This is a genomic window from Bradyrhizobium sp. 33ap4, assembly GCF_032654765.1.
GTDB lineage: Bacteria > Pseudomonadota > Alphaproteobacteria > Rhizobiales > Xanthobacteraceae > Bradyrhizobium > Bradyrhizobium australafricanum.
Window position 1 is genome coordinate 1 of the sequence record NZ_JAUMTJ010000020.1, and the last position, 54,454, is coordinate 54,454.

At 65.2% G+C, this 54,454-nt stretch carries 59 protein-coding genes and 3 pseudogenes (1 of these 62 cut by a window edge); 19 read left to right on the forward strand and 43 right to left on the reverse strand.

Annotated elements, in window-relative coordinates; translation table 11 throughout:
- Positions 1-243: 243 nt before the first annotated feature.
- Together Q2M23_RS16920 and Q2M23_RS16925 are read left to right on the forward strand one after the other, a co-directional pair.
- Positions 244-1,383: a hypothetical protein gene (locus Q2M23_RS16920; RefSeq protein WP_316396177.1), complete on the forward strand. Its 1,140-nt coding sequence runs from the start codon at positions 244-246 to the stop codon at positions 1,381-1,383.
- 149 nt (positions 1,384-1,532) lie between these two features.
- On the forward strand, positions 1,533-2,759 hold the full coding sequence (locus tag Q2M23_RS16925) for an ABC transporter substrate-binding protein (RefSeq protein WP_028335143.1): 1,227 nt from the start codon (positions 1,533-1,535) through the stop codon (positions 2,757-2,759).
- Between the two features lie 124 nt (positions 2,760-2,883).
- Here Q2M23_RS16925 and Q2M23_RS16930 read toward each other — a convergent pair whose 3' ends face one another.
- From Q2M23_RS16930 to Q2M23_RS16945, 4 genes and pseudogenes are all read right to left on the reverse strand, one after another.
- Positions 2,884-3,453, reverse strand: coding sequence for a DUF2147 domain-containing protein (locus tag Q2M23_RS16930; protein WP_316396178.1), 570 nt, complete (start codon positions 3,451-3,453; stop codon positions 2,884-2,886).
- Positions 3,454-3,504: 51 nt separating this feature from the next.
- Positions 3,505-4,154 (reverse strand): annotated as a pseudogene (locus tag Q2M23_RS16935) (DUF3313 domain-containing protein).
- A gap of 391 nt (positions 4,155-4,545) precedes the next feature.
- A complete protein-coding gene (locus tag Q2M23_RS16940) occupies positions 4,546-5,220 on the reverse strand; it encodes a TetR/AcrR family transcriptional regulator (protein ID WP_229192205.1) in 675 nt (224 codons plus the stop codon).
- A gap of 158 nt (positions 5,221-5,378) precedes the next feature.
- Positions 5,379-5,636 carry a hypothetical protein gene (locus Q2M23_RS16945; RefSeq protein WP_316396181.1) on the reverse strand — a complete coding sequence of 86 codons (258 nt, stop codon included), beginning with the start codon at positions 5,634-5,636 and terminating at the stop codon, positions 5,379-5,381.
- Positions 5,637-5,832: 196 nt separating this feature from the next.
- Between Q2M23_RS16945 and Q2M23_RS16950 the strand changes: the two genes are divergently transcribed.
- Positions 5,833-6,225 carry a nuclear transport factor 2 family protein gene (locus tag Q2M23_RS16950; RefSeq protein ID WP_316396182.1) on the forward strand — a complete coding sequence of 131 codons (393 nt, stop codon included), beginning with the start codon at positions 5,833-5,835 and terminating at the stop codon, positions 6,223-6,225.
- 33 nt (positions 6,226-6,258) lie between these two features.
- Here the strand turns inward: Q2M23_RS16950 and Q2M23_RS16955 are convergent, their stop codons facing one another.
- The 9 genes from Q2M23_RS16955 to Q2M23_RS16995 form a co-directional block, all read right to left on the reverse strand.
- Positions 6,259-7,506: an MFS transporter gene (locus Q2M23_RS16955; protein WP_316396183.1), complete on the reverse strand. Its 1,248-nt coding sequence runs from the start codon at positions 7,504-7,506 to the stop codon at positions 6,259-6,261.
- Positions 7,503-8,885 carry a ribosome biogenesis GTPase Der gene (gene der / locus Q2M23_RS16960; protein WP_316396184.1) on the reverse strand — a complete coding sequence of 461 codons (1,383 nt, stop codon included), beginning with the start codon at positions 8,883-8,885 and terminating at the stop codon, positions 7,503-7,505. Before der ends, Q2M23_RS16955 begins: the two co-directional genes overlap by 4 nt.
- Before the next feature lie 153 nt (positions 8,886-9,038).
- Positions 9,039-9,596, reverse strand: coding sequence for a hypothetical protein (locus Q2M23_RS16965; protein ID WP_076831906.1), 558 nt, complete (start codon positions 9,594-9,596; stop codon positions 9,039-9,041).
- Between the two features lie 37 nt (positions 9,597-9,633).
- On the reverse strand, positions 9,634-10,290 hold the full coding sequence (locus Q2M23_RS16970; protein WP_028335134.1) for a tetratricopeptide repeat protein: 657 nt from the start codon (positions 10,288-10,290) through the stop codon (positions 9,634-9,636).
- Between the two features lie 268 nt (positions 10,291-10,558).
- Entirely contained in the window at positions 10,559-12,157 is a 1,599-nt protein-coding gene (locus tag Q2M23_RS16975; RefSeq protein WP_316396185.1) for a class I adenylate-forming enzyme family protein, read from the reverse strand.
- Positions 12,158-12,167: 10 nt separating this feature from the next.
- Positions 12,168-12,989 carry a 3-methyl-2-oxobutanoate hydroxymethyltransferase gene (gene panB, locus Q2M23_RS16980; RefSeq protein ID WP_018271260.1) on the reverse strand — a complete coding sequence of 274 codons (822 nt, stop codon included), beginning with the start codon at positions 12,987-12,989 and terminating at the stop codon, positions 12,168-12,170.
- 2 nt (positions 12,990-12,991) lie between these two features.
- The gene (locus tag Q2M23_RS16985; protein WP_057019851.1) at positions 12,992-13,576 is read right to left on the reverse strand and encodes an NnrU family protein; all 585 of its coding nucleotides are present in this window, start codon (positions 13,574-13,576) and stop codon (positions 12,992-12,994) included.
- Between the two features lie 193 nt (positions 13,577-13,769).
- Positions 13,770-14,381: a hypothetical protein gene (locus tag Q2M23_RS16990; protein ID WP_253587045.1), complete on the reverse strand. Its 612-nt coding sequence runs from the start codon at positions 14,379-14,381 to the stop codon at positions 13,770-13,772.
- A gap of 99 nt (positions 14,382-14,480) precedes the next feature.
- Positions 14,481-15,167 carry a TetR/AcrR family transcriptional regulator gene (locus tag Q2M23_RS16995; RefSeq protein WP_316396186.1) on the reverse strand — a complete coding sequence of 229 codons (687 nt, stop codon included), beginning with the start codon at positions 15,165-15,167 and terminating at the stop codon, positions 14,481-14,483.
- Positions 15,168-15,249: 82 nt separating this feature from the next.
- On the opposite strand from Q2M23_RS16995, the gene Q2M23_RS17000 reads away from it, so the two are divergent.
- A complete protein-coding gene (locus Q2M23_RS17000; RefSeq protein ID WP_316396187.1) occupies positions 15,250-16,395 on the forward strand; it encodes an NAD(P)/FAD-dependent oxidoreductase in 1,146 nt (381 codons plus the stop codon).
- 63 nt (positions 16,396-16,458) lie between these two features.
- Here Q2M23_RS17000 and Q2M23_RS17005 read toward each other — a convergent pair whose 3' ends face one another.
- The gene (locus Q2M23_RS17005) at positions 16,459-18,078 is read right to left on the reverse strand and encodes a peptide chain release factor 3 (RefSeq protein WP_028335130.1); all 1,620 of its coding nucleotides are present in this window, start codon (positions 18,076-18,078) and stop codon (positions 16,459-16,461) included.
- Between the two features lie 153 nt (positions 18,079-18,231).
- On the opposite strand from Q2M23_RS17005, the gene sugE reads away from it, so the two are divergent.
- On the forward strand, positions 18,232-18,546 hold the full coding sequence (sugE, locus tag Q2M23_RS17010; RefSeq protein ID WP_016839884.1) for a quaternary ammonium compound efflux SMR transporter SugE: 315 nt from the start codon (positions 18,232-18,234) through the stop codon (positions 18,544-18,546).
- A gap of 61 nt (positions 18,547-18,607) precedes the next feature.
- Here sugE and Q2M23_RS17015 read toward each other — a convergent pair whose 3' ends face one another.
- The 7 genes from Q2M23_RS17015 to Q2M23_RS17045 all read right to left on the reverse strand — a co-directional run bounded on the left by Q2M23_RS17015 (position 18,608) and on the right by Q2M23_RS17045 (position 25,162).
- A complete protein-coding gene (locus Q2M23_RS17015) occupies positions 18,608-19,612 on the reverse strand; it encodes an inorganic phosphate transporter (RefSeq protein ID WP_141342303.1) in 1,005 nt (334 codons plus the stop codon).
- A 100-nt stretch (positions 19,613-19,712) separates the two neighbouring features.
- Positions 19,713-20,357, reverse strand: a complete 645-nt coding sequence (locus Q2M23_RS17020) for a DUF47 domain-containing protein (protein ID WP_057019846.1) — start codon at positions 20,355-20,357, stop codon at positions 19,713-19,715.
- A 145-nt stretch (positions 20,358-20,502) separates the two neighbouring features.
- Positions 20,503-21,471, reverse strand: coding sequence for a branched-chain amino acid ABC transporter permease (locus Q2M23_RS17025; RefSeq protein ID WP_057019845.1), 969 nt, complete (start codon positions 21,469-21,471; stop codon positions 20,503-20,505).
- Position 21,472: 1 nt separating this feature from the next.
- Positions 21,473-22,336 carry a branched-chain amino acid ABC transporter permease gene (locus tag Q2M23_RS17030; RefSeq protein WP_016839880.1) on the reverse strand — a complete coding sequence of 288 codons (864 nt, stop codon included), beginning with the start codon at positions 22,334-22,336 and terminating at the stop codon, positions 21,473-21,475.
- Positions 22,337-22,400: 64 nt separating this feature from the next.
- Positions 22,401-23,630, reverse strand: coding sequence for an ABC transporter substrate-binding protein (locus tag Q2M23_RS17035; protein ID WP_141342302.1), 1,230 nt, complete (start codon positions 23,628-23,630; stop codon positions 22,401-22,403).
- A gap of 40 nt (positions 23,631-23,670) precedes the next feature.
- Positions 23,671-24,414 (reverse strand): ABC transporter ATP-binding protein, encoded by a 744-nt coding sequence (locus tag Q2M23_RS17040; protein ID WP_057019843.1) that lies wholly within the window; start codon positions 24,412-24,414, stop codon positions 23,671-23,673.
- The gene (locus Q2M23_RS17045) at positions 24,407-25,162 is read right to left on the reverse strand and encodes an ABC transporter ATP-binding protein (RefSeq protein ID WP_016839877.1); all 756 of its coding nucleotides are present in this window, start codon (positions 25,160-25,162) and stop codon (positions 24,407-24,409) included. The genes Q2M23_RS17040 and Q2M23_RS17045 overlap by 8 nt, the downstream gene beginning before the upstream one ends.
- Before the next feature lie 339 nt (positions 25,163-25,501).
- On the opposite strand from Q2M23_RS17045, the gene Q2M23_RS17050 reads away from it, so the two are divergent.
- On the forward strand, positions 25,502-25,663 hold the full coding sequence (locus Q2M23_RS17050; protein WP_156436491.1) for a hypothetical protein: 162 nt from the start codon (positions 25,502-25,504) through the stop codon (positions 25,661-25,663).
- A gap of 3 nt (positions 25,664-25,666) precedes the next feature.
- Entirely contained in the window at positions 25,667-26,284 is a 618-nt protein-coding gene (locus Q2M23_RS17055) for a hypothetical protein (RefSeq protein WP_168855624.1), read from the forward strand.
- Positions 26,285-26,329: 45 nt separating this feature from the next.
- Here the strand turns inward: Q2M23_RS17055 and Q2M23_RS17060 are convergent, their stop codons facing one another.
- From Q2M23_RS17060 to Q2M23_RS17070, 3 genes are all read right to left on the reverse strand, one after another.
- The gene (locus tag Q2M23_RS17060; RefSeq protein WP_085967190.1) at positions 26,330-26,698 is read right to left on the reverse strand and encodes an ArsC family reductase; all 369 of its coding nucleotides are present in this window, start codon (positions 26,696-26,698) and stop codon (positions 26,330-26,332) included.
- 98 nt (positions 26,699-26,796) lie between these two features.
- The gene (locus Q2M23_RS17065) at positions 26,797-27,306 is read right to left on the reverse strand and encodes a cytochrome P460 family protein (protein WP_316396188.1); all 510 of its coding nucleotides are present in this window, start codon (positions 27,304-27,306) and stop codon (positions 26,797-26,799) included.
- 20 nt (positions 27,307-27,326) lie between these two features.
- Positions 27,327-28,367 carry an alpha/beta hydrolase gene (locus Q2M23_RS17070; RefSeq protein WP_316396189.1) on the reverse strand — a complete coding sequence of 347 codons (1,041 nt, stop codon included), beginning with the start codon at positions 28,365-28,367 and terminating at the stop codon, positions 27,327-27,329.
- A gap of 165 nt (positions 28,368-28,532) precedes the next feature.
- Between Q2M23_RS17070 and Q2M23_RS17075 the strand changes: the two genes are divergently transcribed.
- A complete protein-coding gene (locus Q2M23_RS17075; protein WP_141342296.1) occupies positions 28,533-30,086 on the forward strand; it encodes a winged helix-turn-helix domain-containing protein in 1,554 nt (517 codons plus the stop codon).
- 36 nt (positions 30,087-30,122) lie between these two features.
- Here Q2M23_RS17075 and Q2M23_RS17080 read toward each other — a convergent pair whose 3' ends face one another.
- Positions 30,123-30,887: a glucose 1-dehydrogenase gene (locus Q2M23_RS17080; RefSeq protein ID WP_316396190.1), complete on the reverse strand. Its 765-nt coding sequence runs from the start codon at positions 30,885-30,887 to the stop codon at positions 30,123-30,125.
- Positions 30,888-31,043: 156 nt separating this feature from the next.
- On the opposite strand from Q2M23_RS17080, the pseudogene Q2M23_RS17085 reads away from it, so the two are divergent.
- Positions 31,044-31,787: pseudogene (locus tag Q2M23_RS17085) on the forward strand (LysR substrate-binding domain-containing protein); the annotation flags it as partial.
- Positions 31,788-31,943: 156 nt separating this feature from the next.
- Here the strand turns inward: Q2M23_RS17085 and Q2M23_RS17090 are convergent.
- On the reverse strand, positions 31,944-32,585 hold the full coding sequence (locus tag Q2M23_RS17090) for a glutathione S-transferase family protein (protein WP_168855626.1): 642 nt from the start codon (positions 32,583-32,585) through the stop codon (positions 31,944-31,946).
- Between the two features lie 426 nt (positions 32,586-33,011).
- Positions 33,012-34,340: a dicarboxylate/amino acid:cation symporter gene (locus tag Q2M23_RS17095; RefSeq protein WP_076831866.1), complete on the reverse strand. Its 1,329-nt coding sequence runs from the start codon at positions 34,338-34,340 to the stop codon at positions 33,012-33,014.
- A 140-nt stretch (positions 34,341-34,480) separates the two neighbouring features.
- Here Q2M23_RS17095 and Q2M23_RS17100 point away from each other — a divergent pair, with 140 nt between their 5' ends.
- Entirely contained in the window at positions 34,481-34,639 is a 159-nt protein-coding gene (locus Q2M23_RS17100) for a DUF5993 family protein (protein ID WP_168855627.1), read from the forward strand.
- 8 nt (positions 34,640-34,647) lie between these two features.
- Positions 34,648-35,193: a disulfide bond formation protein B gene (locus tag Q2M23_RS17105; RefSeq protein WP_141342293.1), complete on the forward strand. Its 546-nt coding sequence runs from the start codon at positions 34,648-34,650 to the stop codon at positions 35,191-35,193.
- Between the two features lie 5 nt (positions 35,194-35,198).
- Here Q2M23_RS17105 and Q2M23_RS17110 read toward each other — a convergent pair whose 3' ends face one another.
- A complete protein-coding gene (locus tag Q2M23_RS17110; RefSeq protein ID WP_141342292.1) occupies positions 35,199-35,903 on the reverse strand; it encodes a glutathione S-transferase family protein in 705 nt (234 codons plus the stop codon).
- A 79-nt stretch (positions 35,904-35,982) separates the two neighbouring features.
- Between Q2M23_RS17110 and Q2M23_RS17115 the strand changes: the two genes are divergently transcribed.
- Positions 35,983-36,864 (forward strand): SDR family oxidoreductase, encoded by an 882-nt coding sequence (locus Q2M23_RS17115; RefSeq protein WP_141342291.1) that lies wholly within the window; start codon positions 35,983-35,985, stop codon positions 36,862-36,864.
- Between the two features lie 32 nt (positions 36,865-36,896).
- On the opposite strand, the gene Q2M23_RS17120 is transcribed toward Q2M23_RS17115, so the two are convergent.
- Both Q2M23_RS17120 and Q2M23_RS17125 read right to left on the reverse strand, forming a co-directional pair.
- The gene (locus Q2M23_RS17120) at positions 36,897-37,241 is read right to left on the reverse strand and encodes a Lin0512 family protein (RefSeq protein ID WP_076831854.1); all 345 of its coding nucleotides are present in this window, start codon (positions 37,239-37,241) and stop codon (positions 36,897-36,899) included.
- A 62-nt stretch (positions 37,242-37,303) separates the two neighbouring features.
- Positions 37,304-38,527: a CynX/NimT family MFS transporter gene (locus Q2M23_RS17125; protein ID WP_141342290.1), complete on the reverse strand. Its 1,224-nt coding sequence runs from the start codon at positions 38,525-38,527 to the stop codon at positions 37,304-37,306.
- A 97-nt stretch (positions 38,528-38,624) separates the two neighbouring features.
- Here Q2M23_RS17125 and Q2M23_RS17130 point away from each other — a divergent pair, with 97 nt between their 5' ends.
- Positions 38,625-39,566: a LysR family transcriptional regulator gene (locus tag Q2M23_RS17130; RefSeq protein ID WP_316396192.1), complete on the forward strand. Its 942-nt coding sequence runs from the start codon at positions 38,625-38,627 to the stop codon at positions 39,564-39,566.
- 47 nt (positions 39,567-39,613) lie between these two features.
- Here Q2M23_RS17130 and Q2M23_RS17135 read toward each other — a convergent pair whose 3' ends face one another.
- The 5 genes from Q2M23_RS17135 to Q2M23_RS17155 all read right to left on the reverse strand — a co-directional run bounded on the left by Q2M23_RS17135 (position 39,614) and on the right by Q2M23_RS17155 (position 43,543).
- Positions 39,614-40,318: a PA1136 family autoinducer-binding transcriptional regulator gene (locus Q2M23_RS17135; protein ID WP_092089840.1), complete on the reverse strand. Its 705-nt coding sequence runs from the start codon at positions 40,316-40,318 to the stop codon at positions 39,614-39,616.
- A gap of 156 nt (positions 40,319-40,474) precedes the next feature.
- A complete protein-coding gene (gene hchA, locus Q2M23_RS17140; protein ID WP_253639924.1) occupies positions 40,475-41,350 on the reverse strand; it encodes a glyoxalase III HchA in 876 nt (291 codons plus the stop codon).
- 100 nt (positions 41,351-41,450) lie between these two features.
- On the reverse strand, positions 41,451-42,146 hold the full coding sequence (locus tag Q2M23_RS17145; RefSeq protein WP_316396193.1) for a GNAT family N-acetyltransferase: 696 nt from the start codon (positions 42,144-42,146) through the stop codon (positions 41,451-41,453).
- A 108-nt stretch (positions 42,147-42,254) separates the two neighbouring features.
- Positions 42,255-42,899, reverse strand: coding sequence for an O-methyltransferase (locus Q2M23_RS17150; protein ID WP_141342285.1), 645 nt, complete (start codon positions 42,897-42,899; stop codon positions 42,255-42,257).
- A 23-nt stretch (positions 42,900-42,922) separates the two neighbouring features.
- Positions 42,923-43,543, reverse strand: coding sequence for a PadR family transcriptional regulator (locus tag Q2M23_RS17155; protein WP_316396194.1), 621 nt, complete (start codon positions 43,541-43,543; stop codon positions 42,923-42,925).
- A gap of 205 nt (positions 43,544-43,748) precedes the next feature.
- Here Q2M23_RS17155 and Q2M23_RS17160 point away from each other — a divergent pair, with 205 nt between their 5' ends.
- Positions 43,749-44,102, forward strand: coding sequence for an MmcQ/YjbR family DNA-binding protein (locus tag Q2M23_RS17160; RefSeq protein ID WP_057019824.1), 354 nt, complete (start codon positions 43,749-43,751; stop codon positions 44,100-44,102).
- Between the two features lie 21 nt (positions 44,103-44,123).
- Here Q2M23_RS17160 and Q2M23_RS17165 read toward each other — a convergent pair whose 3' ends face one another.
- Together Q2M23_RS17165 and Q2M23_RS17170 are read right to left on the reverse strand one after the other, a co-directional pair.
- Positions 44,124-44,690, reverse strand: coding sequence for a hypothetical protein (locus Q2M23_RS17165; RefSeq protein WP_018271230.1), 567 nt, complete (start codon positions 44,688-44,690; stop codon positions 44,124-44,126).
- Between the two features lie 90 nt (positions 44,691-44,780).
- The gene (locus Q2M23_RS17170) at positions 44,781-45,746 is read right to left on the reverse strand and encodes a GlxA family transcriptional regulator (RefSeq protein ID WP_141342284.1); all 966 of its coding nucleotides are present in this window, start codon (positions 45,744-45,746) and stop codon (positions 44,781-44,783) included.
- 205 nt (positions 45,747-45,951) lie between these two features.
- Here Q2M23_RS17170 and Q2M23_RS17175 point away from each other — a divergent pair, with 205 nt between their 5' ends.
- Positions 45,952-46,593: an HD domain-containing protein gene (locus Q2M23_RS17175; protein ID WP_316396195.1), complete on the forward strand. Its 642-nt coding sequence runs from the start codon at positions 45,952-45,954 to the stop codon at positions 46,591-46,593.
- 7 nt (positions 46,594-46,600) lie between these two features.
- Here Q2M23_RS17175 and Q2M23_RS17180 read toward each other — a convergent pair whose 3' ends face one another.
- Positions 46,601-47,059, reverse strand: a complete 459-nt coding sequence (locus Q2M23_RS17180) for an SRPBCC domain-containing protein (RefSeq protein ID WP_057019819.1) — start codon at positions 47,057-47,059, stop codon at positions 46,601-46,603.
- Positions 47,060-47,163: 104 nt separating this feature from the next.
- Here Q2M23_RS17180 and Q2M23_RS17185 point away from each other — a divergent pair, with 104 nt between their 5' ends.
- Positions 47,164-48,255 carry an adenylate/guanylate cyclase domain-containing protein gene (locus tag Q2M23_RS17185; RefSeq protein ID WP_229193509.1) on the forward strand — a complete coding sequence of 364 codons (1,092 nt, stop codon included), beginning with the start codon at positions 47,164-47,166 and terminating at the stop codon, positions 48,253-48,255.
- 5 nt (positions 48,256-48,260) lie between these two features.
- Here Q2M23_RS17185 and Q2M23_RS17190 read toward each other — a convergent pair whose 3' ends face one another.
- Positions 48,261-48,509, reverse strand: coding sequence for a hypothetical protein (locus Q2M23_RS17190; protein WP_229193510.1), 249 nt, complete (start codon positions 48,507-48,509; stop codon positions 48,261-48,263).
- A gap of 92 nt (positions 48,510-48,601) precedes the next feature.
- On the opposite strand from Q2M23_RS17190, the gene Q2M23_RS17195 reads away from it, so the two are divergent.
- Together Q2M23_RS17195 and Q2M23_RS17200 are read left to right on the forward strand one after the other, a co-directional pair.
- Entirely contained in the window at positions 48,602-49,822 is a 1,221-nt protein-coding gene (locus Q2M23_RS17195; protein ID WP_316396196.1) for a helix-turn-helix domain-containing protein, read from the forward strand.
- A gap of 133 nt (positions 49,823-49,955) precedes the next feature.
- On the forward strand, positions 49,956-50,603 hold the full coding sequence (locus Q2M23_RS17200; RefSeq protein WP_168855640.1) for a glutaminyl-peptide cyclotransferase: 648 nt from the start codon (positions 49,956-49,958) through the stop codon (positions 50,601-50,603).
- Positions 50,604-50,615: 12 nt separating this feature from the next.
- On the opposite strand, the gene Q2M23_RS17205 is transcribed toward Q2M23_RS17200, so the two are convergent.
- The 3 genes from Q2M23_RS17205 to Q2M23_RS17215 form a co-directional block, all read right to left on the reverse strand.
- Complete coding sequence (locus Q2M23_RS17205; RefSeq protein WP_245311731.1) at positions 50,616-50,987, reverse strand: hypothetical protein; 372 nt, start codon at positions 50,985-50,987, stop codon at positions 50,616-50,618.
- A gap of 119 nt (positions 50,988-51,106) precedes the next feature.
- Positions 51,107-52,324 carry an MFS transporter gene (locus Q2M23_RS17210; RefSeq protein WP_316396197.1) on the reverse strand — a complete coding sequence of 406 codons (1,218 nt, stop codon included), beginning with the start codon at positions 52,322-52,324 and terminating at the stop codon, positions 51,107-51,109.
- A 132-nt stretch (positions 52,325-52,456) separates the two neighbouring features.
- Entirely contained in the window at positions 52,457-53,623 is a 1,167-nt protein-coding gene (locus Q2M23_RS17215) for an ABC transporter substrate-binding protein (protein ID WP_316396198.1), read from the reverse strand.
- Positions 53,624-53,836: 213 nt separating this feature from the next.
- Here Q2M23_RS17215 and Q2M23_RS17220 point away from each other — a divergent pair.
- A pseudogene (locus Q2M23_RS17220) lies at positions 53,837-54,402 on the forward strand (AAA family ATPase).
- Between the two features lie 8 nt (positions 54,403-54,410).
- On the opposite strand, the gene Q2M23_RS17225 reads toward Q2M23_RS17220, so the two are convergent.
- Positions 54,411-54,454, reverse strand: the 3' portion of a protein-coding gene (locus Q2M23_RS17225) for a carboxymuconolactone decarboxylase family protein (protein WP_076831821.1). 508 nt of this gene lie beyond the right edge of the window; 44 of the gene's 552 nt are visible here — the last part of the coding sequence; the start codon falls outside the window, past its right edge; the stop codon is at positions 54,411-54,413.

The following is a 54,454-nucleotide window of genomic DNA, read 5'->3' on the forward strand; positions in this document are numbered from 1 at the left end:
TACAGAAGCAAGTGCCCGGCGAGTGGATGACGCGAAAAGGGATTGACTAACCAAGGCCCGTTACAGAAGCCCGGATGGAGCGAAGCGCAATCCGGGATAATCTCTACGCGGAGAAACCGGCCCCGGATTTCGCTTCGCTCCATCCGGGCTACGCACCTCCTTGCGATTGACTCGCTCGCATCCCCACGATTGACTACGCTCCCCAGCGGGACGACCGCCAAGAAAAATCTCGGGAGGCAACCAATGACGCCGACGTTCAATCGCGCGCGCTCCATTCTGTCCGGATTGTTTCTCTCCGCCTGCATCGCATCATTAGCCCTTTTTGCTCAGCCAGCGCCCGCCAGGGCCAGTGACGTCCCGACGTTTGCGGTCGATGCGTTCTGGCCGAAGCAACTTCCCAACAACTGGATCCTCGGCCAGGTCGGCGGCATCACGGTGGATTGGCAGGGCCACATCTGGATGATCCACCGGCCGCGCTCGCTGACCGACGACGAGAAGGGCGCGAGCCTCAATCCGCCGCGCTCGAAATGCTGCGTCTCGGCGCCGCCGGTGCTCGAATTCGACGCTGACGGCAATCTACTGCGGTCCTGGGGCGGTCCGGGTGACGGCTATGAGTGGGTTGGCCGCGAGCACGGCATCGAGGTCGACGAGCGCGGCTTCGTCTGGATCGGCGGCAACGCCGACAATGACAATGCGATCCTCAAGTTCACCCTCGACGGCAAGTTCGTCTCGCAGATCGGCTCGATCGCACCGAGCAAGGGGTCGAACGACACCACCCAGCTCGGCAAGCCCGCCGAGACCGCGATCGACAAGGAGGCCAACGAGATCTACGTCGCCGACGGTTACGGCAACCGGCGCGTCATCGTGTTCGATGCCACCACCGGCGCCTACAAGCGGCACTGGGGCGCCTATGGCAACAAGCCCGATGATGCCAAGCAGCCGCCCTACGATCCGAAGGCGCAGGTCGCGCAGCAGTTCGGCAATCCCGTGCACTGCGTGAAGGTCGCCAATGACGGACTGGTCTATGTCTGCGACCGCATCAACAACCGCATCCAGGTGTTCAGGAAGGACGGCAGCTTCGTGAAGGAGTTCTTCTTCGAGAAGAGCACGCTCGGCAACGGCGCGGTGTGGGACATCGCGCTGTGGCCCGATCCCAAGCAGACCTACCTGCTCTCCGCCGACGGCGAGAACAACGAGATCCGCATCATCAGGCGTGACGACGGCGCGGTGGTCGGCAGCTTCGGCCGCAACGGCCGCAACGCCGGGCAATTCCACTGGGTGCACGCGCTCGCGGTCGACGCCAAGGGCAACGTCTATACCGCCGAGGTCGACACCGGAAAGCGAATCCAGAAATTCAAGCTGACCTCCGACGCGCTCAAGTAAGGGTTTCACCGGATGACGCTTCGACGCAGGCCCACCCCGCTTTAGGCGGATTGCCGCGCCCCCCGGGAAAGGGTAAGCGGGAACTTGAGCGACCGGCAAAAAGGCTCCGCAAGAGGGCTGTCCGGGCTTTAGACAGTGGAGGGAATTTCATGACAACGACGTTTGCGCGGCGCTGCGCCGCGCTTCTTGCTTGCGCCGCACTCGGCCTTTCAACTTCTGCGTTCGCGCAGGACAAGACCGTCAAGATCGGCGTGCTGAACGATATGTCGAGCCTCTATGCCGACATCGGCGGCCCGAACTCGGTGGTCGCGATCAAGATGGCTGTGGAGGATTCCGGCCTGCTCAAGAAGGGCTGGAAGATCGACGTCCTCAGTGGCGACCACCAGAACAAGCCCGACGTCGGCGTCAACATCGCTCGGCAATGGGTCGACAACGAGAAGGTCGATGCGATCGCCGACACGCCGAACTCCGGCGTGGCGCTTGCGGTCAACAATCTCGTCAAGGAAAAGAACATCGTCCTGCTGAATTCGGGCGCGGCGACCGCCGACCTCACCGGCAAGGCCTGCACGCCGAACACGATTTCATATACCTACGACACCTACATGCTGGCCAACGGCACCGGCAAGGCCCTGACGAAGGCCGGCGGCGACACCTGGTTCTTCCTGACGGCCGATTATGCATTCGGCCACGCGCTCGAGCGCGACACAACCGCGGTCGTCAACGCCAATGGCGGCAAGGTGCTCGGAAGCGTCAAGCATCCGATCAACACCGCCGATTTCTCCTCGTTCCTGCTGCAGGCACAATCGTCCAAGGCCAAGGTGGTCGGCCTCGCCAATGCCGGCGGCGACACCACCAACGCGATCAAGCAGGCGGCCGAATTCGGCATCGTTTCCGGCGGCCAAAAGCTCGCGGCGCTGCTGCTGTTCATCAACGACGTGCATTCGCTCGGGTTGAAGACCGCGCAAGGCCTGACGTTCACGGAATCCTTCTACTGGGACATGAACGACCAGACCCGCGCCTGGTCGAAGCGGTTCTCTGCTTTGGCCAGCAAGAACGCGATGCCGTCGATGACCCAGGCCGGCAACTACGCGATGGTGCTGCACTATCTCAAGGCGATGGAAGCGCTTGGCGGCAATCCGCATGACGGCGCCAAGGTCGTCGCCAAGATGAAGGAATTGCCGACCGACGATCCGCTGTTCGGCAAAGGCCCGCTGCGCGCCGACGGCCGGCGCCTGATTCCGGCCTATCTGTTCGAGGTGAAGAAGCCCGAAGAGTCCAAATACCCATGGGACTATTACAAGCTGATCGCCACGATCGCGCCGGAAGACGCCGCAAAGCCGCTTGAGGCCAGCGACTGTCCGCTGCTGAAGAAGTGACCGCGTAGCGGTCATTCCGGGGCGCGCAACGCGCGAACCTCAGATGCGCAATTGCGCATCGGGGAATCTCGAGATTCCGGGGTTCGATGCTGCGCATCGCCCCGGAATGACTTTTTGCACCTTCTTACTTCGCCGCCGACTTCGCCTTGACGGGCGGCGGCAGCGATGCCCATTCCCTGTCGGCGCGCGGGCCGCCGACGTCGCCGGTCAGGCCGACGAGCTGGCCCGGCTGCACGTCCAGCGTCTGCGTCCAGGTCTGGGTCTGGCACAGCAGCTTGAGCAGGCATCCCTTGAGCTTCAGCCGGTCGGACTTGTCGCGCCACAGCGAGACCGCATAGGACTTGCCGTCCTCGGCGTTGTAGATGTCGCCGTCGAACCTGCCCTCCGGCGTCAGCTTCAATCCGAGGATCAGCTGATGGCCGAGCAGCGCACGCGTCCGCTGGTCGGGGTCGGGATTGAAGCTGTCGCGGAGCGGCTGGCCGTGTGAATCGAGCGGATCCTTCATCCACACGATGAAGCCGCAGATGCGGTCACGCGCGGGGCCGCAGCGCTCGAGGCGAATGCGTGCGCGGCCGTCTTCGGTCAGCCAGGTGCCGCTGGGATCGACTGGGGCAATCGTCTCGGCGCGGCCGGTCGAGCTCATCAGCAAGGCAGCGACGAGGCTGCGCAGAAACATGCGAACCAGAAAGTTCATGGTAAAGGACCTTTCAGTGTCGGGATGGTTTGCGGACGCGCGCGGCGCGCGTCACATCAATTGCGCCACGAAGGCATCGGCACCCTTGTCGATGCCGGCGGTGGCCGCGGCGAGATCGCCGACGCTGGCCTTGATGTCGTAGGCATTGGGATATTGCTTGCTGACATAGGCGCCGAGCAGGCGCGAGGTCGAGCTGTCGAACATCTCGACGGCATAGATGACGGAGCCCGTCATCGTTCCCTCGCCGTCGCGCGCGGCCTGCACGCCGTTGTAGACCGCGCCCGCCAGATCGAAACGCGACAGCGTGCCGAGCACCGGCGTGTTGGCGACCGCGCCGGTCAGCGTCAGCCGCAGGCGGAACGTGTTCGGCCCGCGCGTGTTCACCAGCGTGAAGCGGCCGCGCAGCTTGTCGGCGAAGCGGGTCTGCATGTAGGCGGCGAGCGTCTGCTTGCCCTTCTCGGACATGTCGCCGAACTGATGATCCGCGCCGCGATAGATCACGACCGGATCGATCATCACCTTGTTGTAGCTGCGCCAGTCGACCGGCGGCGCACACGCCCCGAAGAATCGGACGTGTCCGGCGTCATGTAGGCCGACGATGCCACATCCGAATAGGCCACCGGCGTGACGGCGGCACATCCTCCGGCGAGGACGCAAAGCGCCATCGCTCCCAAACCGCGCACGGCGATCGAGCTCTCCATTCCAATCTCCTCATCCGACCCTAAAGCGGAAGAGCAGCTCGGCCGCAGCCGCGTCCGGGGCTAAAAAGTACGGCTGCGGCCGTCACTGCCGACCTGGCTCGCTGTCGCGGGGCGCCGCCAGACCTTGCCTCAGTGCGACTATAAAACCGACCAGTTGGTTTGTAAAGTTGCAATCGCGGGAGACGCGTCAGATAAATGCGGCGGTCGAAATGTCGTGTTGGCTGGCGAGGCGGCTTCGCGAATGGCGGCCGCGCGTTGTCACAAACCCGCGACATCTCGTGTGGTACGGCAGAAATCGCCGGGGGATTTCAGGGGCCCGGTGCCGATCCAACGCCGCCAAGCGATCCATATTCCGCTTGGGCGGCGTTGTGCTTTCGGCGGCGCCGGGAATTCAGCGGCGCTTGCGCGCCGATGCGGGCTTTGCCGCGCGCGCGCCGGCCGGAGGCGAAGATGCCGTGCGCGCCGCCGTCGTCTTGGCTGGCTTTACTGCTTCCGACGCGCCCTGCTCCATCGCGGTCCACTTGCTGTCGTCGAGCAAGCGCTCGAACAGGCGATCGCGCTCCGCCTCGGTCAGCGACAACATGCCGAACAACGAACTCAGCAGCAGCCCCCGCGCCGCCGCCCAGCGCAGCAGCGCGAGATCGGGATCGCTGGCCTCGGCCTTCATCAGCGCGACCTTCTTGATGTCGACATCGCGCGGCATCGCCATCAATTCGGGGTTCTCGTTCATCGCCGCCAGCAGTGCGAACGCCCCTGCCCTCGGCGTTGAGATCGCCTCCCGCAGCGTCGCGATCTGCGCCGACAGTTCGGGCTGGTCCGTGGTCCCGCGCACCTTTTCGATGTAGCGGTTCGAGAACTCCTCGAAATGCGCCATCTGCTGCTCGAGCAAGGCGCGCAGCACCGCTTCCTTGGTGCGGAACTGATGCATCACGCCGCCCTTGCTGAGACCGCTCTCGCGCGCAATCGCGTCCAGCGTCAGGCGCCCCGGACCATCGCGCGTCACGATGGTGATCGCGGCGTCGAGTGCGGCGTTGCGGGAGCGTTCCGAACGGGAAGGATTATCCATGGTGTACTCAGGAAGGAGTCGCTTGAGATCACAGTATCTCAGCGGCTTCGGTCAATCTCAAGCGCTGCGAGGCAGCGCGAACGGCGTCCCCGGAATGGCGGTGTCGCCCTCGGAAGACGCGTCAATCTCGGGAATCGGTCTTCGACCTATCCGATCGCTCACGCGCACAAGCGAACCTTTTGCAGCAGGCCATGAAGGAAGCCGTAGGCCATTCGGCCGACGACCCGTTCCCCTCGACCGCGTGCGCGTGCGACGGCCTGCGCGTCGGCATAACTCGCCGCGACGATCGTCCCGTGCCTGCCGCCATCGAGTTTCAGGTCGGTCAGGTAGACAAGGCCGCGCGACGTCAGCAGCGCCGCCTGCGCGGCGCTGAAGCGGGTCAATTCATCGCAGATAACAACGGCCTCGTCGGTCACCATGCTGCTCCTGGCAGCGCGCCCCGGAGCGAGGCGCGTCTTCATCCGGTATCAGCTCTTATACAAACCAACCGGATGGTTTGTAAATGGACAATATGACGCAATCCGCCCGGTGCGGCCGGACACATCATCGTGTCGGATCGGCGCGCTCGCATTCGTCCTCGAAGCATCAGCCAGCATTCGGAGCACGCGAGCGATGACACAGCAGAAACAGAAAGCGGAAACCGAAATCAGGGCGCTCATCGACGCCTGGACGGACGCCGTCCGCCGACGCGACTATCCCGGCATCTTCGCCCATCACGATCAGGACATCGTGATGTTCGACGTTCCGCCGCCATTGCAGTCACGCGGATTGGATGAATACCGGAAGACGTGGGACTTGTTCTTCAGGTATCACCGCCCATCCTACGCCTTCGATGTCGAGGAGATCGCGATCACGGCCGGCGATGATGTGGCCTTCGCGGTAGCGGTGATGCGGTGCGGCCCGCCTGATGCCGCGTTCCAGTTCAGGCTGACGATCGGCTTGCGCAAGGTCGACGGCGAGTGGCGCGTCACGCACGAGCACCATTCGGTGCCGGCGACGGAATAGAGCGTCTCGTGGTGGATCCGTCGGCGGCCCGCCCTACGCTCTCTTTGCCGCCATCGTGCGCCAGGCGATGGCGAGCGCGAGCAGCAGCAGCGCGCCGGCCAGATAGAACGGCGCGCCGGGCATCTTCACCGGCACGGTATCGCCGATGAAATACGCAAACGTCAGCGTGAACAGGAACGGGCCGATCAATTCCGACATGCTCTGCACGCTTGAAGTCGCGCCCTGCAACTGGCCCTGTTGATCGGCGGCGACGAGCTGCGTCGTCAGCGCCTGCGTCGCAGCGCCCGAGAGGCCCCACAGCGCCATCACGGGAATGCCGATCCAGAACAGCTGGCCGGTCGGCGCGGCGCCGAAGATCACGAAGCCCAAGGCGCCGCAGACGAGGCCGAGGAACAGCGCGTTGCGCTCGCCGAGGCGCTGCACGATCGGGCCGATCGCCGCGCCCTGCACGATCATGCCGCAGAGCCCGACCAGCGCCAGCGTCGCGCCGACGGTGCCGGTGTCCCAGCCATAGCGATAGGTGGCGTAGAGCACGAACACCGAGGGCAGCACGACATGCGCGAGCTGGCCGAAGAACGTCGCCAGCGACAGGCCGGCGAGCGTCCGGTTCGAGCGCAGGAAATGCAGCGCGCCGATCGGATTGGCGCTCTTCCATTTGAACGGCGCGCGCCGCTCCACGGGCAGCGATTCCGGCAGGATGAACAGGCCATACAGCCCGTTGACGAAGCTCAAACCCGCCGCCGCCCAGAACGGCAGCCGCGGATCGATCTCGCCAAGCAGGCCGCCCAGCGCCGGTCCGAGGATGAAGCCGGCGCCGAAGGCGACGCCAATCTTGCCGAACATCGCGGCGCGCTGCTCCGGCGCGGTGACGTCGGCGATATAGGCGAACACGGTCGAGATGCTCGACGAGGTGATGCCCGAGATCGCCCGCCCGATGAACAGCCAGATCAGGTTCGGCGCCAGCGCCATCAGCACATAGTCGGCGGCAAGGCCGAAATTCGACAGCAGCACCACCGGCCGGCGGCCGAAGCGATCGGACAGCGCGCCGAGGATCGGCGAGCAGACGAACTGCATCAAGGCCCAGATCGAGCCGAACACGCCGAAGATGCGCGCCGCATTTGCAGTGTCGTTGTTGACGAAGCCCTCGATCAGCTTGGGCAAGATCGGGATGATGATTCCGAGCGCGAGCATGTCGAGCAGCAACGTGATGAAGATGAAGATCACCGCGCCGCTGCGCGGTTGCGCTACAGCAACCGTGTCGCCCTCCGACCTTTCGCTCACGACGGGCGTTTGCGCTTGTGGGCGAACGGATTGGCCTTCTCGCGCAGCGTGATCCGGATCGGCGTGCCCGGCAGATCGAACGTCTCGCGCAGCGAGTTGATGAGGTAGCGCAGATAGGATCGCGGGATCGCGTCGGCGCGCGAGCAGAACAGCACGAAGCTCGGCGGGCGCGCCTTCACTTGCGTGATGTAGTTCAGCTTCAGCCTGCGGCCCGAGACCGCCGGCGGCGGGTTGGTCTGGATCGCCTGCTCGAACCAGCGATTGAGCGCCGAGGTCGGCAAGCGCCGGTTCCAGACCGCATAAGCCTCCTGGATCGCCGTCATCAGGCGGTCGATGCCTTCGCCCATCAGGCCGGAGACGGCGACGATCGGCGCGCCCTTGACCTGCGGCAGCCAGTGGTCGGCATCGGTGCGCAGTTGCGAGATCTGGTTGGGCTTGCGCTCGACCAGGTCCCATTTGTTGACCGCGAGCACGATGGCGCGGCCTTCGCGCTCGACCAGGTCGGCGATGCGCAGGTCCTGCTCCTCGAACTTGTTCTGCGCGTCCATCATCATCACGACGACTTCGGCAAAACGCACCGCGCGCAACGCGTCGGCGACCGAGAGCTTTTCCAGCTTCTCCTCGATCCGCGAGCGGCGGCGCAGGCCGGCGGTGTCGAACACCCGGAACTGGCGGCCCTGCCAGGTGATCTCGACCGCAATGGAATCGCGCGTGGTGCCGGCCTCGGGGCTGGTCAGCAGCCGCTCCTCGCCCAGCAGATGGTTGATCAGCGTCGACTTGCCGGCATTCGGCCGGCCGACGATGGCGACACGGATCGGGCGCTGCGCGGCCTCCTCCTCCGAGATGTCCTCATCGTCCTCAAGCTCGTCGTCTTCCTCCGGTGTCTCCGGCACCAGCGCGCTCAGCGCCTCGTGGAGGTCGCCCATGCCCTCGCCATGCTCGGCCGAGATCTGGACGGGATCGCCGAGCCCGAGCGCGTAGGATTCCATCGCGCCGATCTCGCCATGCTTGCCCTCGGCCTTGTTGGCGACCAGCACCACCGGCTTGTTGGCCTTTCGCGCGAAGTCGGCGAAGGCACGGTCGGTCGGCGTCAGGCCGACGCGGGCGTCGATCACGAACATCAGGGCGTCGGCGAGTTCGATCGCGGTTTCGGTCTGCTCCTGCATCCGCGCCGTCAGCGAACCCTTGGCGCCTTCGTCCAGACCTGCGGTGTCGATGATGGTGAAGTCGAGGTCGTAGAGCCTGGCCTGGCCCTCGCGACGGTCACGCGTCACGCCGGGCTCGTCGTCGACCAGCGCGAGCTTCTGGCCGACCAGCCGGTTGAACAGCGTCGACTTTCCGACATTGGGCCGGCCGATAATGGCGATGGTGAAAGACATGGATCATCCAGGCGCCGCGTTGCGGCGCGCGTCAATGAATTGAACTAGGAGCCTAAAGCGCGATGAGATCGGATTGAATCGTCATCGCGCCTTAGATTCTTGTTTTAGCATGATCTTTTCGGAAAACCGCTTCGCACTTTTCCGGATCATGCTCTACCGGCTAAATCCGCCGCTCGGTAGCGGTGCGGGGAAGGCGCCGCCGGATTGTTGCGTGGTCTGGGTCTGCTGGGCCGGCGCCGCGGGCTGTGCCTGCTGGTCGTCGGCGGGCGGCGCGGTGGTGCGGCGGCGGACGATCTTCTTCGGCTTCGGCTCCGGCGGCAGCGCGGCGGGCGCGCCCTCCTCGGCTGCGGCATCGGGAGCAGCCGCCTGATCCGCGGCCGGCGCCGCCCTGCCCTTGGCGTGCTTCTTCGCGCCCTTCGGCGGCTCGGGCGGCGGGGCCGGCTGGGCGGCAGCGGCTGCCGCGGCGTTCTGCTGATCGAGCTGTTCCTGCTGCGAGCCCTTGTACAATTCCTTCGGCACACCCTGCTCGAGGCCGGGCACGCCTTCGGGGAAGACCGGCTTGCGGTCGCCGGCCAGCTTCTTCTTGGTGTCAAGGAAGTCGAGCAGGTCGCTCGGATCGAAATTGGACATGCCGCCACCGCCGCACCCTGCCAGCACGCTGCAAAGCGCTGTCAGAACTGCGGCTGCGATCAGGCGTTGCGAGCGGCGCATGGTCGATCTCTCACTCAAACTCGGGTTTCGCGCCAAGTCAGCTCTTCGCGACCGGCGGCAACAAGGCCTGCAGCGCTTCGGCACGCGAGCGCAGGCTCGGCGGCGTCTCACCGTCATTGGCAATCTGGTCGAGCCACTGCCGCGCGGCGGTGGCATCGTTGGCGCGCCAGGCCGACAGCGCCAGCAGCTCGCGGGCGGAGTGACGGAACGTCGAGTCCTTCGCCGTTGCCGTGGCCTCGAGCCGTTGCAGCATGTTCGGATAGGTGGTGGTTTCCATCGCGAGCTGCGCGGCGCGGATCCGCGCCAGGTCCTGCTCGGGACCGCCGACGCTGCGGTCGGCTGCGATCTCGTCATAGAGCTTCGCGGCAGCCGGCTGATCGCGGGTCGCGACCTCGGCGGCCATGCGCAGCCGCGCCAGATTGCGGTAGCCGGACGGTGCCTTGGTGATGAGAGCGGCGAACGCAGCCTCGGCCTCGGCGTGCTTGTTCTGATCGGACAATTCGACGGCACGGTCGAACGCCGCACCGGCCTCGGCGGCCTTCTTGGCCTCAAGATACTGGTAGCCGCGCCAGCCACCGACGCCCGCAACGATCAGGATCGCCAGGGCGATGATAAAGAGCGAGTACTTGTCCCACAGCTTCTTGAGCTGATCGCGACGGACTTCCTCGTCGACTTCGTCAAATAATTCAGACACTTAAGGCTATCCCATCCCCTCGGGACCGCTGCTATCGGTGGGGCCCAGCCCTACCCGATCCCCACATCGCGGCGGCGTTACCCTAATGGTGTGGCGGAGGCAAGGCAAAGCGAGGCGGATCAAAGCGTTAACGGGGGACGTTTGCGACTTGCCGCAACAGGCCCCCAGCCCGCGCTGCACGTGCCGACCTAAGAGCGAGCTTCGCTCGTCTCGACCCCCGCAAGCGGGAGAGGTCGACCGAATTCGCGGATGGTACGTCCACGCCTCGCTAGGTGCCTATCGCGGACAGGCTCTCCCTGATCTGGCGCTTGATCACCTTGCCGTTGGCGTTGCGCGGCAGCGGCTCTGATGTCAGCGCCATGGTCTCCGGCACCTTGTAGTCGGAGAGCCGCTCGGCGCACCAGGCGCGCAGGCTCTCTGCATTCACGTCCGTGCGGGTCACGATCACGGCGTGCACGCGCTCGCCGAGCACCGGGCACGGCTTGGCGATGATCGCGCTCTCGACCACGGCGGGATGGCCGGCCAGGACAGACTCGACCTCGGCGGAATAGATCTTCAGGCCGCCGCGGTTGATCATGTCCTTCTGGCGATCGAACACACGGACGAAGTTTGCCGCGTCGATCGAGCCGAGATCGCCGGAATGCCAGAAGCCGGCCGTAAAACTCTCCGCTGTCGCCTTCGGATTGTTCCAGTAACCCTTGATGACCGAGGCGCTGCGGATCCAGAGCTCGCCGATCTCGCCGCGCGGCAGTTCGCGGCCGTCAGCGCCCATCACGATGATCTCGGCACCGGGGCACGGCAAACCGACGCTGTCGATATGGGCGGCGGTCAGTTCGCCCGGCATCAGCGTCGAGGGCGACGTGGTCTCGGTCGCGCCGTAGCAATTCGCAAGCTTCAGCCCGGGAATCTTGGCGTCGAGTTTTTCGATGGTTGCGACCGGCATCGGCGCGCCGCCGAAGCCGCCGATCCGCCAGCTCGACAGATCGTAGCTGTCGAAATCCGGCTGCATCAGGCAGAGATTGTACATCGCCGGCACCATCACCGTGTAGCTGACGCGCTCGCGCGCCGCGACCTTCAGATATTCCGAGGCCTTGAACTCCGGCATAATGATCAGCGCGCCGGCGCAGCGTGCCATGGTGGTGATGTTGGCGACCGCGCCGGTAACATGCGCGAGCGGCACCGCGGCGATCGAGCGATCCGACTTGGTCAGCTTCAGGCACGACACGAACACCATCGAGGAGTGGATGATGTTGCAATGGGCGAGCATGGCGCCCTTGGGCCGGCCCGTGGTGCCCGATGTGTAGAGGATCATCGCGGTGTCCTCTTCCCTCACCTGTGCCGGCGCCCGGGCCGCAACGTTGTCGACGAGACCGGCGAATTGCGACGCGCCGTCGTCGCTGACCGAGATGCGATGCTTGAGGCCGGGAACATCGGCCGCATCAGGGATGCGGTCGGCGAGCGTGGCCTCATGGACCAGAAGCGTCGCGCCGCAATCGTTCAGCACATAGGCGATCTCGGGCTTCTGCTGGCGCGTCGAGAGCAGCACCGTGACCAACCCGGCATGCGCGGCGGCGAACATCGTCAGCACGAATTCGATGCGGTTGCCGAGCAGGATCGCGACGCGGTCGCCGGGCGCAAGGCCGAGTCTTGCAAAGCCCGCCGCGACCTTGGCCGATTTCTCCGCGACCTCGCGCCAGCTCAGGCGCGTCGCGCCGCAGACCAGCGCCTCGCCGTCGCCGTTCTGCGCAACGGCGTCCGCGATCATCGCCCAAAGGCTGCCGGGCCGCTCCGGGAAAGCCGGCACGACGCGGTCGCCGAACCGCGGCTCGAGCCGCATCGGCGGAATTGCGTGCTGCGACCAGTCCATGCGCGCCCGGTCAGCTCTTCTTCATGCCGTAGACGTGCTCCGGCCCCGGGAAGGCGCGGCTCTTCACGTCGCGCGCATAGCCGGCGATCGCCTCCTCGATCATCGGCCCGAGATTGCCGTAGCGGCGCACGAATTTCGGCGCCCGCGGCGACAGGCCGAGCATGTCCTCCAGCACCAGCACCTGGCCGTCGCAGGCAGCGCTGGCGCCGATGCCGATGGTCGGCACCGCGATCGACTGCGTGATCTTGCGCGCCAGCGGCTCGGCGACCGCCTCGACCACGATCGAGAACGCGCCCGCCTCCGCGATCGCCCTGGCGTCGTTCTCGATCGGCGCCCAGTTCTCTTCCTCGCGGCCCTGCGCGCGGAACGAGCCAAGCGTGTTGATCGACTGCGGCGTCAGACCGATATGGCCCATCACCGGAATGCCGCGCTCGGACAGGAACGCCACCGTCTCCGCCATCCGCGCGCCGCCCTCGAGCTTGACCGCGCCGCACAGCGTCTCCTTCATGATCCGCACCGCGGATTGAAACGCCTGCTCCTTCGAACCCTCATAGGAGCCGAACGGCATGTCCACCACGACGAGCGCAGCTTGCGAGCCGCGCATCACCGCGCGGCCTTGCAGGATCATCATGTCGAGCGTGACCGGCACGGTGGTCTCGAAGCCATGCATGACGTTGCCGAGGGAATCGCCGACCAGGATGGCGTCGCAATGACGGTCGACCAGCGCCGCGGTGTGCGCATGATAGGACGTCAGCATCACGATCGGCTCGCCGTTCTTGCGGGCGCGGAGATCGGGCGCGGTCTTGCGCTTGATGGCGGATTGAACAGACATAGTCAGGCTCCCATGACAGGCACGCCGATCACGACCGGGTGGAACGCAAACGCCAGCGCCAGATAGACGATGACACCGACCGCGATCGCGATCAGGTCGTTGGTTGGGCCGCCCACCGGAATCGGCGGCGCGCCAGCATCCGTGCGGCGCTTCAGCGAGATGCGGTCATAGACCGCCCAGCCGAGAAACGAGCCGAACAGGATGATCGAGCCGAGGTCGCCGTTGGCGAGCAGATGCGCGAACGCCCACAGCTTCACGCCGGCGAGCATCGGATGCTTCAGCGTGGTGTAGATGCGGCCGCGGATATAGGAGGCGACGACGAGGATGACGGCGGGCAGCATCAGCGCGACCGTGATGTGCTTGAGCGCCGTCGGCGGGGTCCAGACGTCGATCCATCCGCTCGCGCGATAATGCGCAAAGCCCCAGATGATCAGCACGAGCCCGGCCGCGGAGGCGAGCGAATAGGCGATCTTGTAGCCGCCCTCGCCCATCGCCTTGATCAGGCCGGCGCGCATCTCGCGCAGGCTTGACAGCACATGGACGCCGAGGAACAGCACGAGACCCAGGATCATGACGAGCAGTCCCACGATGTTCCTCCCCTGATCGAACTAATGCCTTCGCGTATCACCTTCGCCGGGCGGGTGGCAATGCGTCACGCCACGACTCCGTCATTCCGGGATGGCCCGCAGGGCCGGACCCGGAATCTCGAGGTTGCCGGGCGCGCAAGCCAATCCCGGGATTCCGGGTTCGCGCTTCCAGCGCGCCCCGGAATGACGTGTCTCACGGCTTGCCGGCCGATTTGGCCAGCTCCCGGTTGTCGACATAGCGGATCATGATCGGCCGGCCGGCCAGCGCGCCGCCCAATCCGCCGGTGAATTTCAGCGGCAGGCAGGCATCCAGCGAGGCGTTGATCGCATTGAGGTAGGTGGTGCGGGTGTCGGCCGGGATGCCCCGCGTCGAAAACGTCAGGCGCGGCGCGCCGATCATCTCGCCCGATCGTTTGAAGCTGAATCGCACCGACATCTGCATGCCCGCGCGCGCGTCGTCCGGCGGTGGCGGCGCCCAGCAGGCGCGCAGCGCGGCGAACAGATCGCCGATGGTATTGAGATCATGATCCGGCTTGCGGTACTTCTCGGCCTGATCCTGCGGTGGCACGGTCAGGATCGTGAGCTGGAGATTTTCGCCGTACGGATAATCCATCTCGGGCAGGCATGGCCCGTGGTTGAACACGCTGCAATAGGACGGGATGCAAGGCCCTTCGTCGAGCACGCTGCAAGGCGTGTGTGCGAAGGGCGCCGGGTTGGTTTGTTGCCGCTGCTGCGCAGAGGCCGCGCTCGCGAGCGCAAAGGCCGGCACGGCAAAAGCGAGGCAGATGGCGACGCGTCGGAGCATGCAGATGGACCCGGATTGCGCTTTCGGGGAAAATGGTGCCGCGGCCGAAGCGCATCAAGCGGGGCCGTGTTCAATTCCTTGCGCTTGGCATACTGAAACCTAGGTTCGGCCGGTGCGTGCCCCCTTGATGCCGGCGAGGATGAGATCGATGCCGGCGAGATAGTCGACACGGTCGTCGCGGTCCCGCATCGCGCCGGCCACGCTACGTGCAAACGGGTAGTCGCTTGCGTCGAGCGCGGACCAGTCGGTCGCCACCGCATCCAGGAAGCTCGATCGGTCCAGGCCATGCGTCCGCGCGAACTGCGCGTTGGCTGCGTTCTGGCCGCCGACGCCAAGGATGTAGTTCAGCAGGACCGAGACGATCGTCCACTGCGTGTCGGCAGCCACGCCAAGCGCGCGAACCTGCTGGCCGATGCATTCCAGAACGCGCACGGTCGGCAACTGCCCGGCAGCACGGATCAGCGCTGTCCCGACCCACGCATGCGCCTCCATCGCATCGAACATGCCGAGCGCAAGGGCGCGAATGGTGGCCTTCGGCGATCCGCCGACCGCGTGCGCATCCACCACGCGCGAGACAATGGCGTCGCAGGCGGCGACCAGCAGATCACTCTTGTTGGCGATATGCCAGTAGATCGCGCCGGGACCGGTCGCGAGCCGTTCGGACAGGGCGCGGAACGTCAGCCCCTCCTCGCCGCTCTCGTCCAGGAGTTCGATCGAAGCCTCGATGATGCGATCCCGCGAGAGCGAGTCCTCGCGTCGCTGGCCGCTGCGCGCCTTCTTGACCATGCCGCACCTTGACATATCTGGAACGGCATTCCAAGTTTATGGAACGGCGTTCCATAACTCCGCCGTGCCGGAAGGACTCCGCATGAAATCTCCCGTCACGATCGTCGGTGCCGGCCTCGGCGGCCTGACGCTTGCCCGCGTCCTCCACGTCCACGGGATCGCAGCAATCGTCTACGAAGCGGAAGCCTCCGCAGAGGCACGAACGCAGGGCGGCATGCTCGATATCCATGAGCACAACGGCCAACGCGCGCTGAAGGCCGCGGGCCTCTTTGAGGAGTTCCGCGAGTTGATCCACCCCGGCGGCCAGGAAACCCGCGCGCTCGATACCCAAGGCAATGTCCTGCTGCATCATCCGGACGACGGCACGGGCGGGCGCCCCGAGGTACCCCGAGGCGAGCTACGTCCGATCCTGCTCAACTCGCTGCCCGAGGGCACGGTGCATTGGGGATCTAAGGTCACCGCGGCCACTGCGCTCGGCGGTGGAAGGCACCTATTGAGCTTTGCCGACGGCATGACGGTGACGACTGAGCTTCTGGTCGGCGCCGACGGTGCCTGGTCGCGCGTGCGATCGCTTCTCTCCGCACACAAGCCGACCTATGTCGGCACTTCGTTCATCGAGACATATCTGTTCGACGCCGATGTCCGTCACCGAGCGAGCGCGGAAGCGGTTGGCGGCGGCGCGATGTTCGCGCTGGCGCCGGGAAAGGGCATCGCCGCGCATCGTGAGCCGAACGGCGTGCTGCACACCTATGTGGCGCTGACCAAGCCTGAGGAATGGTTTGCCAACCTCGACTTCTCCAACCCTGCGAGCGCCCTCGCCCGCGTCGCCGAGGAATTCGATGGCTGGGCCCGGGCGCTGACCGCGCTGATCACCGATGGCGAGACGGCGCCGGTGCTGCGCCTCATCCATGCGCTTCCGGTCGCACATCAATGGGACCACGTGCCCGGCGTCACGCTGCTCGGCGATGCAGCGCATCTGATGGTTCCATCGGGTGAAGGCGCCAATCTCGCAATGTACGACGGTGCCGAACTCGGCGCGGCGATCGCTGCCAACCCAGGTGACGTCGAGGCCGCGCTCGCCGCCTATGAAGAGGACCTGTTTCCCCGCAGCGCGTCCGAAGCGGCTGATGCGGAGGAGCTCCTCGAGTTGTGCTACGGCGCCAACGCACCGCAGAGCCTGATCGACTTTTTCGGCAGTCACCTCCCCGCCGAAAACCGTAGCGAGTAACGGAGAAGCCGCGGCGTACCGGGTCCCCCGCCTTCCCGGGGGACGACACCGGAGCGAGCGCCACTACGCCTTCTTCTTCACGTCCTTGACGTTGGAGAAGGTGATGCCCTCGGCGCGCTCGCGGGTGTAGCCAAGATAGAACTCGTTCTTGGCCATGAACACGGGATCGCCGTCGACGTCGTCGGCGATGCCGGAATTGTTGGCGGAGATGAAGGCGTCAAGCTGCTTGCGGTCGTCGGACGAGATCCAGCGCGCCAGCGAAAATTCGCTGATCTCGAACTCGACCGGCAGCGAATATTCCGCATCGAGCCGCGCCTTCAACACATCGAGCTGCAGCGGGCCGACCACGCCGACCAGCGCGGGCGCGCCGTCGCGCGGGCGGAACACCTGCACGACGCCCTCCTCCGACATCTGCTGCAAGGCTTCCTTCAGCTTCTTCGCCTTCATCGCGTCGGTCAGCCGAACGCGGCGGACGATTTCCGGCGCGAAGCTCGGCACGCCGACGAAGGTTAGATCCTCGCCCTCGGTCAGGGTGTCGCCGATCCTGAGCGTGCCGTGGTTCGGAATGCCGACGACGTCGCCGGCAAAGGCCTCGTCGGCGACCGAGCGGTCCTGCGCGAAGAAGAACTGCGGGCTCGACAGGCTCATGTTCTTGCCGGTGCGTACCAGCTTGGCCTTCATGCCGCGGCTGAGCTTGCCCGAGCACAGCCGGGCGAAGGCGATGCGGTCGCGGTGGTTCGGATCCATGTTGGCCTGGATCTTGAACACGAACGCGCTCATGCGCGGCTCCGATGCCTCGACCTTGCGCAAATCCGAGTCCTGCGCGCGCGGCGCCGGCGCGAACTTGCCGAGGCCTTCGAGCAAATCGCCGACGCCGAAATTGCGCAGCGCGCTGCCGAAATAGACCGGCGTCAGGTGGCCCTCGCGGAACGCCGCGAGCTCGAACGGCTTGCAGGCTTCCGACGCCAGCGCGAGCTCGTCCTTGACCTCGGCGACGTCGAGATTGGGATTGCGCTTGCCGAGATCGGCGATGTCGATCTGCTCGGTGGCGCCGGTCTTGGCGCCGCCGCCCTCGAGTAGCCGCACGCCGCCATTGACGACGTCATAGGTGCCGAGGAAGTCGCGGCCGCGGCCGACCGGCCAGGTCATCGGCGTGGTGTCGAGCGCCAGCGTCTTCTCGATCTCGTCCAGAAGCTCGAACGTGTCGCGGCTCTCGCGGTCCATCTTGTTGATGAAGGTGATGATCGGGATGTCGCGCAGCCGGCACACCTCGAACAGCTTTCGGGTGCGCGCCTCGATGCCTTTCGCCGCGTCGATCACCATCACCGCGGAATCGACCGCGGTCAGCGTGCGATAGGTATCTTCCGAAAAGTCCTCGTGGCCCGGCGTGTCCAAGAGGTTGAACACGAGGTCGTTGAACTCGAAGGTCATCACCGAGGTGACGACCGAGATGCCACGCTCGCGCTCGATCTTCATCCAGTCCGAGCGCGTGTTGCGCCGCTCGCCCTTGGCCTTGACCTGGCCCGCGAGATTGATGGCGCCGCCGAACAGCAGCAGCTTTTCCGTCAGCGTGGTCTTGCCGGCGTCCGGGTGCGAGATGATCGCAAAGGTGCGCCGTCGCGCCACTTCCTCTGAAAGCGGCGAGCGGGACGGCGATTCGGCTGAAACTGAAATGTCGGACATGGCGGGGCATTTGGCAGGGAAAACGGGCGCAATCAAGGGCGTTTTGTCGCAATGCGGAACGCCCGCACCATCCCCATATGGGCACCGGAAGGACGACCTTCTCCTCACCATACCATTCGCGGGGACGACCCTGCCTTATCTGGAGGGTTCGTGATGGCTTGGACCATTCTGTTCACCGCTGGCCTGCTCGAGATCGGCTGGGCGATCGGGCTGAAATATACCGAAGGTTTCTCGCGGCTGGTGCCGTCGGTGCTGACGCTGGCGGCGATGGCCGGCAGCGTGATCCTGCTCGGCCTCGCGCTGAAGACGCTGCCGATTGGAACCGCCTATGCGGTCTGGACCGGGATCGGCGCGGTCGGCACCGCGGCGCTCGGCATCATCCTGCTAGGCGAACCCGCGACCGCGATGCGGCTTGCCAGCATCGGACTGATCGTTGCCGGCATCGTCGGGCTGAAGCTGGTCGGCTGATTACTCCTTTTTGGGACGCGTTTTTCTTAACGCGAACCGGCTTCCACTTCGCTCGAAAACGCTACTTCAGAATCTGCACCGCCCAATAGCTCGCGGCTGCGACCGCGGCCGACGCCGGGATCGTGATCACCCAGGCGTAGACGATCGAGCTCGCAACATTCCAGCGCACGGCGGAAAGCCGCCGTGCGGCGCCGACGCCGACGATGGCGCCCGTGATGGTGTGCGTGGTCGATACGGGAACCCCGAGATAGGTCGCCATGAACAGCGTCACGGCGCCGCCGGTTTCGGCGCAGAAACCCTGCATCGGCGTCAGCTTGGTGATCCGCAGCCCCATGGTGCGGACGATCCGCCAGCCGCCCATCAGGGTACCCAGCGCCATCGCGCCCTGGCAGGCCAGCACCACCCAGAACGGAATTTCGAAGGTGTCGCCGAGATGGCCCTGCGAATAGAGCAGCACGGCGATGATGCCCATGGTCTTTTGCGCGTCGTTGCCGCCATGGCCGAGCGAATAGAGCGACGCCGAGGCGAATTGCAGGATGCGGAATGCGCGATCGACCGCGAACGGCGTCGAGCGCACCGAGAGCCAGGACACGATCGCGACCAGCACCAGCGCCAGCAGGAAGCCGACCAGCGGCGACAGCACGATCGCGAGCAAGGTCTTGGAGAGCCCGCTCCACACCGCCGCCGAAATCCCCGCCTTCGCCATGCCGGCGCCGACCAGGCCGCCGATCAGCGCGTGCGAGCTCGACGACGGAATGCCCAGCGCCCAGGTGATCACGTTCCAGACGATCGCGCCGACCAATGCTGCGAAGATCACGGTCGCATCCACCACCGACGGCTCGATGATCCCGGTGCCGATCGTGTTGGCAACGTGCAGGCCGAACACCAGGAACGCGACGAAGTTGAAGAACGCCGCCCAGACCACCGCATATTGCGGCCGCAGCACGCGGGTCGAGACGATGGTCGCGATCGAGTTCGCGGCATCGTGCAGGCCGTTCAGGAAGTCGAACAGCAGCGCGACCGCGATCAGGATGGTCAGAATCGGAAGACCCAGCGTGGCGTCCACGTGATGGCCCTGCCCTATTGTGCTTTGTTGAGCATGATCGCCGCGCAAACGCTTCGCGTTTGTCGCAGGGAAAACCGCATCACACTTTTCCGGATCATGCTCAGACTTGCTCGATCACGATCGAGTTGATCTCGTTCGCCACGTCGTCGAAACGGTCGGCCACTTTCTCGAGATGGTCGTAGATCTCCGCGCCGACGATGTAGTCCATCGTGTTGGCGTCGCGGTGCTTCAGGAACAGCTCCTTGAGCCCGATATCCTGGAGATCGTCGACCCGGCCCTCGAGCTTGGTCAGTTCCTCGGTGATCTGGGTCAGCATCGAGACGTTGTGGCCGATCGACTGCAACAGGGGCAGCGCGCGGCCGACCAGATTGGCGCATTCGACGATCAGGCCGCCCATCTCGCGCATCGGCGGCTCGAACTCGCGCACCTCGAACAGCATGACCGCCTTTGCGGTCGCCTGCATCTGGTCGACCGCGTCGTCCATCGAGGTGATCAGGTTCTTGATATCGCCACGATCGAACGGGGTGATGAAGGTGCGGCGAACCGCGGTCAGGACCTCGCGGGTGACGCTATCGGCGTCGTTCTCGAACTGATTGACGCGCTGGCAAAAGACCGGAGTCTCCTCCCCGCCCTTCAGCATGTCCTGCAACGCCAATGCGCATTGCACGGAGGTCCGGGCGTGTCGGGCGAACAGGTCGAAAAACCGCTCTTCCTTGGGCAGGAAGGCGCGAAACCAGCGCAGCATGTCTCAGTTCCATCATTCCGGGACAGCCCTTTTAGCGACTGTCACAGAACTGTCATAGAGCATCTGGCGGGGAAAGCATCGGGGTCGACCGCCCGAGCGGGCGGTCGTCCACCGCTATGTCGGCCGAAAGTCGCCGGGACCTGCCCTACAGCGACCGCCGCAACAAATGGGCCAGCTCACCGACCAGGCCACGCCGGAACAGCAGCACGCAGGCCACGAAGATCACGCCCTGGATCACCGTCACCCACTGGCCGAAACCGGCGAGATATTGCTGCATGGCGATGATCACGAAGGCGCCGACCACCGGGCCGAAGATGGTGCCGAGACCGCCGACCAGCGTCATGAGCACGATTTCACCGGACATCGACCAGTGCACGTCGGTGAGCGAGGCATTCTGCGCCACGAACACCTTCAGCGAGCCGGCAAAGCCCGCCAGCGTGCCCGACAGGATGAAGGCGAGCAGCTTGTACTGGTCGGTCTTGTAGCCAAGCGAAATCGCCCGCGGCTCGTTTTCGCGGATCGACTTCAGCACCTCGCCGAACGGCGAGTTGATGGTGCGGTAGATCAGCAGGAACCCGGCGAGGAAGCCGACCAGCACGACATAGTAAAGCACCAGCGGCTTCGAGAGATCGAAGATGCCGAGCAGGTGGCCTTGCGGAATGCCCTGGATGCCGTCTTCACCATGGGTGAACGGCGCCTGCAAATAGAGGAAGTAAAGCAGCTGCGACAGCGCCAGCGTGATCATCGAGAAATAGATGCCCTGCCGCTTGATCGAGATGTAGCCGGTGACCAGGCCGAGCAAGGCCGCGGCCGCGGTGCCGACCAGGATGCCGAGCTCCGGCGTCAGCCCCCACACCTTCAGCGCGTGGGCCGAGACGTAGCCGGCGGTGCCGAGGAACATCGCGTGGCCGAACGACAGCAGGCCGCCATAGCCGATCAGGAGGTTGAAGGCGCAGGCGAGCAGCGCGAAGCACAGCGCCTGCATGACGAAGAACGGATAGATCCCCGTCCACGGCACGATCGCCAGCAGCAGCGCCATCGCGGCGAATACGATCATCTCGTCGCGCATCGCGCGCGGCGTGATCGGAAGTGTATCGTCGGTCAATGCTGACATATCAAGCCGCCCGTCCCGTCAGTCCCGTTGGCTTCACCAGCAACACCACCACCATCAGGACAAACACCACGGTGTTGGAGGCCTCGGGATAAAAATACTTGGTCAGTCCCTCGATCACGCCTAGCGCGAAGCCGGTGATGATCGAGCCCATGATCGAGCCCATGCCGCCGATCACGACCACCGCGAACACCACAATGATGAGATCGGCGCCCATCAGCGGACGGACCTGGTTGATCGGCGCCGACAGCACGCCGGCAAGCGCGGCAAGACCGACGCCGAGCCCGTAGGTCAGCGTGATCATGCGCGGCACGTTGATGCCGAACGCGCGCACCAGCGTCGGGTTCTCGGTCGCGGCGCGCAGGTAGGCGCCGAGCTGCGTCTTCTCGATCAGGAACCAGGTCGCAAGGCACACCACGAGCGAGAAGATGACGACCCAGCCACGATAGATCGGCAGGAACATGAAGCCGAGATTGACGCCGCCCTTGAGCTGATCGGGGATCGAGTAAGGCAGGCCCGAGGAGCCGAAATAGTTCTGGAACACGCCCTGCACGATCAGCGCGATGCCGAAGGTCAGCAGCAATCCGTAGAGATGATCGAGGCCGGTCAGCCATTGCAGCATGGTCCGCTCGAGGATCATGCCGAAGATGCCGACCACGACGGGTGCGATGATCAGCGCCCACCAGTAATTGATGCCGCCCAGGTTGAGCAGGAAATACGCCACGAAGGCGCCCATCATGTAGAGCGCGCCATGCGCGAAATTGATGATGTTGAGCATGCCGAAGATGACGGCGAGCCCCAGACTGAGCAGCGCGTAGAACGAGCCGTTGATCAGTCCCACCAGAAGCTGTGCGTAGAGAGCCTGCATCGAATGAGCTTTCGCTAGATAGATGAAGCCCGCCGGCCACGCGCATGGCCGGCGGGCATGATCGTCACTTCTTCAGAAGCGCGCAGGCGCTCTTGTCGAGCGGCGTGAAGGCCTGGTTGCCCGGCACGGTGCCGACCAGCTTGTAGAAGTCCCACGGTCCCTTGGACTCCGAAGGCTTCTTCACTTCGAACAGGTAGGCGTCGTGGGTGACGCGGCCGTTGGGCTCGACCTCGCCCTTGCCGAACAGCGGATCGTCGGTCGGGATCGTCTTCATCTTCGCGACCACCTTGGCGCCGTCATGCGGATTGCCGCCGAGCGCTTCCAGCGCCTTGAAGTAATGCATGAGGCCCGCATAGACGCCGGCCTGCACCATGGTCGGCGGCGCGCTGTTCTTCATCCGCTCCGAGAAGCGCTTGGAGAAGGCGCGGGTCTTGTCGTTGAGGTCCCAGTAGAACGTCTCGGTGAAGTTGAGGCCCTGCGCAGTCTCGAGCCCGATCGCCTTGACGTCGGTGAGGAACAGCAGCAGCGCCGCGAGCTTCTGGCCGCCCTTGACGATGCCGAACTCGGCCGCCTGCTTGATCGAGTTGGTGGTGTCGCCGCCGGCATTGGCGAGGCCGATGATCTTGGCCTTGGAAGCCTGCGCCTGCAGCAGGAAGGAGGAGAAGTCGGCGGTGTTGAGCGGATGCTTGACGCCGCCGACCACCTTGCCGCCATTGGCGGTGACGACGGACGTGGTGTCGCGCTCGAGCGCGGCGCCGAACGCGTAATCCGCGGTGAGGAAGAACCAGGTGTCCCCGCCCGCCTTCACCAGCGCCTGGCCGGTGGCGTGGGCGAGCATGTAGGTGTCGTAGGTCCAGTGCACGGTATTCGGCGAGCACTGCGCGTTGGTGAGATCCGAAGTGGCGGCGCCCGAATTGATGTAGACGCCGTTCTTTTCCTTCACGACGTTGTTGACCGCGAGCGCGACGCCGGAATTCGGCACGTCGACGATGGTGTCGACCTTGTCGACGTCGAACCACTGGCGGGCGATGGTGGTGCCGATATCGGGCTTGTTCTGGTGATCGCCGGAGATCAGGTCGATGGTCCAGCCCTTGGCCTTGAGGCCGGAGTCCTCGATCGCCATCTGCGCCGCCAGCGTCGAGCCGGGGCCGGCGAGATCCGCGTAGAGGCCGGACTGGTCCGACAGCGCGCCGATCTTGACCGTCTTGTCGAGCTTTTCCTGGGCGGAGGCGACGCTTGCGGCGGACAGCACCATCGCGGTGCCGAGCAAGAGCGCCGAAATCTTGTTCTTCATGTCGTATTCCCTCGTCCTAAATTTTCTGGTTCTGGCGATATCAGACGCCGAGATAGGTATGGAGCTTGTCCATGTTGGCCGACAGCTCGGAATTCGCGAAGCCGTCGATCACCTTGCCGTGCTCGACAATGTAATAGCGGTCCGCAACGGTCGAGGCGAAACGGAAATTCTGTTCGACCAACAGGATCGTGAATCCCTGCGACTTCAGGCGCGCAATGGTGTGCCCGATCTGCTGGATGATGACCGGCGCCAACCCTTCGGTCGGCTCGTCCAGCATCAGGAAGCGCGCGCCGGTGCGCAGGATGCGCGCGATCGCCAGCATCTGCTGCTCGCCACCCGAGAGCTTGGTGCCTTGGCTGGTGAGGCGCTCCTTCAGGTTGGGAAACAGCGTGAAGATCTGGTCGAGCGGCAGGCCGCCCGGGCGCACCACCGGCGGCAGCAGCAGGTTCTCGCGCACGTCGAGGCTGGCGAAAATGCCGCGCTCCTCGGGACAGAATGCGATGCCGAGCCGCGCGATTTTGTCCGAGGTGGCGCGGATGATTTCCTGATGGTCGAAGCGGATCGAGCCGGAGCGCTTGTTGATGACGCCCATCACCGACTTCAACGTGGTGGTCTTGCCGGCGCCGTTGCGGCCGAGCAGCGTCACCACCTCGCCGGCCTTCACGTTGAAATTGATGCCGTGAAGGATGTGGGATTCGCCGTACCAGGCCTGCAGATCCTTGACCGTCAGCACGTCGGCGCCGGCCGCAGCGACGGGCTTCTCCGCCAGTTTTGCCTCAGCCATGACCCGCTCCCAGATAGGCTTCCTTCACGCGCTCGTCCTTGGAGAGGTCGGCGTAGTTGCCCTCCGCCAGCACCTGCCCGCGCGTCAGCACGGTGATGATGTCGGAGAGGTTGGCCACCACCGAGAGGTTATGTTCGACCATCAGGATGGTGTATTTCGCGGAGATCCGCTTGATCAGCGCCGCGATCTTGTCGATGTCCTCGTGGCCCATGCCGGCCATCGGCTCGTCAAGCAGCATCATCTCGGGGTCGAGCGCGAGCGTCGTTGCAATTTCAAGTGCGCGCTTGCGGCCGTACGGCATCTCGACCGCCGGCGTATTGGCGAATTCGCTCAAGCCGACGTCGTTCAGGAGCTCGTGGGCGCGCGGATTGAAGCGGTCGAGCACGCTTTTCGAACGCCAGAAATCGAACGACGAACCGTGCTGCCGCTGCAGCGCCACGCGAACGTTCTCGAGCGCGGTCAGATGCGGAAATACCGCCGAAATCTGAAACGAACGGACCAGCCCGAGGCGCGCAACGTCGGCCGGCGGCATCGCGGTGATGTCGTGGCCCTTGTAGCGAATCTGGCCTGCCGACGGCTTCAGGAATTTGGTCAGCAGATTGAAACAGGTCGTCTTGCCGGCGCCGTTCGGCCCGATCAACGCATGGATACTGCCCCGACGCACTTTCAACGCGACGTCGCGAACGGCGAAGAAACCCGCGAATTCCTTGGTCAATCCGCTGGTTTCGAGGATGAACTCATCGGCCAAATAGATTCCCCCATACGCCATCGCTGCGAAGCCCCTCGCCCGCGTGGCCAGCTTTTTTCGTGTCCGACAGGCGTCCGATCCGTCTTGGAAACCGTCCGGGGCCCGTCGCCTCCGGGCCGGAATATGCCGTCATCTGCGGCAGTTACGCAAGGTGGAAAGCTGTGCAGTGCGGCATCAGCGTGACCGGTTCCGGTTGATCCTTAGTCGAATGGCATTTCGGTGCGCTTTGCGCCTCGGGAAAGCGGTCGTTAACGGTGTTTTGCTCCGGACTCCCACTTTCATAGAATATTTGCGCCTCTCGCCGAAGCTCCGGCCATTGCATGATGAACGGCTAGAGCCTTGCATTTCAAGCGCGCCAATTCTTCGGTCGTCAAATCGATCCCGCAACGTGATTTCCCCGGCACGTGGCTGCGACTTTATGCCCGCAGCCAAACCATCCCGCAGATCGATGAACTTGTCTTTGGCCGCATCCCGTCCGGGGATGTGCCTGAATTCGGCTAGCCGATGCAATTCAGAAGTGCCGATCCATCGGTGGTCAAATCGATCACGCAGCGTGTGCTGCTGAACGCCTGGCTGCGCGCGCTGCGCATGCCGGACGCGCTTCCCCTGCTGTGCGACTTCCACACCGAGGGCACCGCCGACGAGCGCGCCGACATGATGGGCTTTGACGTGGTCGGCAGTGGCGAGGCCGCCCGTTTCCTGATCACGCAGGAAGGCGCGAGGCTGACGACGGCCTATGGCAACGAGCACGTCGAGCCGCGGCTGCGCACCAACCGCTATCTCGATGACGCGATCGGCCCCGAGCGCTATGCCGGCGTGATCCTGTCCTATCGTGCTTGCCTCGCGCGCAAGCGTCCGACCTATACGGTTGCGGAGGTCACGGACGCCGACGGCAAGGACGTGTCCTATGAGCGGCTGCTGCTGCCGTTCGGACGCGGCGACAGCGTCGAGCACATCATCGGCTCCTACAAGGCGATCAGCATCGACGGCGGCTTCCGGCTGCACAATCTGATGGGCGTGGCTGCGAAGTCGGCCCCGGTGGTCACGGAGCGGGCCGTGATCGACCGCAGGTTCCTGCCCACAGATGGTCCGGCGAGCCATGAATCAGTCGAGCTGATCTAGACTCGTCACTTCTCGCGAAGCGGTCGCGGCATCGCTGGAAGCGCCTTAGCCCTTCTTGCGCGCCTTCGCCGGCACTTCCTTGGCGTAGATGTCCGGCTTGAAGCCGACCACGCGCTTGCCCCCGAGATCGAGCACCGGGCGCTTGATCATCGAGGGCTGCTCGGCCATCAGCGCCAGCGCCTTGCGCTCGTTCAGGCCTTCCTTGTCGGCATCGGGCAGCTTCTTGAAGGTGGTGCCGGCACGATTGAGCAGTGTCTCCCAGCCGACCTCGTCGCTCCACTGCTTGAGCTTATCCTTGGCGATCCCGGCGGTCTTGTAGTCGTGGAAGTCGTAGGCGACGCCGTGATCGTCGAGCCAGGCCCGCGCCTTCTTCATGGTGTCGCAGTTCTTGATGCCGTAGATGGTGATGGTCAATGCCGTTCCCCGCACGCGATTGCGGCGGGAAATTAGCCTCGCGGCAATCCCGGCGCCAGATCGGAGCCATCAGGTCTCCACACCGATATTGCCGGCATTCAATGCGCATAGTGCGTGAAGACGAAATCGTGATCGCTGGCATGGGCCTCGTGGCAGGCGAAACAGGTCTCGTGCTGAGCGGCATCGACCGGCTTGCCGTCGACGAAGCGGCCGAACCCCCAGCCTCCGGTCGATGCATATTTGGCCGCGTCCTTGACCATGACCTGGACCGTGGTCGCCGGCCCCGCGATGAAGGCGCCGTTGAGGCCATCAACGGGCTTGCGCTTCCAGGCCAGCTTGACCAGCACGGTGCCGTCGGGGAAACGCGCGGCGCCGTCCTGATAGGCCTTCACGGCGGTCGCGTTGCCGAGCACGCTGCGCAGTTCGTCGAGCCCGGTCTCCTCGCCGACCGCGATCAGCTTCCAGTCGCGATAGCCGTCGGGGATTTTCACGCCGAAGATCGGCGATGCCAGTGCGGCGTCATCGGCATGTCCGACGGCAAACGGCAATGACGCGCTGATGCAGGCTGCCGCGATCGCGGCAGCTGCCCATTTCACAATTTGTCTCATGATCCCCGATCCGCTCCGTCTCAGACCTTGCTGACGTCGATGATGGCCTGGACGAAGGCCTGCGGCGCCTCCTGCGGCAGATTGTGGCCGATGCCGCCGGTCAGAAGCCGATGCTCATAGTGGCCGGAGAATTTCTTGGCATAGGCCGCGGGCTCCGGATGCGGCGCGCCGTTGGCATCGCCTTCCATCGTAATGGTCGGGATCGCGATGACGGGCGCCTGGGCGAGCGTCTTCTCGAACGCGTCGTACTTCGCCTCGCCCTCGGCGAGACCAAGCCGCCAGCGGTAATTGTGGATCACGATATCGACGTGATCAGGATTCTCGAAGGCCGCCGCGCTGCGGTCGTAGGTGGCGTCGTCGAACTTCCACTGCGGCGACGCCAGCTGCCAGATCAGCTTGTTGAAATCGTGCCGGTTCTTAGCATAGCCCTCGCGGCCGCGCTCGGTCGCGAAATAGAACTGGTACCACCATTGCAGCTCGGCCTTCGGCGGCAGCGGCATCTTGCCGGCCGCCTGGCTGCCGATCAGATAGCCGCTCACCGAGACCATGGCTTTACAGCGCTCGGGCCAGAGCACCGCCACGATGTTGGCGGTGCGCGCGCCCCAATCATAGCCGCCGAGCACGGCCTTCTCGATCTTCAACGCGTCCATCAGCGCGATGATGTCGGCTGAGACCGCGACCGGCTGGCCGCTGCGCATGGTGTCGCTGGAGAGGAAGCGCGTGGTGCCATAGCCGCGCAGATGCGGCACGATCACGCGGTAGCCGGCCTCGGCCAGCGCCGGCGCGACGTCGGCATAGCTGTGGATGTCGTAGGGCCAGCCGTGCAGCAGGATCACTGCGGGACCGGACGCAGGACCCATCTCGACATAGCCGGTATTAAGCACGCCGGCATTGATCTGTTTGACCGGACCGATCGTGGTGTGGGCGCCGGCCTTGATCGCAGGCAGCGCCGGCTTGGACTGAGCCTGAGCGGAACCGACAAACCCGAACCGGGAAGCGGCAAGGATCCCGCCGGCGATGCCAAGGAAGCGGCGGCGCTGCTGATTGATGGACTGCGACATGGCGATCTCCTTAAGTCTGGTGTCGGGATTGAATATTGCAGAGACCGCCCCCCGTCCGCTTTCAGAGGACGTGGATTTGTCCTTCAGAGCGTCGTGATTTTGGCTCCACCCAGCCTGTGCTAGGTTCCGCCACGAACTCAGCCGCCGGCCGCCGGACTCTTCGATTTGACTTACCATTTCAACGACTTGACCCTCGATTCCGAGCGCCGTGAGCTGCGCCGCGGCGATGCTCTGGTGGCCGTCGAGCCGCAGGTCTTCGACCTCATCGAGTTCCTGATCCGCGCCCGCGATCGGGTGGTCAGCCGCGACGAGGTGCTGGCCGCCGTCTGGCACGGCCGGATCGTCTCGGAAGCGACGCTGAGCAGCCGGATCAACGCCGCGCGGACGGCGATCGGCGACAATGGCGAGGAGCAGCGGCTGATCCGCACCCTGCCCCGCAAGGGTCTCCGCTTTGTCGGCGATGTCCGCGAGGTCACCGCGCACGATCGCCCTGTTGCAGACAATGCCAGCCCGCCGCGGCCGAGCGAGGGTCCGTCGATCGCGGTGCTGCCCTTCACCAATATGAGCGGCGATCCCGAGCAGGATTATTTCGCCGACGGCATCGCCGAGGACATCACCACCGCGCTGGCGCGTTGCAGCCGCCTCACGGTGATCGCGCGCAACTCCGCCTTCACCTACAAAGGCAAGGCGGTCGACATCCGCCAGGTCGGCCGCGATCTCGGCGTCGGCTATGTGCTCGAAGGCAGCGTCCGCCGCGGCGGCGATCGGTTGCGGATCACCGGGCAGTTGATCGACGCCAGCTCTGGCGCGCATCTGTGGGCCGACCGCTTCGACGGCGCGGCCGCCGACGTGTTCGACCTGCAGGACCGCATCACCGAGAACGTGGTCGGCGCGATCGAGCCGACCCTGCTCGTCGCGGAAGCCGAACGGCTGCGGGCAGCGCCGCCCGACAGGCTCGACGCCTACGACCTGCTGCTGCGCGCCTACAGCCTGCGTTACGAGTTCACGCCCGAGAGCATGGAAGCGGCGCTCGATTGCCTCGACCAGGCGCTGGCGCTCGACCCCGCCTACGCGCCCGCACTGGCGGCCTCGGCCTATTGTCATGCGATGCGCCATGTCCAGGGCTGGCTGAAGCTGAACGATGCCTACCGCGAACGCGCGGTCGCGCAGGCCTGGCGCGCGGTCGAGCTGGCGCCCGGTGACCCGCAGGTGTTGTGGATGGCGGCGTTCGCGATCTGGAACATGGCCGACGAGATTGAGCCTGCGCGCGACCTGTTCGAGCGGTCGCTTGCGATCAATCCGAACTCGGCGATGGCGCTCGTGCTCGGCGGCTGGATCGAGGCGATGCGCGGTAATCAGAAAGCCGGCCGCGCCATGATCGAGCGCGCGCAACGGCTGAACCCGCGCGACCCGCGCGGCTGGTTCGCCGCCGCGGCGCTGGCGATCTGCGCAGTGCTCGACCGGAATTTTGCCGAAGCAGTGATGTGGGCCGACAAGGCGCTGGCGCAGAACCGCCGCTTCGCGGTGGCGCTGCGCGTCCTGATCGTGGCGCTGGTCAGGACCGGCGACACCGCACGCGCGGCCCAGATCGCGCGCGAGCTGCTCAAGGTCGACCCGGAGTTCACGATCTCCGGCTTCCTGTCGCGGATTCCCTTTCCGGTGGAAGCGATGTCCGCGACCTATCGCGAGACGCTGAAGGCGGCCGGCGTCCCGGACTGATGCTGCTCTGGCGGCGCGACGTCATTCACCCGCTGGTCAGGCCAAAATACCTCCATCGACCACCAAGGCATGGCCGACCACAAAGCTTGCCGCCGAACCGCATAACCATAGAACAGCGGCAGCGATTTCTTCAGGTTCACCAAGGCGTCCGATCGGTTCGGCTGCTACGAACGCCTTGACGATCTCTGGATCGTTGTTCCTTGTTACCCGCTTCGCCATCGGAGTATTGCCGATAATGCCCGGGCATACTGCGTTGATACCGATGCCCTTCCCGGCATAATCGAGTGCGGAGGCGCGGGTGAGACCTATCACCCCGAATTTGCTGGCGGAATAGGCGGCGCGCCCTTTGGAGCCCCTCATCCCGCCGATCGACGAGCAGTTGACGATTGCGCCGCTTCCTTGTGCGGTCATGTGGCGAAGCTCCGCCTTCATACAGTTCCACACACCGCGCAGATTGACATCGATGATGTTGTCAAACTCGGCATCTTCCGTTTCAACCAATGGCGCAGCATCGCAGTTGATGCCCGCATTGTTGAAAGCTGCATCGAGCTTCCCGTAAGTCTCGATCGCCTGCTCGATCATTGCGTTCACCTGGCCCCGATCCGTTACATCGCAGCCGACGGCAAGGACGTCATGACCCGCGGATCGCAGTTCAGCAGCGGCAGTTTCGAGCAACGCTGTGTTGCTGTCTGCAATGACCACGGACGCGCCTGCAACACCAAATGCCCTGGCTGTCGCCAGACCAATGCCACCAGCGGCGCCGGTAACAAGCGCAACCTTTCCTTCGAAGCTCTCTACCATTGCTGACCTTTCAAAATGCTGGATCTCGTCGAATAGGCGGCGCTGCTCAGAGTGACGGAATTGGCTTACTCAGCTTGCTCAGTGTCATCACACGCGCATGCGGGTGATCCAGTATTCCAGAGACGCCGATTGTTGAGCCGAGAGGCCGCGGCGTACAACCGCACCACGCGAAGCGTTGCGCCGACTCCGGCGGGAGAGCGCCTGCTCCGAAGCGTCGGGCCGAAATTTGAGGAAATGGACGCCGAGCTGTCGGCCCTTGGCGAGTTGCGGGAGAAACCGGCCGGCAACATCCGGATCACGGCGACCGAACACGCCGCCGAAGCGATCCTGCTGCCCGCCCTGGCGAAGATCCTGCCGAATTACCCGGACATCAGTGTCGAAGTCATTGTCGACTACGGCCTGGCGAACATCGTTGCGCAGCGATACGACGCCGGTATCCGACCTGGCGAGCTGGTCGCCAAAGACATGATTACCGTTCGCGTCGGACCGGATTTGCGGTCCGCGGTCGTGGGCGCTCCGTCATATTTTGCCAACCGAAAGAGGCCGCGCACCCCCCAGGATCTGAACAGCCACAACTGCCTGAACCTGCGCCTGCCGACCCATGGCGGGCTCTACGCTTGGGAATTCGAGAAGGACGGGCGCGCGCTCAACGAGCGGGTCGACGGGCAGCTCGTCTTCAACGGCGCAGGCCCGCTCCTGCAAGCGGCGTTGAACGGCTTTGGCCTCGCATACCTGATGGAGCGTAACGTGCAGCCCTACGTCTCCGACGGACGGCTCGTTCGGGTACTGTCGGATTGGTGTCCTCCATTTTCCGGATACCACCTGTACTACCCTAGCCGTCGTCAACCTTCACCGGCATTCTCGCTGCTGGTTGAAGCTCTTCGGTATCGAGGGAAGTAGGCGGCACTCCCGCTTGCGGCCGTTCGGCGATCTCGGGAGATGACCGCTTTTTCGCCGCTGTGGGGGTTGAGCGCACATCAGCGCCAGCCGCTAATGAGTACACAGCCCGGGCAGTGGACTTGTAAGCGTGGAGCCACAGGCGGCTTGAAGCGAGCACTACAATCCCGGTGATCTCGCCGCCCAAGCCTTGGTGGCCTGGCAGCTTTCCATCGCTCGCGTGTAGGCAGGGCGTGCCGTCGTGCGGGCGAGATAGTCCCGCTCGGTAGGACCGGGGACGTAGTTGCCGGTTCGCATGCCGAGCAGAAGGGCGTAGCTCACCGAGATATCGGCAGCGGTGAATCGGTCGCCGGCGAGATAGGGGCAATCCGCGAGGCGGCGGATAACCAACCCCAGCCGGCTCTCGAAGGTCTCGAATGCCCAGCAGGTAACCCGGGCATCTCGCTCGGCTTCGGGCGCCAGTTGGCGACCGACAATGACGGCGTTCATCGGCCCGGCGAGCCCGGCCTCGCCCAGATGGAGAAATTGCAGATAGGACGCGAAGGCGGGATCGTCCGGAGCGACGGCAAGCGAACCTGAGCCGTGCCGGGCGAGCAGGTACTCGAGAATCGCGATCGATTCGACCATGATCGTCTCGCCGTCCTGCAGTACCGGAATGAAGCCGGCAGGGTTGATGGCGAGGAAATCGCGATCATTCTCGACTGCGAACAGATCGACCGGGCGCAGCCGATAAGCCAACCCTAGTTCCTCGAGCAGCCAGACAACACGGAAGCCACGACCTTCGCCATAGACGGTGAGCATAGTTAAGCGTTCCTGGATTGGGCTGGATGGACGAACTCGCTGAGGTGAGCCAGTCCCGCCACGGACTATCGATGGAGCATCATGCACGCAAGGCTTGGCGCATAGTCGTCATCCTACAGTGCGGGCCCTTCCCACTTCATGGGTTCACGACCTGGGCTGCGGCCGCGAACGAGACGCGTTCCCCTCTCCCGCCTGCGACGCAGTCAGTTGCAGAGGCCCGCAGATGCCATATGCGACAGCCTTGGGACGAGCGGACACCTGCGCAATTTCGGAATATTAGAAGAGTATCCCTGAGTTGCCCGACATGTCAAGTTGCCTGCTCGAACATGCCTGCTCGAACACCGGCCGCCGCCGGCTGCTTTGCATGGGGTTGTTTTCGATATTTTGGCAGCGCCCTATCCGACGGCCCCTTAACTTCATATTGCTCTAGCCTGAGCCGCCCGGCTCCAGCGCCTCGCCGAGCTCGAGCGGATGCGCCATCGTCTCGTGCAGCGCCTGCTTGTCGAGCTCGCCTTCCGACAGGCTGATCACGACGCAGGCGACGCCGTTGCCGATCAGGTTGGTGAGCGCGCGGCACTCGCTCATGAACTTGTCGATGCCGACCAGGATCGCGATCGACTGGATCGGAATATCGGGCACGATCGACAGCGTTGCGGCGAGCGTGATGAAGCCGGCGCCGGTGACGCCGGACGCGCCCTTCGAGGTGATCATGGCGATGCCCAAAATGCCGAGCTCCTGCCAGATCGTCAGATGCGTGTTGGTGGCCTGCGCCAGGAACAGCGTCGCCAGCGTCATGTAGATGTTGGTGCCGTCGAGATTGAAGCTGTAGCCGGTCGGCACCACGAGGCCGACCACCGAGCGCGAGGCGCCGAGATGCTCCATCTTCTGGATCATCTGCGGCAGCACCGTCTCCGACGACGACGTGCCGAGCACGATCAGGAGCTCGTCCTTGATATAGGCGATGAAGCGGATGATCGAGAAGCCGGCGAGCCGCGCGATGGCGCCCAGCACGATCAGCACGAACAGGATGCTGGTGAGGTAGAAGGTCGCGATCAGCGCTGCCAGATTCAGCAGCGAGCCGAGGCCGTAGGCGCCGACCGTGAAGGCCATCGCGCCGAATGCGCCGAGCGGCGCGACGCGGACGATGATCCGGATGATGCCGAAGAACATCTTGGCGGCCGTGTCGATCGCTGACGCAATCGGCTCGCCGACCTTGCCCATGAGAGCGATGGCGAAGCCCGAGAGGATCGAGATCAGCAGCACCTGCAACAGGTCGCCGCGCGCGACCGCGCCGAGATAGCTGTCCGGAATGATCGCCATCAGATGGGCAACGATGCCCTGCTCTTTGGCCTGCGTGACGTAATTGGAGACCGATTTCGGATCGATCGTGGAAGGATCGATGTTGAAGCCGTGGCCGGGCTGTAGCAGCTCGCCGACCAGAAGACCGACCGCAAGCGCCACCGTCGACACCGCCTCGAAATAGATCAAGGTCTTCAACCCGACCCGGCCGACGCGCTTGAGGTCGCCCATCGAGGAGATGCCGTGCACCACGGTGCAGAAGATGACCGGCGCGATCATCATCTTGATCAGCGCGATGAAGCCGTCGCCCAGCGGCTTCAATTCCTTGCCGAGATTCGGATAGAAATATCCGATCAGGACACCTGCCACGATCGCGATCAGCACCTGGACGTAGAGGATCTTGTACCAGGGCTGATGACGGGGATGGGCAACGGGCTTGATGGCGGCTGTGGTCATGAGGTGCCCCGGCTGGGATGAACTCAACTGGTGATGCCATCTTGGCGGAGCCGCGCGCAAGCGACAATGCCCATTCGCACCGTCGCGAGCGCACACGAATCTGTCATAGACTGCGGCCGGCTCGCATCGGGAGGCTGGGAATGGAATTCACGGCATTGTTTCTCGCCATCACCATCGCCCTGCTGGTGGCCTGGCGTGGCCCGCGTCCCGTCGCGATCGGTCTGTTCGCGGTGATCCTGATCGCCTGCGTCGCGACCTTGCTGCACCACGCCACCGACCGTCTCACTTTGTCGTTCTGAGGCCGGCCATGAACGACACGCAGGCCGTCACCCTCAATGCCGTCGCGCTCTATGGGCTGGCGCTGGTACTGGCCGCCGCCTTTGCCGCGCAGCTGCTGCTCCACGAGCTGCCCTGCCCGCTCTGTCTGTTGCAGCGCATCCTGTTCGCCCTGCTGGCGATCGGGCCGATCCTCAATATCCGCTTCGGGCCACGGCCGAGTCATTATGCGTTGTCGCTGCTGACGGCCGTCCTTGGCGCCACGGTCTCGGCCCGGCAGGTGCTGCTGCACATCCTCCCCGGCGACGCCGGTTACGGTTCGGCGCTGCTCGGCTATCGTTATTATACGTGGGCGCTGATCGGATTTGTCGTCGCGATCGTGCTGCTCGCGGCGATACTGCTGTTCGACCGCCAGTTCGAGCACCGCGCGGCGCCGGGCAGCTCGCCCGGCAGGTTCGCGCAAGGTGCGGTGTGGCTGGTGGTCGGGCTGACGGCACTGAATGTGTTCTCCACCCTGCTCGAGTGCGGCTTTGCCGCCTGTGCCGACAATCCCATCGTCTATGAGCTGCTGAAGTAGGTTGCCTAGGGACGCTTCGGAATGTTCAATCCGCGCTCCACCGCCGGCCGCTTGAGACCGCGCTCCAGCCAGGCCGCGACCTGCGTGAACTCGTCGAATTCGACGAGCTCGCGCGCACCGTAGAAGCCGATCAGATTGCGCACCCAGCCGAGCATCGAGATGTCGGCGATGCTGTATTCATCGTCCATGAACCACTGCCGTCCGGCGAGATGCGTCTCCATCACGCGGAGCAGGCGCTTCGACTCGGCGACGTAGCGCTGCAGCGGCCGCTTGTCCTCGTAATCCTTGCCGGCGAATTTGTGGAAGAACCCGACCTGGCCGAACATCGGTCCGATGCCGCCCATCTGGAAATGTACCCACTGGATCGCCTGATAGCGGAGCGCGACGTCCACCGGCAGCAGCTTGCCGGTCTTGTCGGCGAGATATTGCAGGATAGCGCCGGATTCGAACAATGGCAGCGGCTTGCCGCCGGGGCCGTTGGGATCGAGGATCGCCGGAATCTTGCCGTTCGGGTTCAGCGACAGGAACTCCGGCGCCTTCTGGTCATCCTTGTTGAAGTCGACGAGATGGACCTCGTAGGGCAGCCCGATCTCCTCGAGCATGATCGAGACCTTCACGCCGTTCGGCGTCGGCAGCGAATAGAGCTGTAGGCGGTCCGGATGCTGGGCGGGCCAGCGTTTTGTGATGGCAAAGGCAGACAAGTCGGTCATGTCGACATTCTTTTGCAGGGTTGTTGTTGGACGGCTAATGTACGGAGCTCAGTGAAAGCCGCAAGGTCTGCAACCGGCCATGAACGATCAACAGACGGGCGCAACGACAGGCGCAATGCTCGGCCTCTCCGACGACGAACTCGCAACGCATCCGACCGTGTTCGCCCCCGATGCGCTCGCCGGTCGGGTGGTCGTGGTGTCCGGCGGCGCCGGCGGCATCGGCCGCGCCATCGCATGGCTGTTCGCGCGGCTCGGCGCGCATGTCGTCGTCGCAGGCCGCAATGCCGGCAGGCTCGACGCACTGGTCGATCGTCTCGTCCATCGCGGGCTCAAGGCGTCCGCGCATGTCGCCGACATCAAGGATCCCGACGCGGTCGATGCAATGTTCGAGGCGCTGTGGACCGAGCACGGCCGTGTCGATCATCTCGTCAACAGCGCCGGCGGCCAGTTCCCGCAACCCGCGATCGACGTCTCGATCAAGGGCTGGAATGCGGTCATCAACACCAACCTCAACGGCACCTGGTACATGATGCAGGCCGCGGCGCAGCGCTGGCGCGACCGCAAGCATCCCGGCAGCATCGTCAATATCGTCGTGGTCACGACGCACGGCCTCTACGGCATTGCACACTCGATCGCGGCACGCTCCGGCGTGATCGGCCTGTCGCGCGCGCTCGCGGTCGAATGGGCGCCGCTGAACATCCGCATCAACTGCATCGCGCCCGGCGCGATCGAGACCGAGGGCTGGAACGTCTACAGCGAAGCGGCGCGCGCCGCCTACCCGCGCTCCAATCCGATGATGCGCCCGGGCACCCCCTGGGACATTGCGGAGGCCGCCGTCTACCTCGCCGCGCCCTCCGGCAAGTTCATCACCGGCGAGACGCTGACCGTCGACGGCGGCGGCCAGCATTGGGGCGAGACCTGGACGACCGGCAAGCCCGACTATTTCAGAGGCGGCGAATAACGCCCGCATGGCGGTCGCCCGACGCGCTTCCCTCACTTGCCGTCGTCGAAGCTGACGATGACGGCGGCGTTCGCGATCAGGATCGGGTCGTTGCCGAGATCGGACGGAATCTCGAGCCCGCCCGCGATCGCCTTCACGGTCTTGGTGCCATAGGGCAATTCCTTCGCGACCGCTTCGATATCGACATCTTCGGGATTCGGCACGGCGATCGTGACGTCGACGAACATGTCGTTGGCGGTCTTGCCGAGCATGCGGAAGAAGCCGAGGCTGGAATGACGGATGGCATCCGAGACGGCCCGCTTGGCGGCCTTGGTGGCGTCGCGGCCGTGGACGTCGACGCCCATGCCCATTTCGGTGATACAGCGCACGCGTGTCATGAAGGTTCCTGTTGTCGTTGGCGTGAGAGACCTTCACTCCTTCGGCCCCTGCGTGCGCGGCGTCAAGCCGGGTCCCTCGCCTCGCTTACGCGCTTGTGATCGCCGCGCGCCAGCATCCATGCCGCAATACCGGCAAGGATCGCCGCAGCCACCACCATGATGCAGGCCGCGCCCCAGCCCCATGCCGAGACCACGGCGCCGACCGCGATTGGACCGGTGACCTGGCCGAAATTGCTGCCCGTCATCAACAGGCCCATCATGACAGGCACCATCGCCGCCGATGGCGCCGCGGCGGGTGCGGTTGCAAGCAACGTCGCCGGGATCAGGCCGCCGATCGCGGAGAACAAAAGGCACAGCCAGAATGCGCCCCAGCCGCCGAGCACCGGCAGGAAGATTCCAAGCGCGGACGTGCCCATCACGAATGCCGCCACGGCAATCAGCAAATTGCGGCTGACGCCGCGCGCAAGCAGATGACCGGCGGCGAGATTGCCGACGATGTTGCCGGCCGCGGCCAACGCACTGAGCCCGCCGGCGCCTTGGCTGGACACGCCGAGCCGCTCGGTCAGCAGGATCGGCAGGAAGCTGAACAACGCAAAGAACATCAGGCTGTAGAGCGCAAACAGCACCATCAGAAGCGCCGGGGTGCGGCGCCGCGCCAGCGCGGTGGCTTCCTGCATCAGGCCGCTCCGCGCCGGGCCGGTCCGCGATGCCACTTCAGGCACAATGACGCCGGCGAGTACGAACAGCAGGGCGACAAAGGCAGCACTGGCCCACCAGATCGTGCGCCAGCCATCGAAGATCGGGCCGGCGACCAGCGCCAGCGCGATCCCGAACGGCATCACGCAGCTCCACACCGCCATGGTGACGTCGCGCGCGCTGACATCGACGACACGATCCAGCAATGCAGGAGCCGCGACCATCACCAGCAGGAAGCCGAGCCCTTCCAGCAGGCGCGACGCCAACAGCACCGCTAGCTGTGGCGCGAGCGCGCCCGAGGCTGCCCCCAGCGTGACGGCCGCGAGCCCGCACAGCAGCACCTTGCGAGCACCAACCGCGGCAATCACCACGCCCGCCGGAACGCTGCCGACAAGCCCGAGGACCGCAAAGATGCCGGCGATCGTTCCGACCGCGGCAAGGTCGATGCCGAGGCTCTGTTGCAGCATCGAGGCGGCAATCGGAACCTTGCCGACCTGCAGCGCCGCGCCGATCCCGCAACCGATCACGATGGCGACCGTGGCCCATCGCTTCGCCTCGCTCTGCTGCATCACGGCCGTCTCGATCGTCATGCGTCCACTCCGCCCTGGGTCAGAGCACAGAGATAGCGTTTCCCGACCATCGACAGGAGTGATATGTTTTGCATCCGATTGATCGATTTCATAGATCATGCTCGACAACCTCACGCTCGATCAGATCCGCACCTTTGTCGCCATCGCCGAGCGCGGCAGCTTCCGCGCCGCCGCGGCCAAACTGGCGCGGGTGCAATCCGCGGTCAGCCATGCCATCGCCAACCTCGAGGCCGAACTCGGCCTGACGCTGTTCGACCGCTCCAGCCATCGCCCGGCGCTGACGGCCGAGGGCAAGGCACTGCTGGGCAACGCGCGCGACCTGCTGCTCCGTGTCGACGCGATGCGGGCGCGGGCACGCGGCCTGGGCGATGGCGTGGAATCGGAACTGTCGCTGGTGGTCGATACGCTGTTTCCGATCGCCGCCGTCGGCGCGGCGCTGACGGAAATGCGGGCGGCCTATCCGTCCGTCAGCGTGCGGCTCGCGGTCGAACCGATGGGCGGTCCGATCGCTGGCTTGACCGAACGGCGCAGCGCGCTCGCGGTCACGGTCGGCGAGGATTTTCGCGATCCGCGTCTTGCGCTCGATGCGATCTGCGCGGTGCAGATCGTCGCCGTCGCCTCCGCCGGCCATCCGCTCGCGCGCCGCGGCCGCAAGAGCGTGGCGGATCTCGCCGATCATCTGCAGATCGTGCTGTCGGATCCGACCCCGCTGTCGGAGGGCCGCAGCTTCGGCGTGCTCTCGCCGCAGATCTGCCGGGTGAGCAATCAGGACACCAAGCACGCCATGATACTGGCCGGGCTCGGCTGGGGCCGGCTGCCGCTCTGGCAGGTGGCACGCGACCTGAAGGAGCGCCGCCTGGTGCGGGTCGAAACCGGCGCGCTCGGCCGCAACGCCACGCTCGCGATGGAGGCCTATCTCGCCCACCGGCTCGATGAACCGCTGGGACCTGCGGCACGTGCATTTGCCGATGCATTGACGCGGATCGCTGCGGGCACGCATGCGCCGAAGATCAGGGCGAAGACGGCGAAGAAACACTGAGCCGCAGCTATCGCTCGCCGGCCCTGTGGCGGCCGACCGCAAGCGCCTCAGTCCTCGATCTCGCCGCTGCGGATCGCAAGCCGGATGGCCTGCGCGGTCGTGGCGACGCCGAGCCGAAGCCGCGCACGCCGCAAATGGTTCTCGACCGTGCGTTCGGACAGGCCGAGCGATGCCGCGATGTCGGCCTGGCGTCGTCCCGCCGAAATCCAGCGCAACACCTCGCGCTCGCGCGGCGACAGGCTCGACGCACCGTTCGGCTCGTGCGCTTCCATCAGCCCGCGGGCGGCGCGGAAGGCCGCGGCGCCGATCATCGTCAGCGCCGCACGCGTCCGCGGCGACGCATCGATCCGCGTTCCGGCGAAGCTCATCGCGCCTTCGAGGCCGGTGCGCCCGAACACCGGAACCTGCAGCCCATGGAAACCGGGCCCGCGCGGCGTGCGCACCACGCGATACTTCTCGCCGCGCGCCGACATCACCTTGGTCCAGAAAAACGCCTGGTCCACATTGAGGAAATTGCGCGTCACCGGACAATGCCGGACATAGGTTTCGGCATCGACGGTCACGCCTTTGCCGAACCAGTCGCCTTCGACCCAGTAGATCCGGTCAACCAGGTCCTCACGTGCCGGCGACGCCGAGAACATCACGAACCGGTCGTAGCCGAGCGGCACGCTCGCGGACCGCACCGCCGCCTGGATCGCGGGCAAGCTCTCGCTGCCCTCGATCGCAACCACGGCTTCGATGTAGCGGTCCATGCGGTGCCATCGTGTCGTGCGGAAGGCCGGTCGCGCGCGGCCGAGCGCGTTGAGGATTTTCCCTCAAGCGAGGTCGGCCTGCAAGGCGCGCGACATTGGCCCGCCACCGGCGGCGGGGCGCGGTTCACCCCGCCCGCAGGTTGAGCCGCCGCCCGCTCAGTGCCCGCCGAGCGTATCGAGCAGAGCCCTTGCGGCTGCCTTGCCGACATTATTGGCGGCGAAGGGGCTGTCACCGGTGATCAGCTTGCGATCCTGATGGGTCTTGCCGGTGATGTCCTTGTTCAGGATCTCAACCCCGAGCGCCTGCAACTGTTCGCCGAACGCCCAGGTCAGCGCGCCCGGCATGTAGCCGATATCGGGCGTGGTCCGATCGATGGCGTCGGGAAATGCGCAGATCTTGTAGCCCTTGAAGGGATAGTCGCCCTTGGCTTCGCCGACCGCGGACGCCAGCAGCGCCGCCGGGCCATGGCAAAGCGAGATGATGTGCTTGTCGTTGTCGAGCGCCCATTTCAGGGCGGCCTTCACGTCGGTGCTTTCGGGCAAGCCGATCAGCGCACCATGGCCGCCCGGGATGAACACCGCGATATAGTCGGAATCCTTGCCGAGCTTGTTTTCGATCACGTCGGAGAGCTTCAGCGGCTGCTTCAGCCTGGCGAGATATTTCTGGTAGATGCTCTTGACCGCGTCATCCTCCTTCGGAAACGCCCAGAGCTCGAATTTGACCGGATTGCCCGACACGGTCGCGATATCGAATTCGAAGCCCGCCTTGTCGAGATGATACATCGGCAACAAGGTCTCGACGGGATGGTTGCCGGTCGAGAACATCGTGCCGTTCTGCAACAGCAGATAGCGCTCGTCCGCGGCGATCATCAGAATTTTCCAGCGGCCGCCCCTGTAGGCGTTGGGATAGTCTGCGCCGGAGAGATCCGACTTGGCCGAGGTGAATTGCCCAAGCGAGTAAGGCGACGGAGAGTAAGCATTGTTCTCCGCCGGATCGGCTACGGGACGCTTGTCCTGGGATTGCTCGGACATCGAGATATCCTCTCTCATCGTGTTGCGATCCGGCAAAGGTAAGCACGAGATCCGCGATGAGGAATGAGGGATTTCCCTCAACCCACTTTGCCGCGCATCCCTACCCCTGCTTCTGCAGCACCGTGATGTGCAGGCGGCGGCGAATCTCCATGCCTTGGCGGCGATAGAGCGCGATCGCCGAGACGTTGCTGGTGAAGACGTGCAGGAATGGAATTTCGCCGCGCGCCACGATCTGGCGGGCGACCGCCGACAGCAGCGCCTGCGCGTAGCCATGGCCGCGATGCTCCGGATGCACGCAGACGGCGGTTATCTCGGTGTAGTTCCCCGGCTTCATCCGTTCGCCGGTCATCGCGACCAGTTCGCCATTGATGCGGATGCCGAGAAAGCTGCCGAGCTCATGCGTCCGCACACTGAACGGGCCGGGCTTTGTCAGCTCCGTCAACGCCATCATCGCAGGAACATCGGTAGCGCCGAGCGTGACGATCTCGACGCCGGGCACAGAATGGTCCGCGGGCACGCCGATCATCTGCTCGCCGGTCTCGGCCAGCAGCACCTTGAACTGCGGCGGCACCGGGACAGGATCGGGCGTGAACAGCACCGCGATGTCAGGTCCCGACAGCAGTGCACCGAGCGCGGCAAAGCTCCTTGGCGACATGTCGACCATGTCGGCGAAGGGTGCGATCGCGAGCGGAAAGCGCCGCGCATCGGTGCCGCCTTCCGCCAGCTCGCGTTGTCTCGTGGTCAGCGCGCTCCAGATTGGGCGATCGAGCGGATGATTGGGCGGGACTTCGGACATGCGGCGCTTCGCTCCTGATTTTCCTCGAACAGAGCAAGAAGCGCAGGCAAAATCCAGCATGGCGTGTTGTGGTTGTGGCTCACAATCACGCCAGCAGGTGAAACCCCGCTACGCCACCTTCAGGCAGAGCTCGGTGCCACCTTTGAGCGGCAGCGTGATCGACACGAAGCCATTGTCGGGATCGCGCACGAACTCCAGGAAATCCGCCTCGGCATTGTCGTTCATGACGTAGCCGCCGACCCGAAGCTGCGGCGCGACGATCTCGATCACCTGGCGCGCCAGCGTCGGCCCCTTGTCGCCCGGCCAGCCGTCGATCAGGATGAAGTCGACGAGACCACCGAGATCGCGCAGCGTCTTGCGCGCATCGCCCTCGCGGATGTCGGCGTAGTCGGCAAGGCCGGCCTCCGCAAGATTGCGCTTCGCCGCTGCGACCTTGGCCGGCACGATCTCCGACCCGATCACGGTGCCGCCGCCATTGTCGCGCATCGCGGCGGCGAAATAGAGCGTCGACATTCCGACCGAGGTCGCGAACTCGGCGACGCGCTGGGCGCGCAAGCCGCGGCACAACAGATAGATCAGCTCGCCCTGCTCCGGGTGGATCGAGAATCCCTGCTCGGCATAGTCGTGCGGGTCGCGGCTGCCGCTCTGCATCGGATTGCCGCGCACGGGCGCCCGGCGGGTGGCCTGCAGGCGCTCGATGACGGCCGTGACGCGGGCATCGCGGATCGCGCTGTGCGGTTCGGCGTTGTACATGAAGGGGCTCCTTTGCGACTGCGTCATTGCTGCAGGATCTCAGCGGCCGCGCGGTCGAGGATCTTTGCGATCCGCCGCGCCTCTGCGGCATCGCAGCCGCGCTTCTGGCGCAGCGCGCTCTTCAGCGCGTGACGGGCGCGGTGCACCTCGTCGGAGGCTTCGCCATCGAAATCGCTCACACCGGCGAAGGCTTCGCGCACCTCCTCCATGCGGCGGCCGATCCGCGACAGCGCCTCGAGAATGGTATCCGCGGTCGCGCGGTTCTCGCCGAGATACGCCATGCCCTGCTCGGTGATGCTGTAGAGCTTGCGCGCCGCGTCCTGGGTGACGCTGGCATGGCCGATCTCCTCGAGGAACGTCAGCGCCGGATAGATCACGCCCGGGCTCGGGCTGTAGAAGCCGTCCGACCGCTCTTCGATCCTCTTGATCAGCTCGTAGCCGTGCGCCGGCTGCTCGCCGAGCAGCGCCAGGATGACCAGTTGCAGATCCTGCGACGAAAGCCGCCGCGATCCCGGAAAATCACCGCCGCCACCCCGCCCGAAGAAGCCATGGCCGCCGCGGCCAAAGCGGTGACCGCCCCTGCCATGCCGGCCCATGGCGAAGAACCCAAACCGGAAGCCGTCATCGTCCCGGTCGCGAAACATCGATCGTCTCATTTGTGCATTCCCTACTGAAAACATATCTTACGATATATCTACAGATGGAGGGACAACAACCCACATTTTCGTGAAATTTCCGAAATGCACGGCGACGACTGCTGGCCGAGGACTGGCCGGGCTCTCAGTCCGGGGCTTGCCGACCTTCATGCGGCTGGCCTATGGCTTTGAACGCCTTCCAGCCCCGCGACTCATGCGCCCCAAGACCTTCGAAGCCCATTGCCTGCGCCTGCCCGCCGCCACCAAGGTGGTGCAATGGGAAGGCACGTCGGTGTTCAAGGTCGGCGGCAAGATGTTCGCGCTGGCCGGCGGCTACATCGAGAGCACCGGCGGCTTCATGTTCAAGACCTCGAACATGGCCTATCACCTTCTGATCGAGCAGGGCCTGGCGCGGCCGGCGCCGTATCTGGCGCGCGCCAAATGGGTGCAGTTGATGGCGAACGACTCCCTGCCCGACGCTGAGCTCAAGGCCTATCTCGACCAGGCGCATGCGCTCATCGCCGGAAAGCTCACGCGGAAGTCGCGCAAGGCGCTCGGGCTCGACTGATCGCCGGAGCCGCGACGCGGCTCAACCACCCAGCGGCTTGTCGGAATCGCCCGACAGCAATTTCGGGAACAGCTCCTTGAAGGCGAACTTGTCGTCGCCCTTGGCGCGGTCGAAGCGCAGCACGACGTCGAACCGGCTGCCCTCCCATTTGGTCGGCGGGGTGCCCTTGCTGACCGGGATCAGCGGAAGGATATCGGAGATGATCGCCTTGTGCTCCCAGCACAGCAGCACGACGCCCTTCAGCGCCAGCACCGCAGGCACCAGCCTCGGCTCATCGCCCTTGCCAAAGCTTTCGTTCGGGGTCAGGCCGCGCCGTGCGGCAAGCGCCGAGATCGTCTCGGCCGGACGGCTCGACGGCGGCTGATTGGCCGTGGTGCCCGGTGTCGCGGCATAGATTGCATCGGGCTTGGCATAGTCACCGCCGGTGAGATCGGTGCCGAACAACGCGGTCCACGCGCCCGCACGCTCCCACCCACGGAGCACAAGCGACTCGGTGTCTGAGACGCCATCCGCGGTGAAACCGGGTCCCGGCCAGGAATCGCCCGGCTTCTCGGCATGACGGATGATGAAGAGCGTGAGCGCGTCCATGGGCGGCCTCTCGGGAGAAGATGTGTGGCAGGATCCGGCGTCGGCGACGTCGATCCTATCCCCGATACAGCCTCCGGTTGATGAACCGCATCACAGTTTGCGAAAACTCGCGCGGTACTGCGCCGGCGACACGCCGAGCCGCTCGGTGAACACGATCCGCATCCGGTCGGCCGAACCGAAGCCGCAGTCGAATGCAACCGCCTTCAGCGGCCGGTCTGAGCCCTCGAGCAGCCGGCGCGCGGCGTCGACCCGCGCCCGCTCGACGAATTCGTGCGGCGTGATTCCGGTCTCCTGCGCAAAGGCGCGGCCGAAATTGCGCACGCTCATGCCGACGGCTTCCGCCAGCGACTGCAGCGTGTGGCGCTCGCCGACATGCTGCATGACATGCGCCTGCGCGCGCGCAATCGGCGAATCCTCATCGACCGGCGCGGTGAGATAGGGACTGAATTGCGACTGCCCGCCCTGGCGCTGCGCCACCACGACCAGGCGCTTGGCCACCGCGACCGCAACCTGCGGCCCGTGCCGCTCGGCGACCAGCGCGAGCCCGAGATCGATCCCCGCGGTCACGCCAGCCGAGGTCATCAGATGTCCGTCGCGAATGTAGATGCGGTCGAAGATCACCTCGGCCGCGGGAAAGCGCGCCGCCAGCCGCTGCGCGTTCTGCCAATGCGTCGTCACCTTGTGGCCGTCGAGCAGCCCGGCATGGCCGAGCGCGAAGGCGCCGGTGCAAATCGAACCATAGAGCTCGGCGCGCGCGGGCGCCCCACGCAGCCACTGTGTCAGTTCGGGATCCGGCGCGGCATCGGGCAATGCCGGCCCGCCCGCCACCAGCAGGATATCGAACCTCTCTTGTGCCTCGGCGAAGCTGAGATCGGCCGATATCTTCATGCCGTTCGACGCGCGGAGCGGTTCGCAGTCGGCACCGACCAGCACGGTCTCATAGCCATCGCCCGCTGGCACAAAGCCGTTCGTCTCCGCGAACACGTCGACGGGACCCGCGACATCGAGCGCCTGAACCCCTTCGTGAATCGCGATCGCGACCCTCTGAACCGCCATGCCTTCTCCCTGCCCGCTGGCGCGAAACGACGTCTGGTTGGCCCGATCCGGCGGCGCGCGATCGTTGCGGGATCGGGCCAAAACGGGCGACAAGCACCCCACGGATCGCGCCATCCGGCGATCCGCACACACCGCAGAGACAAGCGCCGGGCTCGCGTGTTCGCACGCCACGGCATCGTCTTGCCACATCGAGGAGCGTCTTGAAATGACCGAGATCATCGCCGGCATCCGCGTACCCGACAGCGCGATGGCCCGCGCCGCCACCCAGCTGGTATGGGATACCGAGGACGCCCTGCTCTACAATCACAGCCGCCGCGTGTTCTTCTGGGGCGCGCTGACCGGCAACCGCCGCAAGCTGAAATTCGATCCCGAACTGCTCTATATCGGCGCCATGTTCCACGACATGGGCCTCACCGCTGCTCACGCGAGCCCCGATCTGCGCTTCGAGGTCGACGGCGCCAACGCTGCACGCGACTTCCTCAAGGGCTATGGCGTTCCGGAGCGCGACATCGAGGATGTCTGGACCTCAATCGCCCTGCACACCACGCCTGGCGTCCCCGAGCATATGCGTCCGACCATTGCGCTGGTCACCGCCGGCGTCGAGATGGACGTGCTCGGCATCGCCTACGACGATTTCTCGCACGAGCACCGCGACCATGTCTGCGCGCACCATCCGCGCGAGGCGAATTTCAAGGAGAACATCATCGATCATTTCGCCGCCGGCACCATCAGGAAGCCGCTGACGACCTTCGGCAACGTCAAGGCCGACGTGCTGGCGCTGAAGGACATGAACTATAGCAGGACGAACTTCTGCTCGATCATCCTCGGCTCGAAATGGCCGACATGACGCGACGTCAATGGCGGTTGGCAGGACCGTGGTCGGGGCCGGGATCCCGACCGGCGGCCGCGTGGGAGAGCCGGCCCATGTAATGCGCCCAACCCTTGTCGTGGCTCTCGCACTGCGCGGCGTTCGGCAGGCCGCTATGGGTCATGCGGAGCAGCGTGCCGTTGTCCTGCTCCATCAGGTCGATCTCGATCAGGCTCGATCCCGGCGGCACTTCCTCGCTGCCCTCCCAGCCGAAGCTGTAGGCGAGACGATGCACCGGCACGACCTCGCGGAACGCTCCGCGCGCGGCGCGGCTGCGATCACTGCCGAGCCCCTTGAGGAAGTAGAGGCCCCCGGGATGCGTCTCGGTCGCGGCTTCCAGCCCCATCCAGCTTACGATCTTTTGCGGATCGGTCAGGAAGGCGAACACGGTTGCAGCCGGGGCTGCGATCTGGATCTCGCGTTGAACGATGAAGGCTTCAGTCATCGATCCATGCTCCATTGACAGTCGGCGCTCAGGGATAATTCGTGACAAGGGTGGTGCGTCAACCCCATGATACAAGGGTGGTGCGTCAACCCCATGATGGTGTGATGCAATTGTCCTCGACGTTGAGCTGGCTGGTCGACGCCGCCGCCGAGACCGCGGGCGCCAACCGGTTGTTGGCGGACCTCGGTAGCCACCTTATCACGGATGGCCTGCCGCTTGCCGGCGGCGCTCTGACGCTCGAGGTTCCGCACCCCCTGATTGCAAGACGAACCTGGCTGTGGCGTGCCGACAATGGCGAGGTCATCGAAGCGCTCGGATTCGCGCCGGAACAACCTTTTGCGATGCCCGATATGGTGGGATCCGGCGACGCCGGCCGGCGCTGGCTCGGAACTCTCGCGCCCGGCCCGATCCACGAGGGCACGATTGGAACGCGGCCGGACGGCCCGACCCTCGGTTGGATCGGGACACGCGCCTTCACGCCTGCCGAGGCGGATCAATTGCGCGAGGCGGCGCGGTTCATGGCCGCGCCGCTCGCCGCGCTCGCGGCGCGCGCGACACTGACGGCGGCGCTGGAGGCGTATCTCGGCCGGCGCAGCGCCGCGCGCGTTCTGGCATCGCCATTGCGGCGCAATACCGGCGAAACCATCCGGGCGGCACTGCTGTTTGCCGACCTCCGCGGCTTCACCGCGCTGTCGGAAAGCCATCCGCCTGCCGAGGTGATCGCGGCGCTCGATGCCTGGTTCGACCGCATCGCGGGCGCCATCCACGCCTTCGGCGGCGAGGTGTTGAAATTCATCGGCGACGGCCTGCTTGCGATCTTTCCGGTCACGACCAGCGCGCGCAGCGCATCCGAGGCGGCATTGCGCGCGGTGTCGGCGGCGCGCGTCGGCATGGCGCATCTCGATGCAGAGCGACGCAAGCAGGGCTTGCCGCCGTTGCCATTCGGCGCGGCGCTACATCTTGGCGAGGTGCACTGGGGCAATATCGGCGCCGCCGACCGCCTCGACTTCACCGCGATCGGCGCCGCGGTCAATCTGGTGAGCCGGCTCGAAGGGCTCTGCAAGCCGCTCGAGCAGACCGTGCTGGTTTCGGGCGCCCTCGCCGCCGAGACCGAGACGCCGCTGGTCGCGCTCGGCAGTCATGAATTGCGCGGCATTGCGCGGCCATGCGCGGTCTTCACTTTGCCGGAGACTTGAACCGGTCATCTGAACAGGCGCAGCCATGGCGCCAGATGAAATGCGCTCATCAGCGCGTACATCGGGACCATGCCCTGCAATGACAGCGGTCCCTGCATCGCGCCGCAGATCATGTCGGCCGGCGCCATCGCGGCAATCAGCGCCATCACGGCGAAGGTCGGCGCCGCCGCCAGCGACAGAAAGCGCGCCACGATGGGCCCGCGTCCGCTGAACCGCCCCCTCACCCAACCTTCTCGTGTTTCGAAACCGGTCATCGTTCGATCTCTCTGGAGATGATCCATGTCGTCATGTGCTAGGTTAGGACCGGGCCTCGGAGGGTGAGAGTGACAAGTGTGTCGGGATTCGAATGGACTCGCTGATCATAGCTGCGGCGCGCGCGCTCGCGGCGGGTGATCCCCTCGGCGCACTGAAACGGGTGGCCCTGCGCGACGATGCGCCGGCGCTGGCGCTGCGCGGCATCGCGATGGCCCGGCTCGGCGATTTCGCCCGCGCCAAGGAGCTGTTGCGGCGCGCCGGCCGCGCCTTCGGCCCGCGCGAAGCCGTCGCGCGGGCACGCTGCGTGGTGGCGGAGGCCGAGATCGCGCTGGTGTCGCGCGACCTTTCCTTTCCCGGCAAGAGCCTCGCCGCGGCGCGCGCAACGCTCGCGGCACGAGGCGATGCGCTCAATGCCGCCCATGCCGGCTATCTCGAAATCCGCCGCCTGATGCTGATCGGGAGCCTCGATGCGGCCGAGCGCATGCTTGCTGGCCTCGACCCGGCACCGTTCCCGCCGGCGCTGCGGGTCGGCCATGAACTGGTCGTCGCCGGAATCGCGATGCGGCGGCTGCAGACCAAGCCGGCACGCGATGCGTTGGCCCTCGCAAGGGAAGCCGCGCGCCGCGCCGGCATCGCCGAGCTCGCGGCCGAGGTCGAGAGTACCGCGCGCCTGCTCGCCACGCCCGCGGCGCGCCTGATCGCGCGCGGTAGCGAGCGGCCGCTCCTGCTCGAGGAGGTCGAAGCCCTGATGGCGTCGAAGGCGCTCGTCGTCGATGCCTGCCGCTACGTCGTGCGCGATATCGGCACGACGGTCTCGCTGACCCGGCGGCCAGTGCTGTTCGCGCTTGCCCGCGCGCTGGGCGAAGCGTGGCCGCAGGACGTGTCGCGCGGCACGCTGATCGCGCGGGCGTTTCGCGGCAAGCATGCCGATGAATCACACCGGGCGCGGCTGCGGGTCGAGATCGGACGGCTGCGCCGGGCGCTGCGGCCGCTGGCCGATCTCAGCGCGACACCGGACGGCTTTGTGCTCCAGCCGCATGGCCGGCGCGAGGTGACCGTGCTGGCGCTGCCGGTCGAGGAGGAGCATGCCGCGGTGCTGGCTTTTCTCGCCGACGGCGAGGCCTGGTCGAGCTCGGCGCTGTCGGTCGCACTAGGGGCGAGCCAGCGCACCGTGCAGCGTGCGCTCGACGCGCTGGCCGCCACCGGCAAGGTGCAATCGGTCGGCCGCGCCCGCGCCCGGCGCTGGATGACGCCGCCGGTGCCGGGATTCACGACGACGTTGTTACTCCCTGCCCCGCTGCCGAACGGCTAGCATCGGGGCGCAATCGGAAGCGTTTTCGAGCGAAGCGGATACCGGTTCGCGTGAAGAAAACGCGTCAAAGCAGGATTCTGGAGCCTCGATTCTGATTCAATCAGAATTGAAGCTCCAGGCGACAGGAGCGCACATGAAAAAGGCCACGGCCGAGATCATCCGGGAATACGGCCCCTTCGACGGCGTCGAGAACGTCGGCGGCGTCAGCTTCGACGGCGAGCAGGTCTGGTTCGCGGCCGGCGATCGCCTGGTCGCCTTCGATCCCGACAGCGGCAACACCACCCGCACCCTCGATATCGCGGCTCATGCCGGCACCGCCTTCGACGGCAAGCACCTCTATCAGATCGCCGAGGACCGCATTCTGAAGATCGAGCCGAACAGCGGGCGCGTGATATCCACCATCCCCTCACCCGGCGGCGGCCGCGACTCGGGCCTCGCCTGGGCGGAGGGCTCGCTGTGGGTCGGCCAGTATCGCGACCGCACCATCGTTCAGATCGATCCGGAAACCGGCAAGGTTCTGCGCACCATCGAAAGCAACCGGTTCGTCACCGGCGTCTCCTGGGTCGATGGCGAACTCTGGCACGGCACCTGGGAAGGCGATGAAAGCGACGTGCGGCGCATCGACCCGCAGACCGGCGAAGTCATGGAAAAGCTGGAGATGCCGCAGGGCGTGTTCGTCTCTGGCCTCGAGTCCGACGGCGCCGACCGCTTCTTCTGCGGAAGCGGCTCCGCCAACAACAAGGTGCGTGCCATCCGGCGACCGAAGCGCAGCCGCACGTGAAGCGATTTGCGATCACCTTTCGGCCAGTGAAAGAATAGAGCGGATCACCTGACGCTTCTCGTCCGACAAACCCGCGAGCAGCGCCTCGTCGAGATGCTGTTCTCGGATGAGCCGTGCGAAGACAAGCGGGAGCTGCGAGTATCGATAGTCGAACATCTCATCGAGCTCCCTCCTTCGCTGGTGCAGATACTCGCCAACTTCCCACATCTCCGACGGCGTCGCTGCCGCAACGGCCCTGCTCTTGAATTCGACCATCACCTTGGCGAGTGCGCACTCCACCGCCGAATCATAGGCCTTGCGCGCAATCTTCTTCTCGGCCGGGGACCATTGGAGATCACGGTACATAGTGGGCTCTCGTGCGCCTGACGTCGTGCCAACAGTCATGGCATTCAGCCGTAGACGCCCGACCGATGCAATGACACCACAACGTTGCCCCTTTTGCCCGCCGCTCGGCAAGACCAATGCGTCTGTCCGAGCGGCGCGCTGCATGACGGAGTTAAACCTCATGCCGGCGCAGGCACCGCCGTGGGCCGCGCCGCCGGCATCGGGCGGAAGGTCATCATGATCAGGAACGCGCCGATGCCGACCGCCCAGGAGCCGACATAGAGCCACGTGTAGCTCGCGAAGGTGTCGTAGATCAGCCCACCGGCGAGCGGTCCGGTCGCCATGCCGAGGCTGCCGGCCATCGCGGTGCCGCCGATCACCGTACCCATCATCCGCAGCGGAAAATTCTCGCGGATCAGCACGGAATACAGCGGCATGGTGCCGGCATAGATGAAGCCGAAGATCGCGGCGACCGCGTAGAATGCGGCGAGCTCGCGCACGAAGACGTAGCCGAGCGCGCCGAACGCCTGCGCCAGCAATCCGAGCACCAGCACGCGCTTGGCGCCAAAGCGGTCGCCGAGCAGGCCGAAGGCGATGCGGCCGCCCATCCCGGCGAGCCCTTCGACGCTGTAGATCGTCACCGCAGCAACCATCGGAATGCCGCAGGTGACCGCGTAACTCACGGTATGGATGATCGGGCCCGAATGGGTCGCGCAGCAGAAGAAATTGGTCGCAATCAGGATGATGAATTGCGGCGAGCACAGCGCCTGCGCCAGCGACATCGGCGGTTCGCCGTTTTCGGAGACCGCTTCAGCGTGGTCGCCCTGCAGCGCCGGCGGGCGGCGCACCAGGAATGAGACCGGGATCATGATCGCGCCGACCACGCCCGAGACGATCAGCATCGCGGTGCGCCAGTCGTGGTGGGAGATCAGCCAGGCCGCAAGCGGCGACATCGTCATCGGGGCCATGCCCATGCCGGCCGACACCAGCGAAACGGCGAGGCTTCGATGGGTGTCGAACCAACCGGTGACGCAGGCCATCATCGGCGCGAAGATCGCCGCCGTTGCCGCGCCGACCACCGCGCCGAACACGAACTGAAAGGCCAGCAGCGATGTTGTCTGGCTGGCCAGCGCGAGGCTTGCCGCCAGCACGACCGATCCGGTCAGCACCACCGGAAGCGGCCCGAAGCGGTCGGACAGCGTGCCCCAGATCATGCTGGTGAAGGCCATCGCGAGAAAGCCGATCGTCATCGCGCTGGAAATGCCGGTCACCGACCAGCCGGTCTCGCGCGCCATGGGCTGGAGGAACACCGGCAGCGAGAACATGCCGCCGATCGCGACACAGCCGAGCAGGCCGCCAGCCGCGGCGATCACCCAGCGATAGGTTGAATTGCTCATTCCGGAACTCCTATGCAGCTCGTTCTGGCTGCAAGACGAACGGACCGGAGTGGAACCGACAGCTGGCGCGCCCGCCAGCTCACTTTTTTGCGAGCGTGGCGTCTGGCGCGGCTACCGAGATATTCCTTCTGGTCAGTGGCCAGCCAGACTGCACCCCGGCTTCGGTGCGATCTCGCCGAGTGCTCGCACCTGCACGAATTCCGAACCCTGCGTCCTGGCGATGAACATGCTCATCGCCGCTTGATGGTCCTGACCGAGCGTGACAGGGCCGGTCGGCGACGGAATGGCGAGGTCCGCCATCGCGTCGATGATCGCCTCCTTGTCGAGCTTGCCGGCCTTCTCGGCCGCCGCCTTGAGCGCGATCAGCGTGTTGTAATGCGTCATCACATAGTTCGACACCGCGACACCCGGCTCTGCGGCGGCGCGCGCCTTCGCCACGAACGCCTTGACGGCCGGATCCTCGCTCGCCGCGACCGCCGGCACCACTGTGACCATGTTCTGGCCCTTGCCGCGGAAGATGCCGAGGTCGACCTCGGACAGTCCGAGGAATGCCACGGTGATGTCCTTTAGCAATCCGGCCTCGTCGGCCTGCCGGATGAAATCCATCCCGTCGCCCTTCAGCGCGAACAACAGCACCTTGGCCTTGCTCGCCGCGACCTCCTTGATCAGCGGTGAAAAGTCGGTCTCCGTCCCCAGCGTGTATTTGGTCGCGACCACCTTGCCGCCGAGCTTCTCGATCAAGGGCTGCGCGATGCCGAACATCTGGTGCGGCCAGACCCGGTCGGCGCCGAGCAGGAAGTACGTGTTGCCGAAGGTTTGCGTCATGTAGGGCAGCAGCTGGCCGAGCTCCTGGCTCGGCACCGCGCCGAACGAAAACAGATAGCGGCTACATTTGCCGCCCTCGTAATTGGTGGCATAGAGCAGCGGCGTCTTCGAGCTCTCGGCAAGCGGCACCAGCGCATTCAGGTTGCGCGAGGTGATCGGACCGACCACCGCCAGCACGCCCTGCTTCTCGACCAGCGAGCGCATCGCCTCGGCGGCCGAACCCGGCCGGGTCTTGTCGTCGACATAGATAACCTCGACCGGCCGGCCGAGAATGCCGCCCACCGCGTTGATATCCTTGGCGGCGAGATCGAGCCCGAGTTTCGCCTGCTGGCCGTAAAGCTCGACCCCGCCGGAAAACGGCAGCACCGCGCCGACGCGGATCGGTTCGCCGGATTCCGCTGCGCACGAAGGCTGCAGCAACGCGGCGCAGACTAGCAGCGCGAGCGTCGTGCAGATGATCGAGCGTGATGCCATGTACGTCGTCCCTTCAAGCTTGATACAACCATGCTTGATCGAGGTTATCGGCGCGGCACTGAAGAATTCGTCAAGCGCGCCCCCATTTGCGTCACATTCGAGGCTATGCTCACTCCGCGCGTCGAGAATTTCCGCGCGCCTTCTTCCCCAAGATTTCAAGCCTATCGGGCAACCCGCGTTCGCGGAGTGCTCGTTCATGCGGTGTGACGATTGATAAAAGGATACCTCTTGCAAAACCGCTTCGTCCTGATCTCCGGCTGCTCCGGCGCCGGAAAATCGACGCTGCTGGCCGATCTGCGTGCGCGCGGCTATCCGGTCGTCGAGGAGCCCGGCCGCCGTATCATCGCCCATGAGCTCGCGTCCGGCGGCAAGGCGCTGCCGTGGGTCGATGCGGCAGCATTCCTGCATCGCGCCATTGACGTCGCACTGAAAGATATGGAGATGGCCAAAGCCCATTCCGGATGGGTGTTCTTCGATCGCGGCCTGGTCGACGCGGCGTCGGCGCTCAGGCATTGACGGGCGAGCCGGTGCTGCACCCGACCTGCTCCGTCCATCGCTACCACAGATGCGTGTTCATGACGCCGCCGTGGCCCGAGATCTACCTCACCGATCCGGAGCGGCGGCACGGCTTCGAGGCCGCAATGGCCGAGTATCGGCGGCTGATGGAGACGCTTCCAACGCTCGGCTACGACGTGATCCACCTGCCGAAGGTATCGCCGTCCGCGCGCGCCGATTTCGTGCTGGCGACGCTCGGCGGCGGCATCCTGACTGAGGCCTGATCAGGCCGTCACTCCGCGGCCTCGCGCTGCGGAACGCCCTGCTCGACGTCGA

Bases quoted from the DNA above. Each gene is read 5' to 3' on its own strand.
- Q2M23_RS16920 (WP_316396177.1), top strand. From the start codon at position 244: ATGACGCCGACGTTCAATCGCGCGCGCTCCATTCTGTCCGGATTGTTT.
- Q2M23_RS16925 (WP_028335143.1), top strand. From the start codon at position 1,533: ATGACAACGACGTTTGCGCGGCGCTGCGCCGCGCTTCTTGCTTGCGCC.
- Q2M23_RS16930 (WP_316396178.1), bottom strand. From the start codon at position 3,453: ATGAACTTTCTGGTTCGCATGTTTCTGCGCAGCCTCGTCGCTGCCTTG.
- Q2M23_RS16940 (WP_229192205.1), bottom strand. From the start codon at position 5,220: ATGGATAATCCTTCCCGTTCGGAACGCTCCCGCAACGCCGCACTCGAC.
- Q2M23_RS16950 (WP_316396182.1), top strand. From the start codon at position 5,833: ATGACACAGCAGAAACAGAAAGCGGAAACCGAAATCAGGGCGCTCATC.
- der (WP_316396184.1), bottom strand. From the start codon at position 8,885: ATGTCTTTCACCATCGCCATTATCGGCCGGCCCAATGTCGGAAAGTCG.
- Q2M23_RS16965 (WP_076831906.1), bottom strand. From the start codon at position 9,596: ATGCGCCGCTCGCAACGCCTGATCGCAGCCGCAGTTCTGACAGCGCTT.
- Q2M23_RS16975 (WP_316396185.1), bottom strand. From the start codon at position 12,157: ATGGACTGGTCGCAGCACGCAATTCCGCCGATGCGGCTCGAGCCGCGG.
- panB (WP_018271260.1), bottom strand. From the start codon at position 12,989: ATGTCTGTTCAATCCGCCATCAAGCGCAAGACCGCGCCCGATCTCCGC.
- Q2M23_RS16990 (WP_253587045.1), bottom strand. From the start codon at position 14,381: ATGCTCCGACGCGTCGCCATCTGCCTCGCTTTTGCCGTGCCGGCCTTT.
- Q2M23_RS16995 (WP_316396186.1), bottom strand. From the start codon at position 15,167: ATGGTCAAGAAGGCGCGCAGCGGCCAGCGACGCGAGGACTCGCTCTCG.
- Q2M23_RS17000 (WP_316396187.1), top strand. From the start codon at position 15,250: ATGAAATCTCCCGTCACGATCGTCGGTGCCGGCCTCGGCGGCCTGACG.
- Q2M23_RS17005 (WP_028335130.1), bottom strand. From the start codon at position 18,078: ATGTCCGACATTTCAGTTTCAGCCGAATCGCCGTCCCGCTCGCCGCTT.
- sugE (WP_016839884.1), top strand. From the start codon at position 18,232: ATGGCTTGGACCATTCTGTTCACCGCTGGCCTGCTCGAGATCGGCTGG.
- Q2M23_RS17020 (WP_057019846.1), bottom strand. From the start codon at position 20,357: ATGCTGCGCTGGTTTCGCGCCTTCCTGCCCAAGGAAGAGCGGTTTTTC.
- Q2M23_RS17025 (WP_057019845.1), bottom strand. From the start codon at position 21,471: ATGTCAGCATTGACCGACGATACACTTCCGATCACGCCGCGCGCGATG.
- Q2M23_RS17030 (WP_016839880.1), bottom strand. From the start codon at position 22,336: ATGCAGGCTCTCTACGCACAGCTTCTGGTGGGACTGATCAACGGCTCG.
- Q2M23_RS17035 (WP_141342302.1), bottom strand. From the start codon at position 23,630: ATGAAGAACAAGATTTCGGCGCTCTTGCTCGGCACCGCGATGGTGCTG.
- Q2M23_RS17040 (WP_057019843.1), bottom strand. From the start codon at position 24,414: ATGGCTGAGGCAAAACTGGCGGAGAAGCCCGTCGCTGCGGCCGGCGCC.
- Q2M23_RS17055 (WP_168855624.1), top strand. From the start codon at position 25,667: ATGCAATTCAGAAGTGCCGATCCATCGGTGGTCAAATCGATCACGCAG.
- Q2M23_RS17065 (WP_316396188.1), bottom strand. From the start codon at position 27,306: ATGAGACAAATTGTGAAATGGGCAGCTGCCGCGATCGCGGCAGCCTGC.
- Q2M23_RS17070 (WP_316396189.1), bottom strand. From the start codon at position 28,367: ATGTCGCAGTCCATCAATCAGCAGCGCCGCCGCTTCCTTGGCATCGCC.
- Q2M23_RS17080 (WP_316396190.1), bottom strand. From the start codon at position 30,887: ATGGTAGAGAGCTTCGAAGGAAAGGTTGCGCTTGTTACCGGCGCCGCT.
- Q2M23_RS17090 (WP_168855626.1), bottom strand. From the start codon at position 32,585: ATGCTCACCGTCTATGGCGAAGGTCGTGGCTTCCGTGTTGTCTGGCTG.
- Q2M23_RS17095 (WP_076831866.1), bottom strand. From the start codon at position 34,340: ATGACCACAGCCGCCATCAAGCCCGTTGCCCATCCCCGTCATCAGCCC.
- Q2M23_RS17100 (WP_168855627.1), top strand. From the start codon at position 34,481: ATGGAATTCACGGCATTGTTTCTCGCCATCACCATCGCCCTGCTGGTG.
- Q2M23_RS17105 (WP_141342293.1), top strand. From the start codon at position 34,648: ATGAACGACACGCAGGCCGTCACCCTCAATGCCGTCGCGCTCTATGGG.
- Q2M23_RS17110 (WP_141342292.1), bottom strand. From the start codon at position 35,903: ATGACCGACTTGTCTGCCTTTGCCATCACAAAACGCTGGCCCGCCCAG.
- Q2M23_RS17115 (WP_141342291.1), top strand. From the start codon at position 35,983: ATGAACGATCAACAGACGGGCGCAACGACAGGCGCAATGCTCGGCCTC.
- Q2M23_RS17120 (WP_076831854.1), bottom strand. From the start codon at position 37,241: ATGACACGCGTGCGCTGTATCACCGAAATGGGCATGGGCGTCGACGTC.
- Q2M23_RS17125 (WP_141342290.1), bottom strand. From the start codon at position 38,527: ATGACGATCGAGACGGCCGTGATGCAGCAGAGCGAGGCGAAGCGATGG.
- Q2M23_RS17130 (WP_316396192.1), top strand. From the start codon at position 38,625: ATGCTCGACAACCTCACGCTCGATCAGATCCGCACCTTTGTCGCCATC.
- Q2M23_RS17135 (WP_092089840.1), bottom strand. From the start codon at position 40,318: ATGGACCGCTACATCGAAGCCGTGGTTGCGATCGAGGGCAGCGAGAGC.
- hchA (WP_253639924.1), bottom strand. From the start codon at position 41,350: ATGTCCGAGCAATCCCAGGACAAGCGTCCCGTAGCCGATCCGGCGGAG.
- Q2M23_RS17145 (WP_316396193.1), bottom strand. From the start codon at position 42,146: ATGTCCGAAGTCCCGCCCAATCATCCGCTCGATCGCCCAATCTGGAGC.
- Q2M23_RS17150 (WP_141342285.1), bottom strand. From the start codon at position 42,899: ATGTACAACGCCGAACCGCACAGCGCGATCCGCGATGCCCGCGTCACG.
- Q2M23_RS17155 (WP_316396194.1), bottom strand. From the start codon at position 43,543: ATGTTTCGCGACCGGGACGATGACGGCTTCCGGTTTGGGTTCTTCGCC.
- Q2M23_RS17160 (WP_057019824.1), top strand. From the start codon at position 43,749: ATGCGCCCCAAGACCTTCGAAGCCCATTGCCTGCGCCTGCCCGCCGCC.
- Q2M23_RS17165 (WP_018271230.1), bottom strand. From the start codon at position 44,690: ATGGACGCGCTCACGCTCTTCATCATCCGTCATGCCGAGAAGCCGGGC.
- Q2M23_RS17170 (WP_141342284.1), bottom strand. From the start codon at position 45,746: ATGGCGGTTCAGAGGGTCGCGATCGCGATTCACGAAGGGGTTCAGGCG.
- Q2M23_RS17175 (WP_316396195.1), top strand. From the start codon at position 45,952: ATGACCGAGATCATCGCCGGCATCCGCGTACCCGACAGCGCGATGGCC.
- Q2M23_RS17180 (WP_057019819.1), bottom strand. From the start codon at position 47,059: ATGACTGAAGCCTTCATCGTTCAACGCGAGATCCAGATCGCAGCCCCG.
- Q2M23_RS17185 (WP_229193509.1), top strand. From the start codon at position 47,164: ATGCAATTGTCCTCGACGTTGAGCTGGCTGGTCGACGCCGCCGCCGAG.
- Q2M23_RS17190 (WP_229193510.1), bottom strand. From the start codon at position 48,509: ATGACCGGTTTCGAAACACGAGAAGGTTGGGTGAGGGGGCGGTTCAGC.
- Q2M23_RS17195 (WP_316396196.1), top strand. From the start codon at position 48,602: ATGGACTCGCTGATCATAGCTGCGGCGCGCGCGCTCGCGGCGGGTGAT.
- Q2M23_RS17200 (WP_168855640.1), top strand. From the start codon at position 49,956: ATGAAAAAGGCCACGGCCGAGATCATCCGGGAATACGGCCCCTTCGAC.
- Q2M23_RS17205 (WP_245311731.1), bottom strand. From the start codon at position 50,987: ATGACTGTTGGCACGACGTCAGGCGCACGAGAGCCCACTATGTACCGT.
- Q2M23_RS17210 (WP_316396197.1), bottom strand. From the start codon at position 52,324: ATGAGCAATTCAACCTATCGCTGGGTGATCGCCGCGGCTGGCGGCCTG.
- Q2M23_RS17215 (WP_316396198.1), bottom strand. From the start codon at position 53,623: ATGGCATCACGCTCGATCATCTGCACGACGCTCGCGCTGCTAGTCTGC.